The 57,671-nt window shown below is 72.7% G+C and carries 46 protein-coding genes and 1 pseudogene; 31 read left to right on the forward strand and 16 right to left on the reverse strand.

The features are described 5' to 3' along the window. Positions 1-13 precede the first annotated feature (13 nt). A complete protein-coding gene (locus ACZ6AA_RS03760; protein ID WP_468451484.1) occupies positions 14-1,129 on the reverse strand; it encodes a magnesium and cobalt transport protein CorA in 1,116 nt (371 codons plus the stop codon). A 478-nt stretch (positions 1,130-1,607) separates the two neighbouring features. Here ACZ6AA_RS03760 and ACZ6AA_RS03765 point away from each other — a divergent pair, with 478 nt between their 5' ends. Then, positions 1,608-2,192: a suppressor of fused domain protein gene (locus tag ACZ6AA_RS03765; protein WP_468451486.1), complete on the forward strand. Its 585-nt coding sequence runs from the start codon at positions 1,608-1,610 to the stop codon at positions 2,190-2,192. Between the two features lie 63 nt (positions 2,193-2,255). Here the strand turns inward: ACZ6AA_RS03765 and ACZ6AA_RS03770 are convergent, their stop codons facing one another. Then, positions 2,256-3,557 (reverse strand): MFS transporter, encoded by a 1,302-nt coding sequence (locus ACZ6AA_RS03770; RefSeq protein ID WP_471456086.1) that lies wholly within the window; start codon positions 3,555-3,557, stop codon positions 2,256-2,258. Between the two features lie 191 nt (positions 3,558-3,748). On the opposite strand from ACZ6AA_RS03770, the gene ACZ6AA_RS03775 reads away from it, so the two are divergent. From ACZ6AA_RS03775 to ACZ6AA_RS03785, 3 genes are all read left to right on the forward strand, one after another. After that, complete coding sequence (locus tag ACZ6AA_RS03775; RefSeq protein ID WP_468451490.1) at positions 3,749-4,390, forward strand: DUF6758 family protein; 642 nt, start codon at positions 3,749-3,751, stop codon at positions 4,388-4,390. A 348-nt stretch (positions 4,391-4,738) separates the two neighbouring features. Further along, positions 4,739-5,614 (forward strand): PHP domain-containing protein, encoded by an 876-nt coding sequence (locus ACZ6AA_RS03780; RefSeq protein ID WP_471456089.1) that lies wholly within the window; start codon positions 4,739-4,741, stop codon positions 5,612-5,614. A 144-nt stretch (positions 5,615-5,758) separates the two neighbouring features. After that, positions 5,759-6,361, forward strand: coding sequence for a MarC family protein (locus ACZ6AA_RS03785; protein ID WP_468451494.1), 603 nt, complete (start codon positions 5,759-5,761; stop codon positions 6,359-6,361). Between the two features lie 102 nt (positions 6,362-6,463). Here ACZ6AA_RS03785 and ACZ6AA_RS03790 read toward each other — a convergent pair whose 3' ends face one another. Next, on the reverse strand, positions 6,464-6,616 hold the full coding sequence (locus ACZ6AA_RS03790; RefSeq protein ID WP_016644538.1) for a hypothetical protein: 153 nt from the start codon (positions 6,614-6,616) through the stop codon (positions 6,464-6,466). 215 nt (positions 6,617-6,831) lie between these two features. On the opposite strand from ACZ6AA_RS03790, the gene ACZ6AA_RS03795 reads away from it, so the two are divergent. Continuing rightward, a complete protein-coding gene (locus ACZ6AA_RS03795) occupies positions 6,832-7,770 on the forward strand; it encodes an NYN domain-containing protein (protein WP_468451496.1) in 939 nt (312 codons plus the stop codon). Positions 7,771-7,789: 19 nt separating this feature from the next. On the opposite strand, the gene ACZ6AA_RS03800 is transcribed toward ACZ6AA_RS03795, so the two are convergent. Together ACZ6AA_RS03800 and ACZ6AA_RS03805 are read right to left on the reverse strand one after the other, a co-directional pair. Continuing rightward, positions 7,790-8,689 carry an alpha/beta fold hydrolase gene (locus ACZ6AA_RS03800; protein WP_468451498.1) on the reverse strand — a complete coding sequence of 300 codons (900 nt, stop codon included), beginning with the start codon at positions 8,687-8,689 and terminating at the stop codon, positions 7,790-7,792. A 236-nt stretch (positions 8,690-8,925) separates the two neighbouring features. After that, positions 8,926-10,491: pseudogene (locus ACZ6AA_RS03805) on the reverse strand (DEAD/DEAH box helicase); the annotation flags it as partial. A gap of 476 nt (positions 10,492-10,967) precedes the next feature. On the opposite strand from ACZ6AA_RS03805, the gene ACZ6AA_RS03810 reads away from it, so the two are divergent. Further along, positions 10,968-11,720, forward strand: a complete 753-nt coding sequence (locus ACZ6AA_RS03810) for a ferritin-like fold-containing protein (protein ID WP_385716189.1) — start codon at positions 10,968-10,970, stop codon at positions 11,718-11,720. A gap of 27 nt (positions 11,721-11,747) precedes the next feature. Here the strand turns inward: ACZ6AA_RS03810 and ACZ6AA_RS03815 are convergent, their stop codons facing one another. From ACZ6AA_RS03815 to ACZ6AA_RS03830, 4 genes are all read right to left on the reverse strand, one after another. Next, entirely contained in the window at positions 11,748-12,017 is a 270-nt protein-coding gene (locus ACZ6AA_RS03815; protein ID WP_468451502.1) for a hypothetical protein, read from the reverse strand. 272 nt (positions 12,018-12,289) lie between these two features. After that, on the reverse strand, positions 12,290-12,517 hold the full coding sequence (locus tag ACZ6AA_RS03820; RefSeq protein WP_030359794.1) for a DUF3107 domain-containing protein: 228 nt from the start codon (positions 12,515-12,517) through the stop codon (positions 12,290-12,292). Positions 12,518-12,663: 146 nt separating this feature from the next. After that, positions 12,664-13,305, reverse strand: coding sequence for a TetR/AcrR family transcriptional regulator (locus ACZ6AA_RS03825; RefSeq protein ID WP_468451504.1), 642 nt, complete (start codon positions 13,303-13,305; stop codon positions 12,664-12,666). 180 nt (positions 13,306-13,485) lie between these two features. Beyond that, the gene (locus tag ACZ6AA_RS03830; RefSeq protein ID WP_468451506.1) at positions 13,486-13,704 is read right to left on the reverse strand and encodes a hypothetical protein; all 219 of its coding nucleotides are present in this window, start codon (positions 13,702-13,704) and stop codon (positions 13,486-13,488) included. Between the two features lie 126 nt (positions 13,705-13,830). Between ACZ6AA_RS03830 and ACZ6AA_RS03835 the strand changes: the two genes are divergently transcribed. The 12 genes from ACZ6AA_RS03835 to moeZ all read left to right on the forward strand — a co-directional run bounded on the left by ACZ6AA_RS03835 (position 13,831) and on the right by moeZ (position 29,482). Next, a complete protein-coding gene (locus ACZ6AA_RS03835; RefSeq protein WP_468451508.1) occupies positions 13,831-14,874 on the forward strand; it encodes an alpha/beta fold hydrolase in 1,044 nt (347 codons plus the stop codon). An 8-nt stretch (positions 14,875-14,882) separates the two neighbouring features. Then, positions 14,883-16,538, forward strand: coding sequence for a DUF3152 domain-containing protein (locus ACZ6AA_RS03840; RefSeq protein WP_471456095.1), 1,656 nt, complete (start codon positions 14,883-14,885; stop codon positions 16,536-16,538). A gap of 78 nt (positions 16,539-16,616) precedes the next feature. Beyond that, positions 16,617-16,709 carry an Ms4533A family Cys-rich leader peptide gene (locus ACZ6AA_RS03845; protein WP_335756093.1) on the forward strand — a complete coding sequence of 31 codons (93 nt, stop codon included), beginning with the start codon at positions 16,617-16,619 and terminating at the stop codon, positions 16,707-16,709. A 202-nt stretch (positions 16,710-16,911) separates the two neighbouring features. Beyond that, positions 16,912-18,639, forward strand: a complete 1,728-nt coding sequence (locus ACZ6AA_RS03850; protein WP_471456098.1) for an ABC transporter substrate-binding protein — start codon at positions 16,912-16,914, stop codon at positions 18,637-18,639. Positions 18,640-18,669: 30 nt separating this feature from the next. Further along, a complete protein-coding gene (locus ACZ6AA_RS03855; RefSeq protein ID WP_468451514.1) occupies positions 18,670-19,668 on the forward strand; it encodes an ABC transporter permease in 999 nt (332 codons plus the stop codon). Continuing rightward, the gene (locus ACZ6AA_RS03860) at positions 19,665-20,756 is read left to right on the forward strand and encodes an ABC transporter permease (RefSeq protein ID WP_471456100.1); all 1,092 of its coding nucleotides are present in this window, start codon (positions 19,665-19,667) and stop codon (positions 20,754-20,756) included. Before ACZ6AA_RS03855 ends, ACZ6AA_RS03860 begins: the two co-directional genes overlap by 4 nt. After that, positions 20,753-22,444 (forward strand): dipeptide ABC transporter ATP-binding protein, encoded by a 1,692-nt coding sequence (locus ACZ6AA_RS03865; protein ID WP_471456102.1) that lies wholly within the window; start codon positions 20,753-20,755, stop codon positions 22,442-22,444. The genes ACZ6AA_RS03860 and ACZ6AA_RS03865 overlap by 4 nt, the downstream gene beginning before the upstream one ends. A gap of 245 nt (positions 22,445-22,689) precedes the next feature. Then, entirely contained in the window at positions 22,690-24,678 is a 1,989-nt protein-coding gene (locus ACZ6AA_RS03870) for a glycosyltransferase (protein ID WP_471456104.1), read from the forward strand. 386 nt (positions 24,679-25,064) lie between these two features. Further along, complete coding sequence (locus ACZ6AA_RS03875) at positions 25,065-26,126, forward strand: hypothetical protein (protein WP_471456106.1); 1,062 nt, start codon at positions 25,065-25,067, stop codon at positions 26,124-26,126. Positions 26,127-26,501: 375 nt separating this feature from the next. Continuing rightward, entirely contained in the window at positions 26,502-27,455 is a 954-nt protein-coding gene (locus ACZ6AA_RS03880) for an NAD-dependent epimerase/dehydratase family protein (protein WP_468451524.1), read from the forward strand. Further along, the gene (locus tag ACZ6AA_RS03885) at positions 27,443-28,204 is read left to right on the forward strand and encodes a spherulation-specific family 4 protein (protein ID WP_468480554.1); all 762 of its coding nucleotides are present in this window, start codon (positions 27,443-27,445) and stop codon (positions 28,202-28,204) included. Before ACZ6AA_RS03880 ends, ACZ6AA_RS03885 begins: the two co-directional genes overlap by 13 nt. A 99-nt stretch (positions 28,205-28,303) precedes the next feature. After that, entirely contained in the window at positions 28,304-29,482 is a 1,179-nt protein-coding gene (gene moeZ / locus ACZ6AA_RS03890; RefSeq protein WP_468451528.1) for an adenylyltransferase/sulfurtransferase MoeZ, read from the forward strand. Between the two features lie 86 nt (positions 29,483-29,568). On the opposite strand, the gene ACZ6AA_RS03895 is transcribed toward moeZ, so the two are convergent. The 3 genes from ACZ6AA_RS03895 to ACZ6AA_RS03905 all read right to left on the reverse strand — a co-directional run bounded on the left by ACZ6AA_RS03895 (position 29,569) and on the right by ACZ6AA_RS03905 (position 36,016). Beyond that, a complete protein-coding gene (locus ACZ6AA_RS03895; protein ID WP_471456109.1) occupies positions 29,569-31,140 on the reverse strand; it encodes an alpha/beta hydrolase in 1,572 nt (523 codons plus the stop codon). 70 nt (positions 31,141-31,210) lie between these two features. After that, entirely contained in the window at positions 31,211-32,761 is a 1,551-nt protein-coding gene (locus ACZ6AA_RS03900; protein WP_471456111.1) for an alpha/beta hydrolase, read from the reverse strand. Positions 32,762-32,938: 177 nt separating this feature from the next. Then, positions 32,939-36,016: a lysylphosphatidylglycerol synthase transmembrane domain-containing protein gene (locus tag ACZ6AA_RS03905; protein ID WP_471456114.1), complete on the reverse strand. Its 3,078-nt coding sequence runs from the start codon at positions 36,014-36,016 to the stop codon at positions 32,939-32,941. 173 nt (positions 36,017-36,189) lie between these two features. Here ACZ6AA_RS03905 and ACZ6AA_RS03910 point away from each other — a divergent pair, with 173 nt between their 5' ends. The 6 genes from ACZ6AA_RS03910 (at position 36,190) to nudC (ending at position 47,401) form a co-directional block, all read left to right on the forward strand. Then, positions 36,190-36,591, forward strand: a complete 402-nt coding sequence (locus ACZ6AA_RS03910; protein ID WP_468451536.1) for an MGMT family protein — start codon at positions 36,190-36,192, stop codon at positions 36,589-36,591. Positions 36,592-36,759: 168 nt separating this feature from the next. Continuing rightward, complete coding sequence (locus tag ACZ6AA_RS03915) at positions 36,760-40,305, forward strand: UvrD-helicase domain-containing protein (RefSeq protein ID WP_471456117.1); 3,546 nt, start codon at positions 36,760-36,762, stop codon at positions 40,303-40,305. 118 nt (positions 40,306-40,423) lie between these two features. Beyond that, positions 40,424-41,119, forward strand: a complete 696-nt coding sequence (locus ACZ6AA_RS03920) for a hypothetical protein (protein ID WP_468451540.1) — start codon at positions 40,424-40,426, stop codon at positions 41,117-41,119. Positions 41,120-41,218: 99 nt separating this feature from the next. Next, positions 41,219-44,941 (forward strand): UvrD-helicase domain-containing protein, encoded by a 3,723-nt coding sequence (locus ACZ6AA_RS03925; protein WP_471456119.1) that lies wholly within the window; start codon positions 41,219-41,221, stop codon positions 44,939-44,941. A gap of 2 nt (positions 44,942-44,943) precedes the next feature. After that, positions 44,944-46,365 carry a dipeptidase gene (locus tag ACZ6AA_RS03930; RefSeq protein ID WP_468480560.1) on the forward strand — a complete coding sequence of 474 codons (1,422 nt, stop codon included), beginning with the start codon at positions 44,944-44,946 and terminating at the stop codon, positions 46,363-46,365. An 88-nt stretch (positions 46,366-46,453) separates the two neighbouring features. Beyond that, on the forward strand, positions 46,454-47,401 hold the full coding sequence (nudC, locus tag ACZ6AA_RS03935) for an NAD(+) diphosphatase (RefSeq protein WP_468451546.1): 948 nt from the start codon (positions 46,454-46,456) through the stop codon (positions 47,399-47,401). Between the two features lie 26 nt (positions 47,402-47,427). Here the strand turns inward: nudC and ACZ6AA_RS03940 are convergent, their stop codons facing one another. Continuing rightward, entirely contained in the window at positions 47,428-47,670 is a 243-nt protein-coding gene (locus ACZ6AA_RS03940) for a mycoredoxin (protein ID WP_468451548.1), read from the reverse strand. An 87-nt stretch (positions 47,671-47,757) separates the two neighbouring features. On the opposite strand from ACZ6AA_RS03940, the gene ACZ6AA_RS03945 reads away from it, so the two are divergent. The 5 genes from ACZ6AA_RS03945 to ACZ6AA_RS03965 all read left to right on the forward strand — a co-directional run bounded on the left by ACZ6AA_RS03945 (position 47,758) and on the right by ACZ6AA_RS03965 (position 51,782). Next, positions 47,758-50,055 carry an ATP-dependent DNA helicase UvrD2 gene (locus ACZ6AA_RS03945; RefSeq protein ID WP_471456614.1) on the forward strand — a complete coding sequence of 766 codons (2,298 nt, stop codon included), beginning with the start codon at positions 47,758-47,760 and terminating at the stop codon, positions 50,053-50,055. A gap of 162 nt (positions 50,056-50,217) precedes the next feature. Then, complete coding sequence (locus ACZ6AA_RS03950; RefSeq protein ID WP_468451550.1) at positions 50,218-50,574, forward strand: hypothetical protein; 357 nt, start codon at positions 50,218-50,220, stop codon at positions 50,572-50,574. A 167-nt stretch (positions 50,575-50,741) separates the two neighbouring features. Continuing rightward, positions 50,742-51,110 (forward strand): WhiB family transcriptional regulator, encoded by a 369-nt coding sequence (locus ACZ6AA_RS03955; RefSeq protein WP_030359819.1) that lies wholly within the window; start codon positions 50,742-50,744, stop codon positions 51,108-51,110. Continuing rightward, positions 51,107-51,430: a hypothetical protein gene (locus tag ACZ6AA_RS03960; protein WP_468451552.1), complete on the forward strand. Its 324-nt coding sequence runs from the start codon at positions 51,107-51,109 to the stop codon at positions 51,428-51,430. The genes ACZ6AA_RS03955 and ACZ6AA_RS03960 overlap by 4 nt, the downstream gene beginning before the upstream one ends. 136 nt (positions 51,431-51,566) lie before the next feature. Further along, positions 51,567-51,782, forward strand: coding sequence for a hypothetical protein (locus tag ACZ6AA_RS03965; protein WP_468451554.1), 216 nt, complete (start codon positions 51,567-51,569; stop codon positions 51,780-51,782). Between the two features lie 77 nt (positions 51,783-51,859). Here ACZ6AA_RS03965 and ACZ6AA_RS03970 read toward each other — a convergent pair whose 3' ends face one another. Genes ACZ6AA_RS03970 through ACZ6AA_RS03980 form a run of 3 tightly spaced genes read right to left on the reverse strand, consistent with a single transcriptional unit; the run spans position 51,860 to position 54,938 of the window. Continuing rightward, positions 51,860-52,369 (reverse strand): NUDIX hydrolase, encoded by a 510-nt coding sequence (locus tag ACZ6AA_RS03970; RefSeq protein ID WP_468451556.1) that lies wholly within the window; start codon positions 52,367-52,369, stop codon positions 51,860-51,862. Next, positions 52,366-53,760 (reverse strand): ABC1 kinase family protein, encoded by a 1,395-nt coding sequence (locus tag ACZ6AA_RS03975; protein ID WP_471456124.1) that lies wholly within the window; start codon positions 53,758-53,760, stop codon positions 52,366-52,368. Before ACZ6AA_RS03975 ends, ACZ6AA_RS03970 begins: the two co-directional genes overlap by 4 nt. Before the next feature lie 41 nt (positions 53,761-53,801). Further along, positions 53,802-54,938: a TOMM precursor leader peptide-binding protein gene (locus ACZ6AA_RS03980; protein WP_471456126.1), complete on the reverse strand. Its 1,137-nt coding sequence runs from the start codon at positions 54,936-54,938 to the stop codon at positions 53,802-53,804. Positions 54,939-55,147: 209 nt separating this feature from the next. On the opposite strand from ACZ6AA_RS03980, the gene ACZ6AA_RS03985 reads away from it, so the two are divergent. Both ACZ6AA_RS03985 and ACZ6AA_RS03990 read left to right on the forward strand, forming a co-directional pair. Beyond that, positions 55,148-55,741, forward strand: coding sequence for a M48 metallopeptidase family protein (locus ACZ6AA_RS03985; RefSeq protein WP_468451562.1), 594 nt, complete (start codon positions 55,148-55,150; stop codon positions 55,739-55,741). Between the two features lie 114 nt (positions 55,742-55,855). After that, a complete protein-coding gene (locus ACZ6AA_RS03990; RefSeq protein WP_468451564.1) occupies positions 55,856-57,661 on the forward strand; it encodes a TerD family protein in 1,806 nt (601 codons plus the stop codon). Positions 57,662-57,671: the final 10 nt, after the last annotated feature.

The raw sequence follows: 57,671 nt of genomic DNA on the forward strand, positions 1-57,671 counted from the left end.
GCCCGCGACGGGCTCAGAGCCAGCCGTTTCGCTTCAGGGTGCGGTGGATCGTGTAGCAGACCGTGCCGATCAGGCCGAGCACCATCGGGTAGCCGAACCGCCAGTGCAGCTCCGGCATGTGGTCGAAGTTCATGCCGTAGACACCGCACACGGCCGTCGGTACGGCGATGATGGCCGCCCAGGACGTGATCTTGCGCATGTCCTCGTTCTGCGCGACGGCGGCCTGGGCGAGGTTGGCCTGGAGGATGGAGTTGAGGAGCTCGTCGAAGCCGAGGACCTGCTCCTGGACGCGCGCGAGGTGGTCGGCGACGTCGCGGAAGTACTTCTGGATGTCGGGGTCGACGAGCCGCATGGGCCGCTCGCTGAGCAGCTGCATGGGGCGAAGGAGCGGCGACACAGCGCGCTTGAACTCCAGGACCTCGCGCTTGAGCTGGTAGATCCGCCCGGCGTCGACACCGCGCGAGACGCCCTTGCCGGTGGCCGCGAACACTTCGTTCTCGACGTCGTCGATGTCGACCTGCATGGCGTCGGCGACCGCGAGATAGCCGTCGACGACGTGGTCGGCGATGGTGTGCAGGACCGAAGAGGGGCCCTTGGCGAGCAGCTCCGGCTCGTCCTGGAGGCGGCGGCGCAGCGCGCGCAGCGAGCCGTGGCCGCCGTGCCGGACGGTGATGAAGAAGTCCCGGCCGGTGAAGCACATGACCTCGCCGGTCTCGACGACCTCGCTGGTGGCGGTGAGCTCGGCGTGCTCCACGTAGTGGATGGTCTTGAAGACCGTGAAGAGCGTGTCGTCGTAGCGCTCCAGCTTGGGCCGCTGGTGGGCGTGGACGGCGTCCTCCACGGCCAGCGGGTGCAGCCCGAACTCGGCGGCGATACCGGCGAATTCGGCCTCCGTCGGCTCGTGCAGCCCGATCCAGGCGAAGCCGCCGTCGCGGCGCACCTGGAGCATCGCCTCGTGCGGCGTGAGGGTGTCGTCGCAGGCGACGCGGCGGCCGTCGCGGTAGACGGCGCAGTCGACGACGGCGGAGACGGCGCTGGGGTCGCGGGTGGTGTCGTACGAACTGTAGGAGGGGCTGTCCTTGCGCTGGGACGGGCGCACGGCGTCACGCAGGTCACGGATCATCGACATGGGCAGGCTCCTTCGACGAAAGGGCCGCCGGCGACGGGTGGAACTGCCCGGAATGGGGACGTCCTGCTGCGGGTTCTGGCTCGTCCTCAAAGCGGGGAGCACCGCACTGTCGCGGTGGCAGCAACGCTACTGATGCAGATCAGGTGAAACGCGGTGCTCTTCCGTCGTGCGCGGTACGGGCCGGGTACGGACGGGGCGTCCGGGGAGGCCGTGCGCGCGGCCGCAGCTACGCTGCTGCGGGATGCTCAGCGGGCGGAAGAGCGAGTGGTACTGCACGGTCGACTTCGATCCACTGCAGCCCCACCTCCTCCGGCCGGTCCCCCGTAGGGGAGGTCCCTGGCGCGTAGGCGCCGTCTCCTGCGTCCGGGCTTGAAGGCGACGCTTCTGCGTGCTGCCCGGGCCAGCGGCCAACAGTATCAGCCGACCAGCAGCCGAACCCCCACCTTTACCCATCACTGACGAGTTCTATGCTCGCGTCATGGCTGATGTTCTTGCGCTGGTCGAGGCCCGGCTCCGTAGTGGCCTGGGGGAACCGGACGCACGCGCGGCGGTGACGTTCCTGGGCACGGACCGCGTCGAAGTGTTGCGCTTCACGGACGGGGACGTCGTGCGGTACGCCACGCTCGGCATGTCCGCCCGCCCGATGACCGACCCCACGGCCGTGCTCGCCGACCCCGTGCAGGGACCGCGCGCCGAGCTGGTGCTCTCCGTGCGCGGCGGTCTCGTCGACACCGACAAGGTGCTCCGCCCGCTGGCCGTCCTCGCCGCCTCCCCGCAGGTGGAGGGGCTCGTGGTCGCACCGGGCGCCTCCCTCGACGTGGGCGAGCCGCTGTGGCCGGGGGCGCCCTTCACCTCGGTCCTTGTCGCGGAGTCCGGGGGCCTGGTGGAGGACTTGGACCTCGACGAGCCGATGGATCCCGTACGTTTCCTGCCGCTGCTGCCGATGACGCCCAACGAGGCGGCGTGGAAGCGGGTGCATGGCGCGGGGGCCCTTCAGGAGCGGTGGCTGAACGGCGGCACGGACCTGCGCGATCCGCTGCGCAAGTCCGTACCGCTGGATTGAACGTTCGTTCTGGCGCGGCCAGTTGGTCCTTCCGGCCCCCGGCCGCCCCGGCCTCCGTCGGGCTCAGCCGGCGAAGACGGTCACGCCGTCCTCCGTCGCGTGCCGGGTCTCCAACTCCTCGGCCTCGTGCGTGAGCGCGCTCCTGCGGACCCACACGACCACCGCGCCGAGCACCGCCGTGACGGCCGCGACCACGAACGGGACGTGGATGTCGCTCCACTCCTCGATCTTCGGCGCGAAGTAGGGGGCCGCGGCGGCGGCGAACCAGCGTACGAAGTTGTAGCCGGCGCTGGCCACGGGCCGGGGCGCGTCCGAGACGCCGAGGGCGAGCTCCGTGTAGACGGTGTTGTTCACGCCGATGAAGGCACCGGACAGGACGGTGCAGACGACGGCGGCGGTGTGGTTGCCGTACCCGAGCACCAGGACGTCCGCGGCGAGCAGCACCAGCGAACCGCCGAGCACCTTCAGGGACCCGAACCGGGCCTGGAGCCGGGGCGCGACGAGCACCGAGAACACCGCGAGCAGGACGCCCCAGGCGAAGAACACCGCACCCGACTTGTACGGGGTCATGTTCAGGACGAACGGCGTGAAGGCCAGGACCGTGAAGAACGTGTAGTTGTAGAAGAACGCCGACGCGGCCGCCGAGGCCAGGCCGCCGTGGCCGAGCGCCTTGAGCGGGTCGAGCAGCGAGGTCTTGCGCGCGGGCCTGGGCTGCTCCTTCAGGAACGCCGTGATGCACAGGAAGCCGACGGCCATCAGGGCCGCGGTGCCGAAGAAGGGGTAGCGCCAGCTGGCGTCGCCGAGCAGCGCGCCGAGCAGCGGCCCGCAGGCCATGCCGAGGCCGAGCGCGGACTCGTACAGCAGGATCGCCGCCGCGCTCCCGCCCGCCGCCGCGCCCACGATGACCGCGAGCGCGGTCGACACGAACAGGGCGTTGCCGAGGCCCCAGCCGGCCCGGAACCCGACGAGTTCGCCGACCGACCCGGACGTACCGGCGAGCGCGGCGAAGACGATCACCAGGGCGAGCCCGGCGAGGAGGGTCTTCTTGCCGCCGATGCGGCTGGAGACGAAGCCGGTCACCAGCATCGCTACGGCGGTGATCAGGAAGTACGAGGTGAACAGGAGCGAGACCTGGCTCGGTGTGGCCTTCAGGCCCTGGGCGATGGACGGCAGGATCGGGTCGACGAGGCCGATGCCCATGAACGCCACGACGGACGCGCCCGCCGTCGCCCACACTGCCTTCGGCTGGTGCAGCAGGCCACCCGCTCCGGCGTCGAAGGGGTCGCCTCCGGCGTGGGTTCCGGTGCGGGGGCCTGGGGTGTCCTCGGCGGGCTCTGTCAGCTCTCCTTGGGTGTGCGCGGTCATCCGCGGCTCCTTGGTGGGTGTGCTGGTGGGATAGATCGTTGCCGTATACACATATTAGTTAGATGGGCTAACTAATGCAAGTTACATCTAGTTTTCCCAGGTGGTGGGGCGGGGGGATGCGGTCAGGAGGCGGCCTCCGGACGGGTGATCGTCCTTGACGGGGCGGCGAGGGGGGAGGACCGTTGGGCGCTATGAGGGGCGAACCCAGTTGCCCGAAGTGTGGTGGCCGGGTCAGGGCTCCCGGCCTCTTTGCCGACTCCTGGCAGTGCGATGTGCACGGCACGGTGCACCCGCTGCAGCCCGTGATTCCGCCCAGCGTCGAGGCCCTTCAGGTCGTCGTGCGCCGGGCGCAGGTGCCCGTGTGGATGCCGTGGCCCCTGCCCGTCGGGTGGCTCTTCACCGGGGTCGCCTGTGCCGGGGACGACCGCAGTGGCGGCCGGGCCACCGCCGTCGCCTGCTCCGGGCCCGCGCCGCTCGGCGGTGTGGGGGAACTCGTGCTTGTCGCCGAGGAGTTGGGGGTGGGGCTCGGGGCGCGGTACGCGGGGATCGACGGGCCCGATCCCGGGCCCTCCATGAGTGCGGGGAAGGCCGCGCAGGCCAAGGTGCTTGCCGCCGGGCGGCCCACGGCCATGTGGCATGTGCCGGGGGCGCCCGATGATCGGGCCGTGTTCGCGGGGGAGGCGCGGGGGCTGTGGCTGTGGGCCATCGCCTGGCCCGAGCAGTCGGGGCTCCTCATGTACGACGAGCTTGTCCTCACGGACTTGCGGGACGCCGGGGCCGAGGTCGATCTGGTGCCGTGCGGGGCGCTCTCGCCGCGGCTGCTGATGCCGTAGCGCGGGGCGCCGTCCTTTGCGGGGCGCCCCGGTCCCGCCCCTTTCCCGAAACCGGGGCGCTGCGCCCCCTGGACCCCAGCCACTCGCCCGCCGTGCCGTGCGGGTGGGACCCGCCTCCGCCGGATCGGCGCTGCGCGCCTCGTCCTCAAGTGCCGGACGGGCTGAGATCTCGCCGGGGTCGGCCTGGAGGGTGCCGGGGTGGGCCAGCAGGTCCAGGTGGGGCGGGTGGGTGGGAGAGAGCCTGTCCGGCGATTGAGGACCGGGCGCGCAGCGCCGAGCAGGGGGGCGGGGTGCGGAACGTTAGACTGGGGCGTCCCCCCGTCCGTCCCGAAGAGCGTGGAGCCCCGCGTGCGCATCGACCTGCACACCCACTCCACCGCGTCCGACGGCACCGACACCCCGGCCGAGCTGGTGCGCAACGCCGCCGCGGCCGGTCTGGACGTGGTCGCGCTGACCGACCACGACTCCACCCGCGGCCACGCCGAGGCGATCGCCGCGCTGCCGCCCGGCCTCACCCTCGTCACCGGCGCCGAGCTGTCCTGCCGCCTCGACGGCGTGGGGATGCACATGCTGGCGTACCTCTTCGACCCCGACGAGCCGGAGCTCGCACGCGAGCGCGAACTCGTCCGTGACGACCGCGTGCCGCGCGCCAAGGCGATGGTCGGCAAGCTTCAGGAGCTCGGCGTTGCCGTCACCTGGGAGCAGGTCGCGCGCATCGCCGGGGACGGCTCCGTCGGCCGCCCGCACGTCGCGGAGGCCCTGGTCGAGCTCGGCGTCGTACCGACCGTCTCGGACGCGTTCACGCCCGACTGGCTCGCCGACGGCGGCCGCGCCTACGCCGAGAAGCACGAGCTCGACCCCTTCGACGCGATACGCCTGGTCAAGGCCGCGGGCGGCGTCACGGTCTTCGCGCACCCCGCCGCCGCCCAGCGCGGCAAGGTGGTGCCCGAGTCGGCGATCGCCGAGCTGGCCGCGGCGGGCCTCGACGGCATCGAGGTCGACCACCCCGAACAACTGGCGTACGCGCCCGAGTCCGGCCCCCGGCTGCGCGGCCTCGCCGCCGACCTGGGCCTGCTCGTCACCGGGTCGAGCGACTACCACGGCACGCGCAAGACGTGCGTGCTCGGGGAGTACACCACCGACCCCGAGATCTACGGCGAGATCACGCGCCGGGCGACGGGAGCGTTCCCGGTGCCGGGCGCGGGCGGAGGCCCGTCGGCGTAACGCGCCACCGTCCGCGCATCGCGCCCCCCAGTCCCCGTAACGCTCCACCACCACCGTCCGCGGCACGCGCTGCCGTCGTCCGCGGAACGCGTCCCGGGCCACCGCCCGCTGTTCTGTACGACCCACTCCTGCAAGGCCATCACTGTGTTCGACGTCGCCGTCTTCGGATCCCTCTTTCTCACCCTTTTTGTCATCATGGACCCCCCTGGGGTCACGCCGATCTTCCTCGCGCTGACCGCGGGACGCCCCGCCAAGGTGCAGAAGAAAATGGCCTTCCAGGCCGTGTGCGTGGCCTTCGGGGTCATCGCCGTCTTCGGCATCGTGGGCCAGCAGATCCTCGACTATCTGCATGTCTCCACCCAGGCGCTGATGATCGCGGGCGGTCTGTTGCTGCTCCTGGTCGCGCTCGACCTGCTCACCGGCAAGACCGACGAGCCGCAGCAGACCAAGGACGTCAATGTCGCCCTGGTGCCGCTCGGCATGCCGCTGCTCGCCGGGCCCGGCGCGATCGTGCAGGTGATTCTGGCCGTGCAGCACGCCGACGGCATGGAGCAGGTCTCCGTGTGGGCGGCGATTCTGGCCATCCACGTGGTGCTGTTCGTGGCGATGCGCTTCTCGCTGCTGATCATCCGCGTCATCAAGGACGGCGGTGTGGTCCTGGTGACGCGGCTCGCCGGAATGATGCTGTCGGCGATCGCCGTGCAGCAGATCATCAACGGCGTCACGCAGGTGATCCGCGGCGGTTGAGCCGTGCGGGTGACCGCGACCCACGCACAGAGCCCTGTACGGCACCGGACGCTCCGGTGCCGTACAGGGCTCTGAAGTGTGTGATGAGGCCGTTCGGCGCCGTTATGAGGCCGAGGCGTCGGCCGGACGGATGTAGAGGCGCTGCCCTATGGCGGCGGCTTGCTGCACGATCCGGTTGACGGAGGCGGCGTCCACGACGGTCGTGTCCACGGCGGTGCCGTCGACGTCGTCGAGTCGCATGATTTCGAAGCGCATGGGCTTCTCCCTTCGTCTGGTGATCCTCCTGAAGGAGAACTGCTGGCTACGTAGGGTGCAACGGCTTGACTCCCTCAAACATTCCCTACGCTAAAGAAAATTTTCGCGAGTCTAATGAACGCCTTGTTTCGTGACTGTATCGCGGCTGGTTGTGTTCGCTGAGTGACAGCTACCGGTTGTGCCTGCCGAGTGACGGACGAGACAATGCGTTTCGTATGGACATGGACGAGACCCCTGACGAGTTCGGTGAGTGCACGGCCCGTGAGATCGGTGAGATCACCCTCCGGCTCGAGCGCACCAACGGCCTACTGGAGCGCATGCTCGCCGAGGTCGCGAAGACCCCGTCCACGCACGCGATCTTCGTCGACGCCGGTTATCTGTACGCCGCCGCCGGACGGCTCGCCGCGGGCACCGAGGACCGGCGGTCCTTCGAGCTCGACGCCGAGGCGCTCATCGACGCGCTGATCGACAAGGCGCGCACGATCTTCGCGGACAGCAGGCTGCTGCGGGTGTACTGGTACGACGGCGCGAGACGCCGCATCCACACCTCCGAACAGCAGTCGATCGCCGAGCTCCCCGACGTCAAGGTGCGCCTCGGCAACCTCAACGCCAACAACCAGCAGAAGGGCGTCGACTCGCTGATCCGCAGCGATCTGGAGTCCCTGGCCCGGCACCGCGCCATCAGTGACGCGGCGCTCATCGGCGGCGACGAGGACCTGGTCTCGGCGGTCGAGGCGGCGCAGGGGTACGGCGCCCGCGTCCACCTCTGGGGCATCGACGCGCCCGACGGCCGCAACCAGGCGGAGCCGCTGCTGTGGGAGGTCGACAGCCAGCGCACCTTCGACGCGGACTTCTTCAAGCCGTTCGTGACCCGCCGCCCCGCCGTGCCGTACGAGGGCGCGCAGGCCACGCCCCGGCCCTCACGGGACGACGTGCGCTTCGTCGGCGCCCAGATCTCCGCGAAGTGGCTCTCGGCGCGCGGCCGCGAGGCGCTGGTGGGCCTGCTGCCCGGCCACCCCTACCTGCCCGGGTCCGTCGACCAGGAACTCCTCGTCGAGGCGGAGCGGCTGCTCGACTACTCGCTGCGCGGCCAGTCCGACCTGCGACGGGTGCTGCGGGACGGCTTCTGGGACCACTTACAGAAGTGCTACTGACGACAGCGGTGCCCCGGAGCTAGCGCGGGCTTCCGTCGCGGTGGTCGGCGGCCCGGTCCCAGAAGGCCGCGAGCGCGGCCGCCGTCGCCGCCGGGCGGTCGGTGTTGGGGGAGTGGTTCGCGCCGGTGACCACGGTGCGGTGCGCGCCCAGGCGGCGCGCCATCTCGTCGAGGAGCGGCACGGGCCAGGTGTCGTCGCTCTCGCCGGACACGACGTGCTTGGGCAGGGGTACGGCGGCGAGGTCGTCGACGCGGTCGGGTTCGGCGCACAGTTGTCTGCCGGTGGCGATGAGCTGGGCCGGGTTGTTGCGCAGCCAGCGGGCCCGCAGCGCCGCCGCGTCGGCGCCGCCGCCGTTCGTGTCCACGCTCACGTCCTCCACCGGGTCGAGGGCCTGGATCGCCTCCCACACGACGTCCATCGGGTGCGCCGCGACGGCGTCCGTGAGGAGCGTGGCGCGGGTGCGCTGCGACGGGGAGATACGGGCCGGTCCTGACGCGACCAGGGTCAGCGAGGCGAAGGTGCCCGGCGGCGCCAGGAGGACGGCGGCGCGGGCCACCAGGCCGCCCAGGGAGTGGCCCATCAGGTGCGGCGGGCCCTCGTCCGCGGTGCGGGCGGCTGCCGCCTGGGCCAGGACATCGCGCGCCAACTCGGCCTGGGTGTAAGCCGATTCGTCGTCCGGCCCCGGCGATTCGTACTGCCCCCGGCCGTCGACGGACACGGTGCGGTAGCCCGCGTCGGCGAGGGGGCGGAGCAGGGCGATGAAGTCCTCCTTGCTCCCCGTGTACCCCGGCAGGAGCAGGGCGGTGCCCCTGACCTGGCCGGTCGGGCGGGTGTCGAGCACGGCGAACTCACCGCGCTCCGTCCGCAGCGGGTACGCGAGGGTGCCCTCGGGCGGGGTGAAGGTGGGGGGCCTGCTCATGCCCCCGAGGCTACTGGCCCCTGGGCCTTGGGGGGTGGGCGGTGCCCTTGCCCCGACGTCGAGGGGGGCGTTGGCCTGGGGGTTCCCCTGCTCTTTAAGAGCTTGGGGGAGGGTGGGAGATGGCCGCCGTGGAGCGGGGGAGAGAGACACGACCGCGCCCGGGGGCGGGTGGCCCCCGGGCGCGGGTGGTGGGGTGGCCGCTGGGGCCACCCCGTGGACTAGCTGTCCGAGGCGTCCGCCGACTTACGGGTGCGGCGGCGACGCGGCTTCGCCGGCGCCTCCTCCGCGGCCGGGGCGGCAGCAGCGGCCGGCGCCGACACAGCGGCCGACTCGGCCGCCGCGGAGTCGGCCCCCGCACGCGTCCGACGCCGACGACGCGGCGTACGCGGCGCGGCCTCCTCCGTCACGGCAGCCGCAGCGGCAGCCGGGGCCTCGGACGGCGTCGCCGTCGGCGTGGCCTCGGCGTCGAGGGGCGCACCCGCGCGGGTGCGACGACGACGCCGCGGCGTACGGGCGGGACGCTCGGCCTCCTCGGCCTGCGGCCGGGCCGCGGCACGCTCACCGCGGCGCGGTCCGCCACGCGAGCCGCGCGAGCCCGAGCCACGGGCCCCGGTCTCACCGAGGTCCTCGATCTCCTCCGCGTCGAGCCCGGCACGGGTGCGCTCGGCACGCGGCAGGACACCCTTCGTACCGACGGGGATGCTCAGCTCCTCGTACAGGTGCGGAGAGCTGGAGTACGTCTCGACCGGGTCGTTGAAGCCCAGGTCGAGCGCCTTGTTGATGAGCTGCCAGCGCGGGATGTCGTCCCAGTCGACGAGCGTGATCGCGGTGCCGGAGGCACCGGCGCGGCCGGTGCGGCCGATCCGGTGGAGGTAGGTCTTCTCGTCCTCGGGCGACTGGTAGTTGATGACGTGCGTGACGCCCTCGACGTCGATGCCGCGGGCGGCGACGTCGGTGCAGACGAGCACGTCGACCTTGCCGTTGCGGAAGGCCCGCAGGGCCTGCTCGCGGGCGCCCTGGCCGAGGTCGCCGTGGACGGCGCCGGAGGCGAAGCCGCGACGCTCCAGCTGCTCGGCGATGTCGGCGGCCGTCCGCTTCGTACGGCAGAAGATCATCGCGAGCCCGCGGCCGTCGGCCTGCAGGATGCGGGAGACCATCTCCGGCTTGTCCATGGAGTGCGCGCGGTAGACGAACTGCGCGGTGTTCGCGACGGTGTGGCCCTCGTCGTCCGGCGCGGTGGCGCGGATGTGCGTGGGCTGGGACATGTACCGCCGGGCGAGGCCGATGACGGCGCCCGGCATCGTCGCGGAGAAGAGCATCGTCTGGCGCTTCGCCGGAAGCATGTTGATGATCTTCTCGACGTCGGGCAGGAAGCCCAGGTCGAGCATCTCGTCGGCCTCGTCGAGGACGAGGCACTTGACGTGCTTCAGGTTCAGCTTGCGCTGTCCGGCCAGGTCGAGCAGGCGGCCCGGGGTGCCGACGACGACGTCGATGCCCTTCTTGAGGGCCTCGACCTGCGGTTCGTAGGCACGGCCGCCGTATATGGCGAGGACGCGGATGTTGCGCGCCTTGCCGGCGGTCAGCAGGTCGTTGGTGACCTGCTGGCACAGCTCGCGGGTGGGGACGACGACGAGGGCCTGCGGGGCGTCCGTCAGCTGCTCGGGCGTCGCGCGCCCGGCCTCGACGTCCGCGGGGACGGTCACGCGCTCGAGGAGCGGCAGGCCGAAGCCCAGCGTCTTGCCGGTGCCGGTCTTGGCCTGGCCGATGACGTCGGTGCCGGAAAGGGCAACGGGGAGCGTCATCTCTTGGATGGGGAAGGGGTTGATGATGCCGACGGCCTCAAGGGCTTCGGCTGTCTCGGGAAGAATCCCGAGCTCTCGGAAAGTCGTAGTCAGGGCAATGCCTCTTCTGTGAGACGCGGCGCGAGGCGAACGCTGGGGGTCGTGACCGTGCCGGGGACTGCCGGCCGCCTGCTGGAAAGAGCCGGGCGAGCCGGGTGGTACGGGACCACTGCCGACGCTCGAGCGCTCACACCGCTGAGGGGGTCCCTCCGCTTGCCGTACGCACGGTGCGTACGCCCTGGAGGGCTGTCTGGTCGGAGCCGATCGGGCCACCGACCGGGCATCCTCATTCATGCGGCCCGTCGAATATTCGGCGGGCGCATTACCACTGTACCCCGGAATCTCGCATGCGTGTCCGGCGAATTCCTCACGTTGCTGTCGTCACAGTGGTTGACCAGGCCCTTACGCCATCCGGTGGGCGGGCTATTGTGCGCTTCATGGAGACGCCTGACACCGCCGCGCAGCCCCCCGAAGAGACCGGATCCGCCGCCCCCACCGGGGTCGCCGCCCAGGACTGGAAGACAGCCTCCGCCGACCCGCAGTACCGCGCCGCCGTCGTGGACCTGCTCGGCGCGCTTGCCTACGGCGAGCTCGCCGCGTTCGAGCGGCTCGCGGAGGACGCGAAGCTGGCGCCGACCCTCGGCGACAAGGCGGAGCTGGCGAAGATGGCGTCGGCGGAGTTCCACCACTTCGAGCGGCTGCGGGACCGGCTCGCGGCGGTCGGCGAGGAGCCGACGGCGGCGATGGAGCCGTTCGTCGAGGCGCTCGACGGCTTCCACCGCCAGACGGCGCCGTCCGACTGGCTCGAAGGCCTGGTCAAGGCGTACGTCGGCGACTCGATCGCGAGTGACTTCTACCGAGAGGTCGCGGCCCGCCTCGACGGGGACACCCGCAGCCTGGTGCTCGGCGTCCTCGACGACACCGGCCACGCCAGCTTCGCCGTGGAGAAGGTGCGGGCCGCGATCGACGCCGACCCGCGCGTCGGCGGGCGGCTCGCGCTGTGGGCCCGACGGCTGATGGGCGAGGCCCTCTCGCAGTCGCAGCGGGTCGTCGCCGACCGGGACGCCCTGTCGACGATGCTGGTCGGCGGGGTCGCGGACGGGTTCGACCTGGCGGAGGTCGGCCGGATGTTCTCGCGGATCACCGAGGCGCACACGAAGCGGATGGCGGCGCTGGGGCTTGCCGCCTGACCCCTGACGCCTGGTTCCGCTCCGCCGTCAGGCAGGGACCTGGCGGCGGTGCAGGCGGCGGGTGGGGCGAAGCAGCAGGGAAAGCAGTGCGGCCGATACGGCCAGGGCTCCGACCAGGGTCGCGGGGCTGCTCCCCGGACCCAGCGCCATGTGCGTGATGAACGCTCCGATCAGCGCTCCGCCCACGCCGGTCGCGAGCACCAGCGTCCGTGCGGGCAGCCGGTGCGGCAGGCGGCGGGCGGTCGCCCAGGCGAGGGCCAGGCCGATCAGTGCGGAGCCGAGTGCTTCGAGGATCACGGTGTGTTCCCTCCCTCGTGGCCAGGTGCAAAACGGTCGTAGCCGGTCTTACCCCCGGCTGCCGGAACGCAACCCTCCATACTCACCGCGCACCGGAGCGCGGGACGGCGGTGAACTCGGCGCACCCGCCACGGAGTCGACGCGGACGACGGAGTGAATGGCGCGCGGACGACAGAGTGGATGGCGCGCGGACGACGGAACGAACGGCGCGCGAATGGCGGAAGGGCCCGGAGGCGATGCCTCCGGACCCTTCCGTCGTCTCGCGTGCGGCCCTACAGGGCGCCGAAGCCCACCTTGCGCACGGTCGGCTCGCCGATCTCCACGTACGCGAGGCGGTCGGCCGGCACCAGGACCTTGCGGCCCTTGTCGTCCGCCAGAGTCAGCAGCTGGGCCTTGCCCGACAGGGCGTCGGCCACCGCGCTCTCGACCTCCTCGACGCTCTGACCGCTCTCCAGAACGATCTCGCGAGGCGCGTGCTGCACGCCGATCTTGACCTCCACGCTTTGTCCCTCCGACGGTCAGTGATGTGCGCGGTCGCCCGCGCCGTACCCAGCACAGATTAGCCCGGAGAGGGGACAGGATCGGTTCCGGCCGTGCACGCCAGGAGCGAACACGGCGGCCGCGGAGGACGGGAACAAACGCGCGGTCAGTGACCTTCGGAGCCGTGCAGCGGGAAGCCCGCGATGCCGCGCCAGGCCAGCGAGGTGAGCAGCTGCACCGCCTTCTCGCGCGGGACACCGCCGTCGCTGTGCAGCCAGTAGCGCGCGACGACCTGGGAGAGGCCGCCGAGCCCCGAGGCCAGGAGCATCGACTCGGACTTGGAGAGGCCGGTGTCCTCCGCGATGACCTCGCAGATCGCCTCCGCGCACTCCAGGGTCACCTTGTCGACGCGCTCGCGGACCGCGGGCTCGTTCGTCAGGTCCGACTCGAAGACCAGGCGGAACGCGCCGCCGTCGTCCTCGACGTACCCGAAGTAGGCGTCCATCGTCGCGCCGACGCGCTGCTTGTTGTCCGTCGTCGACGCGAGCGCCGCGCGCACCGCCTGCAGCAGGTTCTCGCAGTGCTGGTCGAGCAGGGCCAGATAGAGGTCGAGCTTGCCGGGGAAGTGCTGGTACAGCACCGGCTTGCTGACGCCGGCCCGCTCGGCGATGTCGTCCATGGCCGCCGCGTGGTACCCCTGGGCGACGAAGACCTCCTGGGCCGCGCCCAGAAGCTGATTGCGTCGGGCACGGCGCGGCAGGCGTGTGCCCCGCGGGCGCGCCGCCTCTGTCTGCTCGATGGCTGTCACGCCGCCTCCCAAAGTCGTCCTTGTGCTGCGGTGTGCGCCGCGACGCCATCGTACTTTTCGGTAACTGTGATGTGCGCGGTACGAGCGCAGAATTTCACGGACTGGATGCCCTCAACAGATCCGCGCAGCCGTGCGTAGCAGGGCAAACACGGGCAGCTGTGTGTTTGTCGGCGCCTCGGATCAGCGGTAGTCGTCCTCGTCGAGGGACACCACGCGCGCCTGTTCGGCCACATCGGCCTCGTTGGCCGCGCCCGGGTCGACGTCCTGGAGGGAGTCGTCCCGCTCGGGGCTGAGGTCGGCGTGCTGCTCGGCGGCGTCCGCCTCGGGGGTCTCCGCGCTGCTCTCGCCCCCGGTCTCGTCGTCCTGGAAGGTCTCGGGGTCGCTGGGGTCGACGTTCATGTGGACTCCTAGGCTCGCTTGCCTACGAGCCTAGGGAAGACGTGCGGGGGCCGCTACGCGATCTGTACGGGATCTGTGATGCCGAACACGCGATCCCACGCGTGATCGTCTCGTAACATTGCCCGCATGCCTTCGACCGAGTTGCCGCCCGTGCTGGCCGCTGCCGCCGCTCCCAAGCCGGGCGCCGTCGCCGTCGCCGAGGGCGAGCGGCTCGCCTCGGTCGCGCTGCCCGGACTCACGCTGAACGTGCGCTCGCGCCCGTCGGTGCGCTCCGGACTGCCGCCCGCGCTGTACGTGCACGGGCTCGGCGGGTCCTCGCTGAACTGGTCGGCGCTGATGCCGCTGCTCGAGGACGTCGTGGACTGCGAGGCCCTTGACCTGCCCGGCTTCGGGGACTCGCCGCCGCCGGACGACGGCGACTACTCGGTCACCGGGCACGCGCGCGCGGTCATCCGCCACCTCGACGCCCGTGGGCGCGGCCCCGTGCACCTGGTGGCCAACTCGATGGGCGGCGCCGTGTCGACGCGCGTCGCCGCGGTCCGGCCGGACCTGGTGCGCACGCTCACGCTGATCTCGCCCGCGCTGCCCGAGCTGCGGGTGCAGCGCACGGCGATGCCCACGGGGCTGCTCGCCGTGCCCGGCATCGCGGGCCTGTTCACGCGGCTCAGCAGGGACTGGACGGCCGAGCAGCGGGTGCGCGGGGTGCTCGGGCTCTGTTACGGCGATCCGGGGCGGGTCACGCCCGAGGGCTTCCGGGCGGCCGTGCGCGAGATGGAGCGGCGCCTCGCCCTGCCGTACTTCTGGGACGCGATGGCGCGGTCGGCCCGGGGCATCGTGAACGCGTACACCCTCGGTGGCCAGCACGGCCTGTGGCGGCAGGCCGAGCGGGTGCTCGCGCCGACCCTGCTCGTGTACGGCGGCCGGGACCTGCTCGTGTCGTACCGGATGGCGCGCCGGGCGTCGGCCGCCTTCCGTTACTCCCGGCTGCTCACGCTGCCGGACGCGGGGCACGTGGCGATGATGGAGTATCCGGAGACCGTGGCCGCAGCGATTCGTGAACTTCTGGCCGATACAGGGGAGTTGGCCGGTCCGGATGAGTTGAGCGAGACGCCTGGTGTGCGCGATGGTGGCCGTGTGAGTGACCATCGCGATTCGGGTTCGAGGAGCTGAGGCGCCGCGTGGGACGTCATAGCCGCCGCGGCCCGGCCGCCACTTCGGACACCACCGGCACCTCCGGCATAGGGGGCGCGACCCCCAGGCCCCTGCCGAACCAGGCACCTCAGCCGAACCAGGCACCCCCGTCGGCCCCGGCCGCCCCCGCGCAGGGCGGCGGCTCCGGCCGTCGCAGACGCGGCACGGCCCCCGACGGCACGCCCCCGCACGGCATCCCGCAGCACACGCCTCCGCACGGCGACCCGGCGCACACGCCCGCCCACGGCTTCCCGCAGCACACGCCCCCGCACGGCCTGCCCCGACAGGCCCCGCAGGGCGCCGATCCCGCGCACACCCCGGCCCACGGCTTCCCCCAGCACACACCCCCGCACGGAGTGCCTCAGCACACACCCCCGCACGGCGTGCCCCAGCACACCCCGCCGCACGGCGTCCCCCGCCAGACCCCGCCCGGCGGCACCCCGCGCGTGCGCGGCGGGCACCCCGAGCAGCGGGAGGCCGGGGGCGGCTGGGGCGAGGTCGGCGGCGCCGGGCCCCGGATGGGGGCCGGGTACGGTGTCGTGCCGCCGGGGACGCGCGGGCCCGGTGCGCCCGGGCCCCGGCCCGACTACGTGGACGCCTTCGACGGCTCCGGCGCGCGCGGTGACCTCGGCGAACTCGACGACGCCGACCTCTTCGCCGCCCGTGCGGCGGCCCCGCGGCGCACCCCGCCCCGCGACCCGTACGAGTCCGTGACGGTCTGGGAGTCCGACGGCTTCGACGGCGGTGACGGCGGTGATGCCGACGACGACGCCGACCCGTACGGCGACGACGACGGCGGGCCCGACGCCCGTATCGCCAAGGGTCGGGAGAAGAACCGCGCCCGCACGGTCACCGGCATCGCCGCCGCGGCCGTCACCACCGTCCTCGCCGTCATCGTGGCCGGTCAGGTCGCCGACGGCGGAGGCGACGACAGCTCGCCCGCCCGGGCCGCGGACAAGGGCGGCGACACCCGCGACGGCCGCGACCCGGCGTCCCGCTCGGACGACCGGCCGACGCCTGCCAAGCCCGCGCCGCCCCGCCCGGCGACGTACGACGAGAAAATGGGCAAGAAATACCCGCTGGACGCGAAGCTCGCCGCGTCCGGGGATTTCGACGCCGTCCGCGGATTCGACAGGGCGCCGGGCAAGGGGCAGAAATTCCGCTACCGCGTCGACATCGAGAAGGGCATGGGTCTTGACGGCGGCCTGTTCGCGCAGGCCGTGCAGAAGACCCTGAACGACAAGCGGAGTTGGGCGCACGGCGGCGGCCGCACCTTCGAGCGGATCTCCTCCGGGAAACCCGACTTCGTCATTACGCTGGCCAGCCCTGTGACCACCGCGAAATGGTGCGCCAAATCCGGACTCGACACGCTCCAGCAGAATGTGTCCTGCGATTCCGCGTCGACCGAACGCGTCATGATCAACGCCTATCGGTGGGCCCGCGGCGCCAAGACCTACGGCGACCGCATCCACCCGTACCGGCAGATGCTCATCAACCACGAGGTCGGCCACCGGCTCGGCTACGGCCACGTCGACTGCCGCCGCGACGGCGAGCTGGCGCCGGTCATGCAGCAGCAGACCAAGTTCCTCGACCACGACGGAATCCGCTGCAAGGCCAACCCCTGGGCGTTCCCGGAGAGTTGAGCCGACGTCGGCACCGGTACGGGGGACGAACCGGGCATCGCGTTGACTTTCCGCGCGGCATCGTCCATATTTCTCCGCATGTCGATCCGTCACGCCTCCGTGAGCGCCGCCCTTGAGCTGGCGCTGTTCGGCGTGACCGCGCTCTGCGTGGCCGACATTCACTGTCGCTGACGCCCGCCCCCGGCGAGTGCGTCGCTTCTGCTTCGTTTTTCCCGGCTCTGCCGCAATTCTCCCCGCCGTGTGCCCGAACCGTCCTCGGGCGGTGCGCGCGGCGGTCCGCGGCGGGCCCGAAGCCGCGCTCGGCGTGCGTCGCCCTGGGTGGGCTCTCGCGAATCCTTGAATCTTTCTCTTTCGCTTTCCGAGAGGCACTCCGATGCGTCTGCGTCGTCAGAAGTCCGTCATATCCCGTCGCGTGGCAGTGGCGTCCGCCACCTTGGTCGTGCTGTCCCTCGGCGCCGCCGCCTGCGCGGGCCCGGACGACAAGAACGAGGCGGGCGGCGGCGGCAAGCCCCAGAAGGGCGGCACGCTCACCGTCCTCAACAGCAGCCCGCAGAACGACTTCGACCCGGCGCGCCTCTACACCTCCGGCGGCGGCAATGTACCGAGCCTCGTCTTCCGCACCCTGACCACCCGCAACCGCGAGGACGGCGCCGAGGGCACCAAGGTCGTCCCGGACCTCGCCGAGGGCCTCGGCAAGCCGAGCAAGAACGCCACGGTGTGGACGTACAAGATCAAGAAGGGGGTCAAGTTCGAGGACGGCACGCCGGTCACGACCAAGGACATCAAGTACGGCATCGAGCGCTCCTTCGCCGCCGAACTGTCCGGCGGCGCGCCCTTCCTGCGGGACTGGCTCATCGGCGGCGACAAGTACCAGGGCCCCTACAAGGACAAGAAGGGCCTGGACTCCGTCGAGACGCCGGACGACCACACGATCGTCTTCCGGCTGAACAAGCCCGTCGGCGACTTCGACTACGTGGCCACGCAGACCTCCTTCGCGCCCGTCCCGAAGGCCAAGGACAAGGGCACCAAGTACGAGGAGCACCCGGTCTCGACCGGCCCCTACAAGGTCGTCAAGAACAGCGGCGACGGCGAGCGGCTCCAGCTGGAGCGCAACCCGCACTGGTCCGCGAAGACCGACGCCGAGCGCAAGGCGTACCCCGACAAGATCGACGTGCGCTCCGGCCTCAACTCCTCCGTCATCAACCAGCGGCTCTCCGCGAGCCAGGGCGCCGACGCCGCCGCGATCACCACCGACACCAACCTCGGGCCCGCCGAGCTCGCCAAGGTCAGCGGCGACAAGAAGCTCGCCGCGCAGGTCGGCACCGGCCACTTCGGCTACACCAACTACCTCGCCTTCAACCCGAAGGTGAAGCCGTTCGACGACCCGAAGGTCCGCCAGGCCATCGCCTACGCCGTCGACCGCACCTCGGTCATAAACGCCGCCGGCGGCTCCTCGCTCGCCGAGCCCGCCACCACGTTCCTGCCGAACCAGGAATCCTTCGGATACACGAAGTTCGACCACTTCCCGGCGGGCGCCTCCGGCAACGCCGAGAAGGCCAAGGAGCTTCTGAAGGCGGCCGGTCACAAGGACGGCCTGACCATCACGCTCACGCACTCCAACGACAAGAACTTCGAGACCAGCCCGGAGATCGCCACCGCCCTCCAGGACGCCCTGAAGAAGTCCGGCATCACCGTCAAGCTCCAGGGCCTGGAGGACAACGACTACGAGGACAAGGTCCACGACGCCAAGGACGAGCCCGGCCTGTTCCTCGCCCACTGGGGTGCCGACTGGCCCTCCGGCGGCCCCTTCCTCGCCCCGATCTTCGACGGCCGCCAGATCGTCAAGGACGGCTACAACTTCAACTCCAGCTTCCTGAACGACAAGTCGGTCAACCAGGAGATCGACGAGATCAACAAGCTGACCGACCACGCCGCCGCCGCGAAGCGCTGGGGCGCCCTCGACAAGAAGATCGGCGCCAAGGCCCTGAACGTGCCGCTGTTCCACCCCGTCTACAAGCGCCTGTACGGCAAGGACGTCAAGAACGTCGTGATCAGCGACTGGACGGGTGTCCTCGACATCTCCCAGACCGCGGTCAAGTAGTCGGAACCCAGCACGGATTCAGGTCGTTCCATGAGTGAGGCCCTCCTGGCCCCGGAGACCTCGGGGGCGGACGTCACCACGGCGTCCGCCCCCGCCTCCGGAGCCCGTCAGTTCTGGCGGCGACTGCGCACGCAGCGCGCCGCCCTCGTCGCGGCGGCCGTCGTCGCCCTGCTCGTCCTGGTGGCGCTCGCCGCGCCCCTGCTCACCGCCCTGGCGGGCCAGGACCCCACCACGTACCACCCCGACCTCGTCGACTCCGCCCGCGGCGGCGTGCCCGTCGGCTCGTTCGGCGGGATCGACGGCGACCACTGGCTCGGCGTCGAACCGCAGACCGGGCGCGACCTGTTCGCCCGGCTCGTGTACGGCGCCCGGGTGTCCCTCGGCGTCGCCGCCGTCGCCACCGTGCTGCAGGTCGCCCTCGGTGTCGTCGTCGGCCTCGCCAGCGGGCTCGGCGGGCGCTGGCTCGACCAGGCCCTCAGTCGCGCCACCGACGTCATGGTGGCGCTGCCCGTGATGGTCCTCGCGCTCGCGCTGCTCGCCGTGGTGCCGAGCGGCTTTCCGCGTCCGGTGCTGGTCGCGCTGGTCATCGGGTTCGTGGGCTGGGGCGGGATCGCGAAGGTCGTACGCGCCAAGACCATCTCGCTGAAGTCGCTCGACCACGTGGCGGCGGCCCGGCTCAGCGGCTGGGGCGGGGTGCGGATCGCCCGCCGCGAGCTGCTGCCCGCGCTCGCCGCACCCGTCATCACGTACGCCGCGCTGCTCGTCCCCACGAACATCACCGTCGAGGCGGCCCTGTCCTTCCTCGGCGTCGGCGTGAAGCCGCCCACCGCGTCCTGGGGACAGATGCTGACCTCGGCCGACGTCTGGTACCAGGCGGCCCCGCAGTACCTGCTGCTGCCCGCCGCCGCCCTGTTCGTGACCGTGCTCGCGCTGACCGTCCTCGGCGACGGGGTGCGCACCGCGCTCGACCCGCGCGCGGCGTCCCGGCTGCGGATCGGCACCGGACGGAAGCGGGAGGACGGCTCGTGACCACGACCACTTCCACCCCGACCCCCGCCCCCGCCCCCGCCAAGTCTTCCGGTTTCACCGGCGGGTTCGGCGGCCTCCTCGGGTTCCTCGGCGGCGGCTTCACCGGCTTCGTCGCACGCCGGGTCCTCGGTGTCGTCGTCACGCTCTTCGTGCTGTCGGTCGTCATTTACGCCGTCTTCTACGTAGCGCCCGGCGACGTCGCCCAGATCACCTGCGGCCCGCGCTGCTCGCCCGCCCAGGTGCAGCAGGTCTCGGACCAGCTCCGGCTCGACGACCCGCTGTACACGCGGTACGTGGACTTCCTGCGCGGCATCCTCGTGGGCCACGACTACTCCACCGGCACCGGCGTGCTGCACTGCGAAGCGCCCTGCCTCGGCCTGTCGTACCAGACCGACCAGCAGGTCACCGAGCTGATCGTGAACAAGGTGCCCGTCACCGGCTCGCTCGCCCTCGGCGCCATGGTGCTGTGGCTGATCCTCGGCGTCGGCACCGGCGTCCTGTCCGCCTGGCGGCGCGGCCGTCCCACCGAGCGGATCCTGACCGCCGTCACCCTCGCGGGCACGGCCACGCCCGTGTTCGTGATCGGCCTGATCCTGATGATCCTGGTCTGCGGCCAGCTGCAGTGGCTGCCGTTCCCGCAGTACGTGCCGTTCATGGACGACCCGCAGCAGTGGGCGTGGAACCTGCTCCTGCCCTGGGTGTCGCTCGCGCTCATCGAAGCCGCCAAGTACGCCCGGCTGACGCGCGCCTCGATGCTGGAGACGCTCGCCGAGGACCACGTGCGGACCTTCCGCGCGTACGGCGTCAAGGAGCGGTCCATCGTCGGGCGGCACGCCCTGCGCGGCGCGCTCGCCCCCGTGATCGCGCTCACCGCCAACGACTTCGGGACGATGTTCGGCGGCGCGCTGCTCACCGAGACGCTGTTCGGCCTGCCCGGGCTCGGTCGCGAACTCGTGCACGCGGTCCGGGTCGTCGACCTGCCGGTGGTCGTCGGCATGGTCATGGTCACCGGCTTCTTCGTGGTCCTTGCCAGTGCCGTCGCGGATGTGCTGTACGCGGTGGCCGACCGACGGGTGGTGCTGTCATGAGCCTTGTCCAAGTGGACGAGCTGAGCGTCGAGTTCGGCGACGTGCGTGCCGTGGACTCGGTCTCCTTCACGCTGGAGCGCGGCGGCGCCCTCGGCCTCGTCGGCGAGTCCGGATCCGGCAAGTCGACCGTCGCGTCCGCGCTGCTCGGGCTCCACCGGGACACGGGCGCCCGCGTGACGGGCTCCGTGCGCGTCGGCGGCACCGACGTCGGCGCGGCCACGGACGCCGAACTGCGCAGGCTGCGCGGCCCGGTCGCCGCGATGGTCTTCCAGGACCCGCTGTCCTCCCTCGACCCGTACTACGCGGTGGGCGACCAGATCGCCGAGGTGTACCGGACGCACGCCAAGGCCTCCCGGCGCGCCGCCCGGGCCCGGGCCGTCGAGGTGCTCGACCGCGTCGGGATCCCCGACGCGCCGCGCCGCGCCCGCTTCCGGCCGCACGAGTTCAGCGGCGGCATGCGCCAGCGCGCCCTGATCGCCATGGCGCTCGCCTGCGAACCCGAACTGCTCATCGCCGACGAGCCGACGACCGCCCTGGACGTGACCGTGCAGGCGCAGATCCTCGACCTGCTGCACGGGCTGCGCGAGGAGACCGGCATGGGGCTGCTCCTGGTCACGCACGACGTGGGGGTCGCGGCGGAGAGCACTGACGACGTGCTCGTCATGCGGCACGGGCACGTCGTCGAGCGCGGCGGCGTCGCCGATGTCCTGTCGGCGCCGCGGGAGTCGTACACCCGGCAGCTCCTCGGCGCCGTGCCCCGGGTGGACGCCGTCCGCGAGGAGCGCTCCGGCGACCTCGGCGACGTGGTGGTCGAGGCCGACGGGCTGCGGCGCGACTTCGGCCGCGGCAAGAAGGCCTTCGCGGCCGTCGACGGGGTGTCGCTCAGCGTGCGGCGCGGCGAGACGCTCGGCGTCGTCGGCGAGAGCGGCAGCGGCAAGACGACGCTCGGTCGGATGCTCGTCGGCCTCCTCGAACCGACGGCCGGGCAACTCCGCTACGGGGGTGCGGAGAAGCAGGCCAAGGGCGTCGTGCCGGGTGTGCAGATGGTGTTCCAGGACCCCGTCGCCTCGCTCAACCCGCGCCGCTCGGTCGGCGAGTCCATCGCCGACCCGCTGCGGGCGCGGGGCGACCGCGACGAGGACGCGATCCGCACCCGCGTCCGCGACCTGATGACGCGGGTCGGCCTCGACCCCGCGCACTACGGCCGCTACCCGCACGAGTTCAGCGGCGGCCAGCGCCAGCGCGTCGGCATCGCCAGGGCGCTCGCCGCCGAGCCCCGCCTCATCGTGTGCGACGAACCGGTCTCCGCCCTGGACGTCACCACACAGGCGCAGGTCACGGCGCTCCTCGCCGAACTGCAGCGGGAGCTGGGGCTCGCCCTCGTCTTCGTCGCGCACGACCTGGCGGTGGTGCGTCAGGTCAGCGACAAGGTCGCGGTGATGCGGCGCGGGCGGATCGTCGAGTACGGGTCCGTGGACGAGGTCTACGGAAATCCTCAGGACCCGTACACCCGCCAGCTGCTCGCCGCCGTGCCCGCGCTCGACCCGGCGGCCGCGCAGGAGCGGCGGGCGGCGCGTCGGCGCGTGGCGGCCGCCGCACGGGCGGCGCGCGCGGCGGACACGGAGGGCGCAGAGAGCGCGGAGGGTGGCGACGGCGGCGGCACCGGGAAGGAGCTGGCCGCAGCGTGACACTCCGTGAGGGTGTGCCGGGTGGATTCTGGGCTCTTGCGGCTTTTGCTGTGCTGTAAGCCGGTCGTAGGTCCGCTATAGCGCGACGGAACGCGACCGGCGCGGGAAAGTTACGGCTCTTCACCCCTTCTGGTGGCGCGATGGACAACCGTCCGTCGCGCCACCGTCATGTCCGCATACCTTCGTCCCGCTGCGAGCCGCCGGTCCAACGGCGGCTCCCCATATGGGAGATCGGGGGTGCACGCGTGCGCATAGGACTGCTTACGGAGGGTGGTTATCCGTATGTGGACGGTGAGGCCAGGCTCTGGTGCGACCGGCTCGTGCGCGGGCTCGGGCAGCATGAGTTCGACGTGTACGCGCTGAGCCGGAGCGAACGGCAGGAGGCGCGCGGGTGGGTGGCGCTGCCGCCGCAGGTGCGTCGGGTGCGGAGCGCTCCGCTGTGGGGAGTGGGGGGTTCGGCGGCCGGGGGCGAGGTGGGGTCCGGGGGCGGGTCCGGGTCCGGGCTCGGCGGTGGGTCCGGGTTCGGCTCTGGTTCCGGGTTCGGCTTCGGGCGGCGGGTGCGGCGGAGGTTCGCCGAGAGCTTCAGTGAGCTGGCGTGGGTGGTGTGTTCGGAGGCCGGCACGGAGCCGGGAAGCGGGGCGGGCCCGGGGGAGCGGAACAGCTCCGGCCAGTTGGCGGACCGTTTCGGCAGTGCGTTGTACGAGCTCGCCGACCTTGCCCATGACGTGGGAGGCCTGGGCGGTGCCCTGCGCTCCGAGGTCGCCGTGCGCGCCCTGGAGGGCGCCTGCCGCGCGCCGGGCGCGTTGCGCGCCGCGCGCGCCGCCCGCGTACCGGATCTCCTCGCCGTCGCGGACCGCCTGGAGCGCGTGCTGCGCCCGCTGTCCCTCGACTGGTACGGGGACGATGAGCTGGGCGCGGTCGACGTCTGCCACGCCACGGCGGGCGGCGGCGCCGCGCTGCCCGGGCTGCTCGCCAAGCACTTCGCGGGGGTGCCGCTGCTGGTCACCGAGTACGGGGTGCAGCTTCGGGCGCACTATTTGGCTGGTGCTGGTGCTGGTGCTGGTGCTGGTGCTGGTGCTGGTGCTGGTGTGGGTTTCGGGGCCGGGGCCGGGGCCGGGGCCGGGGCCGGTGGTGGCGGGGGCGCCGACGTGGGCCTCGCGGCGCCCGCCCGTGCCCTGCTCGCCTCCTTCCACGGCCGCCTCGCCGCCGAGGTGTACCGGCAGGCCGCCCTCATCACCCCCGGCAACGCGCACGCGCGCCGCTGGCAGGAACGGTGCGGCGCGGACCGGGCCAAGCTGCGCACGGTCTACCCCGGACTGCCCGCGGCCCGCTTCGGCGAGGTCGGCGAGCGGGAGGACCCGGGCGAGCCCGAGACCCTGATCTGGGTCGGCCGCGTCGAGCCCGCGAAGGACCTGATCTCGCTCCTGCACGCCTTCGCCGAGGTCCGCAAGGAGGAGCCCAAGGCGCGCCTGCGCATAGTCGGCGCCCTCGCGGACGGCCCGGAGGCGGCCGCGTACCTCGCGCACTGCCGCGCCCTCGCCGCGCAGCTCTTCCCCGACGAGGCGGACGGCGCGCACGCGGTCGGCGACAACCCCGTGTCCTTCGAGGAGATCGGCGGACCGGAGCTGCCCGACCTCCCGGACGCGTACGCGGCGGCCGGTGTGGTCGTCCTGTCCAGCGTCGTCGAGGGCTTCCCGATCAGCCTCATCGAGGCGATGCTCTGCGGGCGCGCGACCGTCTCGACGGACGTCGGCGCCGTGGTCGAGGTCATCGGCGGCACGGGGCTCGTGGTGCCGCCGCGCAATCCCCGGGCGCTCGCGCAGGCGTGCGTGACGCTTCTGCGCGACCCCGAGCGCCGTGCGCGCCTGGGGGCGGCGGCCCGGGCACGGGCACTGGAACTCTTCACCGTCGAGCAGAACCTCACAGCATTTAACGGCATTTACCTGGAGATCGTCTCGCACTGCCCGGTCCGCCGCGACGCCCTGAACGAGGCGGGCGAGCCCGTGCCGTTCGCGCGCCCCGCCGAGGCGTACGTGCCGGGGCGGTGGGCTGTCGGCGGCGCGGTGGACAGCGGGACGGGCGGGGCTGTCGGTACGTCCGGGGCGCCCTGGCCCGCCGGAGCGTCCGGTGTGCCCGCGTCCGCCCCCGCGCCCGCGCCGAGCTGGGTCGCGGCGCGACAACAGGGCGGCGGGCGGCCCGGGTTGGGGCTCGGGTTCAGGGAGGCGCTGTCATGACGGGGTGGCCGGAACGGTCGGTGGATGTGCCTCGGGCGCCCGGCGGCGTGGGCGGGTGGGACGCCCGGTCGGCGGAGTTGGCGGGCGGGGTGGCGGCAGGTGCGGCGGCGGGCGCGGGGGAGGGCGAGCCCGGTTCGGGCGGTGGAGCAGCTCCCGTAGGGGCCCCCGCACCGGCTCCCGTATGGAATCCCGCACCGGCCTCCGCACCGGCCCCCGTGCGGAATCCCGCACCGGCTCCCGTACAGGATCACGTAACGGCTCCCCTGCGGAATCCCGCACCGACCCCCGTACAAGATCCCGCACCGGCCCCCGCATCCCCCGCGCCCCCCGCCCGACCGTCCGCGATCACCCCCCGCCGCGGCCCCGCCGACCCGGTGAAGGCGCTGATGCACCGTCACCGTGAGCTGTGCGAGCGCGCAGTGGACCCGCTGGAGATCGCGGCGGGCCTGGAGGCGCACGGGGTCACCGACCGGACGGCCGCGCGGTTCCGGCACCGCGATGTGTTCGCGCTCGCGGAGGAGATGTACGCGCGCGTGCCGCAGGACAGCGCGGAGTGGGACGCCCTCGCCGACGACTCGTACGCGGTACGCGGTGACACCGCCGCTCACGTCCCGCCCGGGTGGGCCGTGTTCGCGCTGCTGCCCGGCGCGGCCTGCGCCCTCGCCGTCGCGGGGCTCGGCCTGGCCGAGGGGCGCCCGCGCCTCGCGGTGCTGCTCGGCGGTGCCCTCGCCGTGGCGGCGACCGCCGCGATCGCCCTGCGGTGCGGCCCGCTGCGCGCCGCGCTCCCCGCCACCCGGCCCACGCACCCATGGGTGGGCTGGCTCCTCGGGTACGCCCTGCTCGGCGACGGACTGCTGCGGGCGGCCGTGTCCGGCGGCCCCGACGGGCCCTGGGCGCCGTCGACCGCTGCGGCGCTCGTCCTCGCGGGCGCCGTCGCCCCCGGAGCGTGGTGCGCGCGGCTCTTCGCGGTTCGGGCGGGCGGCAGCCTCGGCACGAGCCGCGGCCTCGCCGAATTCGCCGCCTCCGTACGCCCGTTGCTGATCGTCGTGTTCGCGCTGTTCCTGGGCGCGGTCGGCGCACTGGTCACCGGCGTGCGGGCGCTGCCCGTGCCGGGCCCGGGCACGGCACTCTCGGCGGTCGGGGCCGGTGCGCTGGCCGCGCTGCTGTGGCTCGGCCGGATGCTGCGCGCCCACGGCTCGCGGCGCGCGCCCGCCCTCGTGTACGCGACGGTCGGCGCCGCGCAGGCCCTGGCGGTGGCCCTGTTGTTCGCGGGCCGCCTGCCGGGCTGCGGGTTCCTCGCGGCGCCGGTGGAGGGCCTGGTCGACGCGGCGGGGACGGGGACGCTCGCCGCGCTCACCTGCGCCACGGGTGCCGCGGTGCTGCTGGCGCGCGCGGTCCGGGTCCTGGGGCGGGCCTCCGCCCACGCAGTGGCGGAGGGGGTCCGATGAGCGCCCCTGCGCGGGCCTCCGTGGCCGAGAGGGCGGGCGGGGGCGCCATGACCGGGGCGGCCGCCGCGGCCGACCTGGCCGTCCCCCACCGCGACCACCCAGGGCGGCGCCACCCGAACGCGCCCCACCAGCCCCACTCGACGCGGTGGCCGCACCAAGACCACCAGCCCCACCACCCCCCGCCCCGACTCCTTGGCCGGACCGCCCCAGCCACCTCACCTGACTCACCTGGCCCGGCCGCCCTACCCAGCCTCTCCGGCTCACCCAGCCCGCCCACCCCGTAAGACCACGAACTTCCCCGCACTCGGCAACACCCGAAGGAGAACCCCAGATGACCACCCCCACCCACCGAGCGTCCGTCCCGGGAGCCGTCCGATGAGGGTGCTGCTGATCGGAGCCAACGGATACCTCGGCCGCTTCGTCGCCGACCGGCTGCTCGCCGACCCGGCCGTGCAGCTCACCGCGCTCGGCCGGGGCGACGACTCGGACGTACGGTTCGACCTCGCCAACGGCAGCCCCGGTGCGCTCACCCGCTTCCTGGACGCCGTGCACCCGGGCGTCGTCATCAACTGCGCCGGTGCCACCCGCGGCGGCGCCCGCGAGCTGACCCGGCACAACACCGTCGCCGTCGCCACCGTCTGCGAGGCCCTGCGCCGCAGCGGCTGCGGCGCCCGCCTGGTGCAGCTCGGCTGCGGCGCCGAGTACGGCCCGAGCCAGCCCGGCTCGTCGACGGCCGAGGACGCCGTCCCCCGGCCCGGCGGCCCGTACGGCGTCAGCAAGCTCGCCGCCACCGAACTCGTCCTCGGCTCCGGCCTCGACGCCGTCGTCCTGCGGGTCTTCTCGCCCGCAGGGCCCGGCACCCCCGCCGGATCACCGCTCGGCCGCCTCGCCGAGGCCATGCGGCGCGCCATGCAGTCCGGCGACGGCGAGCTCAAACTCGGCGGACTCGGCGTCCAGCGGGACTTCATCGACGTACGCGACATCGCCCGCGCCGTGCACGCCGCCTCCCTCTCCGCCGCCCAGGGCATCGTCAACATCGGCTCCGGGCGTGCCGTGCGGCTGCGGGACGCCGCCGCCGTCCTCGCGCGCGTCGCCGGGTACGGCGGCGCGCTGCACGAACTCGACCAGCCCGCCGTCCGGCCGGTCATCGGCCACCCCCGCGCCGATCCGGACCACGCGGGCCCGACCGCGTACCCCTACCCCGACGGCTGCGGCAGCTGGCAGCAGGCCGACGTGCGCACCGCGCGCGACCGGCTCGGCTGGCGGCCCCGCATCAACCTCGAAGAGTCCCTGGCCGACATCTGGATGGAGGCGGCATGCCGCATCTGAGCAGCACGGCCACCGGCGTCGCCCAGACCGACGTACGCGTCGGATTCGGCGTCCCCGGCTTCGCCCACCCCCTGCTCGCGGCCACCGAATGGGCCGAACTCACCCGCCCCGGGACCCCTTTGCACTGGGTTGTCCTGAATATCGACAACGGTCCGGGTGACCGGCCCGACCCGCACTGCCTGGCCGCGGCGGGACGGTTGCGGAACGCCGGGGTCCGGGTCCTCGGCCAGCTCGATGTGACCTACGGCGCACGCGGCTTCGGCGAGCTGGTGTCCGACGCCCACCGCTACCTCGACTGGTACCTCGTCGACGGCTTCTTCCTCGGCCGCTGCCCCACCGAACGCACCGCGCTCCCGGAAGTCGCGCGCACGGTCACCACCCTGCGCGCCCTGCTGCGGGGCGGGTCCGACGACGGCCACATCGTGTTCGGCCACGGCACCCATCCGCACCCCGGATACGCCGACACCGCCGACCAGTTGGTGACCTTCGCCGGACCCTGGAGCGACTACCGCTGGTCGCAGGTGGCCGAGTGGACCGCCGACCACCCGCCCGAACGCTTCTGCCACCTCGTCCACGGCATGCCGCGCGGCCACCTCGACGAGGCGCTGCGCGTCGCCCGCTGGCAAGGGGCCTCGACGATCTACTTCACCGACCGCACCGACACCGGCCCGGTCGGCGACCCCTGGGAGTCGCTGCCCGGTTACTGGGACGAGATCGTCTCGCGGGTCGGACCAGGTGTCTCGGAATGAAGATGGCCATGGCAGTGTTACCAGGAGAACTGATGTCCCCCAGCCCGGCCGCGGCGGGGCCGGGGGACCCCGATCGCACTTCCGACCAACGGAGTCCCCGTGTCGCTGCCACCCCTGGTCGAGCCAGCATCTGAGCTCACCGTCGACGAGGTCCGCAGGTACTCCCGCCACCTGATCATCCCCGACGTCGGGATGGACGGGCAGAAGCGGCTGAAGAACGCCAAGGTGCTCTGTGTGGGCGCCGGCGGCCTCGGGTCACCGGCGCTGATGTACCTCGCGGCGGCGGGCGTCGGCACCCTCGGCATCGTGGAGTTCGACGAGGTCGACGAGTCGAACCTGCAGCGCCAGATCATCCACAGCCAGGCCGACATCGGCCGCTCCAAGGCCGAGTCCGCGAAGGACTCCGTCCTCGGCATCAACCCGTACGTGAACGTGATCCTCCACGAAGAGCGGCTCGAGGCCGAGAACGTGATGGACATCTTCAGCCAGTACGACCTGATCGTCGACGGCACGGACAACTTCGCCACGCGCTACCTGGTCAACGACGCGTGCGTGCTCCTGAACAAGCCCTACGTCTGGGGCTCGATCTACCGCTTCGACGGCCAGGCCTCGGTCTTCTGGTCCGAGCACGGCCCCTGCTACCGCTGCCTGTACCCGGAGCCCCCGCCCCCCGGCATGGTCCCGTCCTGCGCCGAGGGTGGCGTGCTCGGCGTGCTCTGCGCCTCCATCGGCTCCATCCAGGTCACCGAGGCGATCAAGGTCCTCACCGGCACCGGTGAGCCCCTGGTCGGCCGCCTGATGATCTACGACGCCCTGGAGATGCAGTACCGCCAGGTCAAGGTCCGCAAGGACCCGAACTGCGCGGTCTGCGGCGAGAACCCCACCGTCACCGAACTCATCGACTACGAGGCCTTCTGCGGCGTCGTCTCGGAGGAGGCCCAGGAGGCGGCCGCCGGTTCGACGATCACTCCCAAGCAGCTCAAGGAGTGGATCGACGCCGACGAGAAGATCGAGATCATCGACGTCCGGGAGCCGAACGAGTACGAGATCGTCTCCATCCCGGGCGCCAAGCTGGTCCCGAAGAACGAGTTCCTCATGGGCACCGCCCTGGAGACGCTGCCGCAGGACAAGAAGATCGTCTTGCATTGCAAGACGGGTGTCCGCAGTGCGGAAGTCCTCGCCGTGCTCAAGTCCGCGGGCTTCGCGGACGCGGTGCACGTGGGCGGCGGCGTGATCGGCTGGGTCAACCAGATCGAGCCCGAGAAGCCGGTCTACTAGAGCAGAAGCCGGTCTACTAGAGCAGTTCGAGCAGTTTCCGGGCCCCGCTCACCCTCCGGTGGGCGGGGCCTTCGGCTGCCCGGGCCTCAGGACTCGCAGACCTTGTTGTCGTCCGGGACCTTGCCGTCGAGCAGGTAGTCGTTGACCGTGCCGTCCACGCAGTCGCTGCCGTTGCCGTACGCCCCGTGGCCCTCGCCCTTCCACGTCAGGTGCACGCCGACGCCCTTGCCCAGCTCGTCCGCCATCTTCCGCGCGCCCTCGTACGGCGTCGCGGGGTCGCCGGTGTTGCCGACGACCAGGACGGGGTCGGCGCCGGGGGCGCTCACCTCGGGGCTGTCGTGCAGCCCGGGCACCGGCCAGTCGTGGCACCAGCCCGCCGTGTCCCAGCCCATGAACGTGCCGAACAGCGGGGATATCTCGCGGAACCGGTCGAGCTTGGCCTTCGCCTGCTCCGGCGTCGGCCGCTCCTTGCCGTCCCGGCAGGAGATCGCGCGCTGGGAGTGGCCCTGGGTGCTGTAACGCCCGGACGCGTCCCGTTCGTTGTACGCGTCCGCCAGCTGCAGCAGGGCCGTGCCGTTGCCCTTCTCCGCCTCCTCCAGGGCGTTGGTCAGCGCGGGCCAGGTCTGCTTGCTGTACAGCGTGACCGTGATGCCGGTCGTCGCCAGGGACTCGCTGAGCTTGCGCCCGGGGGTGTCCGTGCGCAGCGGCTTCGCGTCGATGCGGCGCAGCAGGTCGACGATCTTCTTCGTACCGGCCTTCGGGTCCTGGCCGTTGGCCTTCAGGTAGTTGTCGAGGGCGCGCTGGAAGCCGCGGGCCTGGTTCTCGGCGTGGCCCACCGTGCCCGCCGTCGGGTCCACCACCGCGTCGAGCGTGAGGCGGCCGACCTTCTTGGGGAACAAGTGGGCGTACGTACCACCGAGTTCGGTGCCGTACGAGATGCCGAAGTAGTGCAGCTTGGCGTCGCCGAGGACCTGGCGCAGCACGTCCATGTCGCGGGCCGCCTCGGCCGTGGAGACGTGCGGGAGCAGCTTCTTCGCGGCACGCGCGCAGCCCGCGCCGAAGTCCGCGGCGTCCTTGAAGTACGCCCTCTCCTCGGCCGGGGTGTCCGGGGTGAGGTCGGTCCGCTCCGCGGCCTGCGTCTCCTTGTCGCTGCGGCAGCGCACGCCCTCGCTGGCGCCCACTCCGCGCGGGTCGAAGCTCACCAGGTCGTACCGCTCGCGCAGCTTGCCGTACGAGTCGGCGAAGGACGGCAGCATGGAGACGCCGGAGCCGCCCGGGCCGCCGAAGTTGAACAGGAGCGAGCCGATGCGGTCGCCCTCGCCGGTGGACTTGGCGCGGATCAGCGCGACGCCGATGGTCTCGCCGTCCGGCTTCTCGTAGTCGAGGGGGACCTTGAGGGTCGCGCACTGCCACTCGTCGCCCGGCGCGGGGTCACTGCCCGAGGCCTTGCAGCCGCCCCAGTCGAGCTTCTGCGTCGTGACGGCGGCGGGCAGCGTGGAGGAGGGGTCGGGGCGCGGCGCGGGGTCGGCCCCCGTGGGCGCGGGCCGCTTCCCGTCGGACCCGTCCTTGTCGTCGTCGGAGCCACCGCATCCCACGGCGAGCCCGGCCACCAGAACACCTGCGGCGGCCAGAGCTGCTGACCGTACGAAACGCGGCATGACGCTTCCCCCCTCGGAAGGCAGTCAGGCCATAGTAGGCACGGCCACTGACAAGGGCTCCGGCGGGCGGTCAGGAGCAGACCGTGCCCGCCTTCGGCACCGTGCCGTTCAGCAGATAGCCGTCCACGGCACCCCGTACGCACTTGTTCTTGCTGTCGTACGCCCCGTGGCCCTGGCCCTTGTACGTCAGCTCGACGCCGACGCCCTCGCCGAGGGAGTCGACCATCTTGCGCGCGCCCTCGTACGGCGTGGCCGGGTCGCCGGTGTTGCCGATGACGAGGACGGGCGCGGCGCCCGAGGCGCTCACGTCCGGGTGGTCGGCCGCGCCGTCGACCGCCCAGTCGGAGCAGTTGACCATGCCCCAGGCCAGGTAGTCGCCGAACAGCGGCGAGGCCTCGCGGAAGTCCGGCAGCTTCTTCTCGACGTCCTCGGGGGTGTAGCGCGGCTTGTCGTCGGCGCAGTTGATGGCGACGTTCGCGGCCTGGATGTTGCTGTACTCGCCGTTCTCGCTGCGGCCGTTCATCGAGTCGGACAGGACCATCAGGATCTTGCCGTCGCCGTCGTAGGCGTCCTCCAGGCCCTGGGTGAGGTAGGGCCAGAAGTCCTTGGAGTACAGGGCCTGCGCGATGCCGTTCGTCGCCGCGGTCTGGGTCAGCTCGCGCGGCGGCAGGGCGGGCAGCGGCTTGCTGTCGAGGTCCTTCAGGAGCTTCGCGATGCGGTCCTTGACGTCCTGCTCGTCGTCACCGACGGGGCAGTCCTCGACCTGCGACGCGCAGTCCTCGGCGAAATTGTCGAGCGCCCGCTGGAAGCCCTTGGCCTGCCCGAGCGAGCCCTGTTCCGGTGTCTCCGTGGGGTCGACGACCGCGTCGAACACCGCGCGGCCGACCTTCTTGGGGAACAAGTGGGCGTACACGCCGCCGAGTTCGGTGCCGTAGGAGATGCCGAAGTAGTACAGCTTGTCGTCGCCGAGCACCTGGCGCATCAGGTCCATGTCGCGGGCCGCGTCGGTGGTGCGCACATGGGGGAGCACCTTCTTGGAGTTCTTCTCGCACGCCCCGTTGAAGCTCTTGACGTTGTCCATGAGCTTCTTGCGCTCGGCGTCGTCGTCGGGCGTCGCGTCCTGCTGGTAGTACGCGTCGAGCTGCTCGTCGTCCTCGCACTTCACGCCCTCGCTGCGGCCGACGCCGCGCGGGTCGAAGCTCACCAGGTCGTAGCGGGCGCGCAGCTTCGCGTAGTCCGTGCCGAACGCGGGCAGCGTGGTGACGCCCGAGCCGCCGGGGCCGCCGAAGTTGAAGATCAGCGAGCCGATGCGCCGGTCCTCGTCGCCGCTCGCCTTCGCCCGGATCAGCGCGATGTCGACGGTGTCGCCCTTGGGCTCGTCCCAGTCGAGCGGCGCCTTCATGGTGGCGCACTGCCACTCGGCGCCGCCGGGCAGCGGCGAGGGCGCCTCTCCGCCGCCCTCCGCGGCGGACGGGGCCGGGCAGTCCTTCCAGCTGAGCTTCTGGTCCGGCAGGGCCGCGTCCGAGGAGTCGGAGTCGGAGTCGCCGCACGCCGCGAGCGCGGCGGTCAGCAGGACGGCGGTGGCGGCCATGGCCTTGGCGCGCGGCGGGAGCTTGGGCATGGCTCCATCCTGCGGGGGCGGCGGCCCCGCCGCTCGGGACACGGGCCGTGCGGGTGACCTGCTCCGCAGGCCCGCGCTCGCGCCCGCTCCGCGGACCTGCGCGCGCGCCCGCTCCGCGGGCCCGCGCTCGCGCCCGCTCCGCGGACCTGCGCGCGCGCCCGCTCCGCGGGCCCGTGCCTACAACAGGCCCTTACGGGTGAGATGGTTGAAGAACAGCCACCCGGGGAGCACCGGCAGCCACAGCGTGAGCAGTCGGTACAGGAGCACGGCGGGCGCCGCCACGTCCTTCGGTACGCCCACCGCGATCAGACCGAACGTCAGGGTCGCCTCGACCGCGCCGACGCCGCCCGGGGTGGGCGCCGCCGAGCCGAGCGCGTTGCCCGCGAGGAAGACCACCGCGACGCTGGCCAGGCTCAGGGTGCCCATCTCCTCGCTGGCGAAGGCCCGCACCGAGGCGTCGAGACAGAGCACGAAGAGGAACGTCAGGAGCAGCATGCCGCCGATGCCGGTGAGCAGCTTCTGCGGCCGCTGCAGGACGTCGAGCATGCGCGGCACGACTCCCGCGAACAGCGACCGCACGCGCGTGACGACGAACTTCCGCAGGAACGGGATGGCGGTCACCACGAGGACGAGCACCGCGACCGTCAGCAGGCCCGCGATGACCGTACGGGACGGTGTCAGCGTCGGCGTCTTCTGCGTGCCGGTGACGTACCCGAAGATCAGCAGGAGCAGGATGTGCGAGCCGAGGCCGAAGAGCTGCGAGGCGCCGACGCTCGCCACCGCGAGCCCCGAGCGCACTCCCGAGCGCTGGAGGAAGCGGGTGTTGAGCGCCACGCCGCCCACCGCAGCGGGCGCCACGATCTTCACGAACGACCCGGCGACCTGCGCGGACACGGCCCGCAGGAACGGCACCCGCTCCGGCACGAAGCCCAGCAGGCTCATCGCCGCGGCGAAGTAGCTGAGCGCCGAGAACGCCACCGCGGCGGCGACCCAGCCCCACTCGGCCTCTCCGAAGATGGTGCCGAAGTCGATGTGCGTCAGCTGTGACAGCAGGAAGTACGCGCCGAAGGCACCGGCGATGAAGCTGATCAGCGTGCGTGGCCTGATCCGTTCCAGCTGCGCCGGTTCCACGGGGGCCGTCGGCCGGATCAGGAGCACCTGATGGCGGATCTGGGTGAGCAGGTCCTCCTCGCGGGCCTGCTCCAGGGCCTCGTCTATGGCCTGCTTCTCGGCCTGCTTCTCCGCGCGCAGGGACTTGCGGGCGGCGGCCGTCTCGGCCTTGCGGGCGGCGGTCGGGTCCGCGGTGCGGGCGGTGACTGTCTCGGTCCTGCGGGCGGTCGCCGGGTCCGCGGTGCGGGCGGCGATCGGGTCCGTCTTGCGGATGGAGATGGGGTCGTCGGGGCGCGTGGTGGCGGGGTCGGGGGCGGTGGCGGCTTCGGTGGCCCCGGCTTCCTCGGCTGTCGCTGCCGTGCTCTCGGCTTCCGTGCTCTCGGCCTCCGTGCGGGCGGCCTTCGCCTTGCGCGAGGCCTCCAGGACGGCGTCCCGCTCCCGCTGGGCGCGCTCGCGGGCCCGCTTGCGCAGCGTCCCGCGCGTGGAGCGGGTCAGCGCGATCGGCTGGAGCAGCGGCAGACAGTCCGCCACGGCGTCCGGGCCGAGGACCTCGACGGCCGTGGCGACCGCGCGCTCCGCGCCGACCCGAAGGCCGAAGGCCGTCAGGAGCTGCGCGATGTCCATGCGCAGGACCAGGTCGCCGGCCGCGATCTCGCCGCCCCGCAGGTCCGTCAGGATCACCGTGCCGGAACGATCCACCAGGATCGCGTCGCCCGCGAGCCTGCGGTGCGCGATCCGGCGCGACTGGAGCGCCTTGACCTGCCGCCAGGTGTCGCACAGCAGCTCGTCGGTGAGGGCCTCGTCCGGCAGCGAGTCCAGGGAGCGGCCGCCCGTGTGCTCGTACACGAGGATGACGGCGTCCGGGCCGAGCTCGGAGGTGGCGATGAGCTTGGGCGCGTTCGCCCCGGCCGCGATCGCCGCGTACGCCAGCAGGGCCTCCTGCTCCAGGGCCTGGCGCAGGGACTGGAGGCTGCGGCGCTGGGTGATGCCGCGCAGCGTGAGACGGCGCCACACCCGGTAGAAGAAGCCCTGCGCCTGTTGTTCTCGGTCGATGACCGTGACGTCCAGGGGAGGTCCGTCCTCCAGTGTCACGAAGTAGCGTCTGCCGCGGTTGTCCTGGTCGGAGGCGTCGCCGGACTCCTCGCGGGCGGCGCTCACCGGCCGGAAGCCGACGTGCCTGAGGCCCGCGAGCAGCGTCTGGCCGGTGGGCTGCACGTTCGGCGAGCCGACCGCGTACAGCGTGCCGTAGGCGACGGTCCAGCCGATGAGCACCGTCAGGATGATCGAGAACGGTGTCGTGTTGCCCGACACCAGCATCGTGAAGGCTTCGAGCAGCAGCACCACGAGCAGGACGACGCGCCAGCGCGGCCTGCGGGACATGCCCACGGCCGTCATGTACGCGATGACCGGCGCGAGATAGCCGTGCACCGGGTCCGTGAGCGAGTTGATGTCACCCGGCGAGGGCTGGGTGAGGGCGTCCTGGATGGACTCCGGGGCGGCCTTGGCCACCCACAGGTCGGTGGCCAGCGTCACGCCGTGCGCGAGCACGGCCGCGAGGACCCCGTCGGCGATGCGCAGCCCGTCGCGTTTGATCAGGCGCTCGATCGCGAACGCCACCGGGACGAGCAGCACCCCGATGCTCGCGGTGAGCCCCGCCAGCTTCATCAGGAGGTCCGGGGGTTCGCCCGTGCCCGCGTTGATGTCCTGCTCCAGGCCCGACGTCGTGCCGTGCGCGAACGCGGAGATCAGCAGCAGCGCGGCGATCGCCAGGATGCCGACGAGCAGCCGCATGAGGTCGGAGGGGCGGTGCACGCGCGCGGGGAGGAGGGGTTCGTCGCCCTCGACGCGCTCGGAGTGGGGGTCGTCGTCGGCTTCGGCGCAGTCGAGGAGGGCGGAATCGGTGGGCTCGGAGGGTTCGGAGAGCCTGGACGGCTCCGACGGCTCCGAGGGCGCCGAGGGTTCGGTGAGCTCAGGGGGCTCGGTGGGCTTGCTGCGGGAAGCGTCGCCGGACGACTCGGGAGACGCGTCGTGGGGCTTCACGACCAGCTCGTCGGTGTCCGGGCGTGCCGTGTCCGCAGAGGTGCCAGCCGTCTTGTCGGAATGCACGCCCTGCTGCTCCGTCGCCTCTTCTTGATCTCGTATCACCAGTCACCGCCCGCACGATGGTGGCATGCCCCGCTGACAACGGGGGGCATCAGGGGGCAATCCGGGGGCGCGAAACGGTCACGATTTGCCACTTCGTCCCTCGTCGCACGCCCTACCGCACCCTCTGTCGTGGAGCCGTCACCATGTCGGTGCCATGCGGCAGGATGGGCCGGATGAGCGAGGAGAGCCGACCGGATCCGGAGCGGATGGACCACCCCGACGTACCCGAGTACCCCGAGTACGCGGAACGGGTGCTCGATGTGGCGGAGCGCATTCCGCCGGGCCGGGTGATGACCTACGGAGACGTCGCCGAGTGGCTGGAGGAGGGCGGGCCGCGCCAGGTCGGCCGGGTGATGGCCCTCTACGGCGGCGCGGTGCCGTGGTGGCGCGTGGTCCGCTCGGACGGCGTGCTGCTGCCCGGACACGAACTGCGGGCCCTTGAGGCCTACCGCGCGGAGGGCACGCCGCTGCGGGAGGCGAGCCGCGCGTCCGAGCGGAGCCTGCCGCGCCTGGACATGCGCAGGGCGCGCTGGGACGGCGGCGCGGCGGACGTGGCTCCGGAGGCTCACACCTGACAGCTTCCGGCACGCGGTGGCCGGGCGGCGGCCCGGTGGCCCGTACGGGGGAAGCCACGCGCCCCGCTCATCCGCTGGCGTAGCGTCGACAGCACGCATTCACACTCACCCCGCAGCTGGCACGCAGCCGCACCTCGACCCGTACACCCACCAGGACCGGCGATCCACGTGAGCTCCCTTTCATCCGCCCGGCACCCGTCGCACCCTCGGGTACGACAGGGGACTTCGGGTGCCTATCGGCTGGTGCGTACCCCGCCGGTCCTCACGGATCCCCCTCAGCTGGACGCACGGCAGCGCTCGGTGGTTGACCACGCGGGCGGTCCGCTGCTCGTTCTCGCAGGTCCGGGCACGGGCAAGACCACCACCCTGGTGGAGTCGGTGGCCGCGCGGGTGGCCAAGGGGACCGATCCCGAGCGCGTCCTGGTGCTCACGTTCAGCCGCCGGGCGGCGGTCGAGCTGCGCGACCGCATGGCCCAGCGCATCGGCGCCGCCGACGCCCCGCAGGCCACCACGTTCCACTCGTTCTGCTACGCCCTCGTCCGCGCCCACCAGGACGCCGACCTCTTCGTGGAACCCCTGCGGCTGCTGTCAGGACCCGAGCAGGACGTGGCGGTGCGCGAACTCCTCGCGGGCCAGACCGACCTGGCGCGCGAGGGCCTGGCGCGGGTGCGCTGGCCGGACGAGCTGCGCGCCTGCCTGACCACGCGCGGCTTCGCCGACGAGGTCCGCGCGGTGCTGGCGCGCAGCCGCGAACTGGGCCTCGGCCCGGCCGCCCTGGACGCCTTCGCCCGGCGCGGCGGCAGGCCGGACTGGCGCGCGGCGGCGGCGTTCCTCGCCGAGTACCTGGACGTCCTCGACCTCCAAGGAGTGCTCGATTACGCGGAGCTGGTGCACCGCGCGGTGCTCCTTGCCCGCCGCCCCGAGGTCGCCAGGGCGCTCGCCGCCCAGTACGACGCGGTGTTCGTCGACGAGTACCAGGACACGGATCCCTCGCAGGTTCGGCTGCTGCACGCGCTCGCGGGCGGCGGGCGCGATCTCGTCGCCTTCGGAGACCCCGATCAGTCGATCTACGCCTTCCGGGGCGCCGATGTGAACGGCATCCTCCGGTTCCCGTCGGACTTCCCGCGCGCGGACGGCGCCGAGGCGCCGGTCGAGGTCCTGACGTCGTCCCGGCGGTCCGGTGCGCGGCTCCTCGCGGCCACCCGCCTCATCACCGCGCGCATGCCGCTCACCCGGCTGCCCGCGGAGAAGGTACGTGCCCACCGGGAGCTGACGGCCGTCAGGGACGGCGGTCGCGTCGACGTCCGTACGTACCCCACGGCGGGCACGGAGCTGGACAACATCGCGGACATGCTGCGCCGCGCGCACCTGGAGGACGGCGTCCCCTGGAACGAGATGGCCGTCCTCGTGCGCGCGGGCGCCCGCTCCATCCCGTCCCTCCGCCGCGGCCTCACCGCGGCGGGCGTCCCCCTGGACATAGACGGCGACGACATCGCCCTGCGCCACGAGCCCGCGGTGACGGCGCTCCTGACGGCGCTGCGGGCTGTGGCTCGGGCGGAGTCGGGGGAGGGTGCGGGGGAGCCCGAGTCCGAGTCCGTCCCCGAGTCCGAGTCCGTCCCCGAGTCCGACGCCGACCCTGAGGCCGACGCCGACCCTGAGTCCGAGCCCGCCACCGAGTCCGACGCCGAGCCCGGGCCCGCCCCTGAGCCCGACCTCGACGGCCCCGAACCCACCCCGGCGGAGGCGGGTGAAGGAGCAGGGGAATCCGCCCCTGAGCCCACTGCCGACGGCCACGAACCCGCCCCCACGACGCCCACGCCCGCCCCCACCACCCCCGCGTGGCTCGACACCGAGACCGCCATAACCCTGCTCACCTCACCCCTCGCGGCCATGGACGCCGCCGACCTGCGGCGTCTGGGCCGGGCCCTGCGGGAGGAGGAGCGGGCCGCGGGCAACCACCTCCCGCCGCCCTCCGACGAACTCCTCGCCCGCGCCCTCGCCGAGCCGGAGCGGCTGATAGCGCACGACCCCTCGTACGCGAAGGGAGCCCAGCGCCTCGGCGAACTCCTGAGCCGGGCCAGGAAGCGCCTCGCGGACGGCGGCACCGCCGAGCAGGCGCTGTGGGACCTGTGGGACGGCACGCCCTGGCCGCGGCGCCTGGAGCGGGCCGCGCGGCGCGGTGGCGCGGCGGGCCGCAACGCCGACCGGGACCTCGACGCGGTGTGCGCCCTGTTCGCGACCGCGGCCCGCGCCGAGGAGCGCACCGGCGGGCGCGGCGCCCTCAACTTCCTCGACGAGATCGAGGCGCAGGACATCGCCGCGGACACGCTCACGCGCCGCGCGGCGCGCCCCGACGCCGTGCGCCTGATGACGGCCCACCGCTCCAAGGGCCTGGAGTGGCGGCTCGTGGTGGTCGCGGGCGTCCAGGAGGGCCTCTGGCCAGACCTGCGCCGCCGCGGTTCCCTCCTGGAGGCCGACCGCATCGGACGCGACGGCATCGCCGAGCCCCTCACCCCCGGAGCGCTCCTCTCCGAAGAGCGCCGGTTGTTCTACGTGGCCGCCACGCGCGCGCGAGAACGCCTCGTCGTCACCGCCGTCAAGGCCCCCGCCGACGACGGCGACCAGCCCTCCCGCTTCCTCACCGAACTCGGCGTCGAACCGAAGGACGTGACCGGCCGCCCGCGCCGCCCGCTGTCCGTCTCCGCGCTCGTCGCGGAGCTGCGGGCCACCACCGTCGACCCGCACGCGTCGGACGCCCTGCGCGAGGCCGCCGCCCAGCGCCTGGCCCGCCTCGCCGCGCTCAGCGACGCCGACGAGCGCCCCCTCGTGCCGTCCGCGCACCCGCACCGCTGGTGGGGCATGTTCGAGCCGACGGTGAGCGCGGTGCCCCTGCGGGACCGCGACAAGCCCGTCGCGCTCTCCGGGAGCGCGCTCGACCAGCTCGCCAACACCTGCGCCCTGCAGTGGTTCCTGGGCCGCGAGGTGAAGGCCGACGCGCCCGCGACGGCCGCCCAGGGCTTCGGCAACGTCGTGCACGTGCTGGCCGACGAGGTCGCCTCCGGGCGCACGCCCGCCGACCTCGACGTCCTCATGGAACGCCTCGAATCCGTCTGGGACGCCCTCGTCTTCGACGCCCCCTGGAAGTCCGACCAGGAGAAGGAGCACGCGCGCGTGGCGCTCGAACGCTTCCTCCAGTGGCACGTCAGCGGCGCCCACGCGGGCCGCGCCCCGGTCGCCAGTGAGCACGACTTCGACGTGACGCTCGAAGCGGGCCCCTACGAAGTACGCGTACGCGGCTCCATGGACCGTGTCGAACGCGACGGCGAGGGCCGCGCCTACGTAGTCGACTTCAAGACCGGCAAGCAGGCCCCGAGCGCCGCCGACGTCGAGCGCCACCCCCAACTTGCCGTCTACCAGCTCGCCGTGCGCGAGGGCGCCGCGGACGACGTCTTCGAAGGCGTACGCCCCGACGTGGGCGGCGCGGAACTGGTCCAGCTGCGCCAGGGCGCGGCCAAGAAGGACGGCGGTGACGCGCTGCCGAAGGTCCAGGCCCAGGAGCCGTTGTCCGGCGACTGGGTCGGCGACCTCCTCGCCACGGCGGCGGGCAAGGTCCTCGACGAGCGCTTCACGCCCGTCACCGGGCAGCACTGCACGCACTGCGCCTTCCGCGCCTCGTGCAGCGCCCGCCCGGAGGGCAAGCAGGTCGTGGAGTGACCCGCGCCCGCACCCACCGGTGGCCAACGTCACGCCGCGTCCCCTGTGCTCATAGCACTCTCACAGGCCATCTAAGGTCTCGGTGAACCTGAACTGTCCTACCCGAGGAGAAACGCACATGGCAGCCAACCGGAAGCTCCTGGCAGCGGCAGCCGCCTGCGCCGCCGCCGTCATCGGCGTCACGGGCTGCAGCAGCGACAGCGACGGTGCCAAGGACCCCTTCAAGGGCATGAGCGCCGACAAGATCGCCAAGAAGGCCTCCAAGGCCTCCAAGAACGCGGGCTCCTTCACGATGAAGAGCCAGGTCAAGGGCGACGGCGCGCAGACCACCGGCGAGTTCGCCGTCGCCAAGGGCGGCGACTGCAAGGCCACGATCGACTCGCGCAAGGACGGCCACTCCGAGATCCTCACCGTCGGCAAGTCCTCGTACGTGAAGGCCGACGAGAGGTTCTGGAAGGCACGCGCGGGCGCCACCATCGCCGGGCGCGTCGACGGGCGCTGGGTGAAGTCGCCCTCCCAGGGGCAGAGCGCCTGCGACCTCGGCGACATCTTCCAGGGCAAGAAGCTCAAGGGCCTCAAGCGTGCGGATGACGCCGAGGTCGACGGCAAGAAGACCGCCGTCCTCGTCAAGAAGAAGGGCGACGAGACCACCACCTTCTACGTCGCCACGGAGGGCAAGCCCTACTTCGTGAAGGTCACCAACGACGGTGACGACAAGGGCACCGCGACCTTCAGCGGCTACGGCGAGCCCGTCGACGTCAAGGCCCCGGCGCCGGGCGAGGTCGTCGACCAGAAGCAGCTCGCAGGACTCTGATCCGCCTCGCTCCTGTGACGGCGGCCACGGACACACGCGGCGGCGACGGACGAACCCGTCCCGCCCCGGATGTCAGTGGCCGCCGCTAGCCTCTCTGACGTGTCTCCTCGCCTCACCGACCCCGAGCAGCTCAAAGAGCTCCTCGGTATCCCGTTCACCCCGGAGCAGACGGCCTGCATCACCGCGCCGCCCGCCCCGCAGGTGATCGTGGCCGGAGCCGGGTCGGGGAAGACGACGGTGATGGCCGCGCGCGTGGTGTGGCTGGTCGGCACCGGACAGGTCGCCCCGGAGCAGGTGCTGGGCCTGACGTTCACGAACAAGGCGGCGGGCGAGCTCGCCGAGCGCGTCCGCAAGGCCCTCATCAAGGCAGGCGTCACGGACCCGGAGGCCGCCGACCCGGACAACCCTCCGGGCGAGCCGGTCATCTCCACGTACCACGCGTTCGCGGGCCGCCTCCTCACCGACCACGGCCTGCGCATCGGCCTGGAGCCCACCGCCCGGCTCCTCGCCGATGCCACCCGCTTCCAGCTCGCCGCCCGCGTCCTGCGCGAGGCCCCCGGCCCGTATCCCGCGCTGACCCGCTCCTTCCCCGACCTCGTCAGCGACCTGCTGACGCTCGACGGCGAGCTGGCCGAGCACCTGGTGGCACCCGACCGCCTCCGGGCGCACGACGTGGAGCTGCTCCGCGCCCTGGCGGGCACCAAGCTCACCAACGCCGACCTGCGCAAGGTCCCGGAGACGGCCACCGCCCGCCTCCAGCTCGCCGAACTCGTCGACCGGTACCGCGCGGCGAAGCGCACCCGCGACCTCCTCGACTTCGGCGACCAGATCGCCCACTCCGCGACCCTCGCCCGCACCCGCCCGGAGGTCGGCGAGATCCTGCGCGAGGAGTTCCGCGTCGTCCTCCTCGACGAGTACCAGGACACGTCGGTGGCCCAGCGCGTCCTCCTGGCGGGCCTGTTCGGCGGCGGCACCGGCCACCCCGTGACGGCGGTCGGCGACCCCTGCCAGGCGATCTACGGCTGGCGCGGCGCCTCCGTGGCCAACCTCGACGACTTCCCCGACCACTTCGCGCACGCCGACGGCCGCCCCGCCACGCGCCACGCCCTCAGCGAGAACCGCCGCAGCGGCGGCCGCCTCCTCGACCTCGCCAACGGCCTGGCCGCGCCGCTGCGCGCCCTGCACGCGGGCGTGGAGGCGCTGCGGCCCGCCCCGGGCGCCGAGCGCGACGGCAGCGTGCGCTGCGCCCTGCTGCGCACCCACAGCGAGGAGATCGCCTGGATCGCCGACTCCCTCGCCCACCTCGTGGCCACCGGCAAGGCCCCCGGGGAGATCGCCGTCCTGTGCCGCACGGCCGGCGACTTCGCCGAGATCCAGGCCGCCCTCGTCGCCCGCGACATCCCCGTCGAGGTCGTCGGCCTGTCCGGCCTGCTGCACCTGCCCGAGGTCGCCGACCTCGTCGCCGTCTGCGAAGTCCTCCAGGACCCGGGCGCCAACGCCTCCCTGGTGCGGCTCCTGACCGGCCCCCGCTGGCGGATCGGCCCGCGCGACCTCGCCCTCCTGGGCCGCCGCGCCCGCCTCCTCGTGCGGCACAGCGCCCCCGACGGTCCCGAGGACGCCGACCGGCGGCTCGCCGAGGCCGTCGAGGGCGTCGACCCGTCCGAGGTGATATCGCTCGCGGACGCGCTCGACACGTTCCTGGAGACCCCCGGCGACGGCTCCGGAGAAGACAGGCTGCCGTTCTCCGCCGAGGCCCGGGTGCGGTTCGCGCGCCTCGCCACCGAACTGCGCGACCTGCGGCGCTCCCTGGCCGACCCGCTCCTCGACGTCCTGCACCGCGTGCTCGCCGTCACCGGCCTGGAGGTCGAGCTCTCCGCGTCCCCGCACGCCCTGGCCGCCCGCCGCCGCGAGACCCTGTCGAACTTCCTGGACATCGCCGCGTCCTTCGCCGCCAACGACCCCTCGGCCTCCCTGCTCGCCTTCCTCGGCTTCCTGCGCACCGCCGCCCAGTACGAGAAGGGCCTCGACAACGCCCTGCCCGGCGGCGAGAACACCGTCAAGGTCCTCACGGCCCACAAGTCCAAGGGCCTGGAGTGGGACGTCGTCGCCGTCCCCGGCCTGGTCACCGGCACGTTCCCGAGCGCGCAGGGCCGCGAGAAGTGGACGGCCCAGGCCAAGGTCGTCCCGCACGCCCTGCGTGGCGACGCCGACACGCTCCCCGACATCGACGCGTGGGACGCCAAGGGCATGAAGGCCTTCCACGCCGAGATGAAGGACCATCAGCACACCGAGGAACTGCGCCTCGGGTACGTGACGTTCACCCGCCCCCGCAGCCTCCTGCTCGGCTCGGGCCACTGGTGGGGGCCCACCCAGAAGAAGCCCCGGGGCCCGTCCGACTTCCTCACGGCCCTGTACGACCACTGCGCGGCGGGCCACGGCGAGATCGAGGCCTGGGCGGACGCGCCGGACGAGGACGAGGAGAACCCGGCGCTGCACGAGAAGGCCGCCGACCACGCCTGGCCCCTGCCCCTCGACGCCGACTCCCTGACCCGCCGCCGCGCCGCCGCGGACACCGTCCTCGCCCACCTGGACCGCCTCGCGGCCGACGACGCCCGCTCCCACGAGGAGCCCCACCCCGCCGCAGGAGACCCCACCTCCGCGTACGCCGCCGAGCCCCCGGAGTACGCGACGGACCCGGACTGGCCGCCCCCGCCGGACGACGACGAAGGCGCTGCCTACGAAGACCACGCTCACGAAGACGACGCCTACGGAAGCGACGCCTACGAAGAGGCCGCCGCTGAAGACGCCGACAGCGCACACATCGACCACGTAGGCACGCGCCACAAACGCACTGGCGACCAAGCCGCCCACCAGGCCGCCGTCGAGGACCCCTCGGAGTGGGACTCCTGGTCCACGGAGCGCCCGACGTCCAAGCACCGCCCGGCGCCCACGGAGCCCCCGACCCCGCCGCACCCGAGGCACACCGTGTCCGAGGAGGGGGCCCTCGCCAAGGACGCCATCCCGCACGCCCGCGCCCCCAGGACGGCTCCGCGCCTCACCCCGGAGGAATCCCGCACTCTCGCCTCCTGGGACCGCGACCTGGACGCCCTCACCGGTGAACTGCTGCGTGCCCGTGAGAGCGTCCGTGACGTCCTCCTGCCGACCACGCTCACCGCCTCCCAGCTCCTTCGCCTCGCCGCCGACCCGGACGCCCTCGCGCAGGAGCTCGCGCGGCCCATGCCCCGGCCGCCGCAGCCCGCGGCCCGCCGCGGCACCCGCTTCCACGCCTGGGTGGAGGCACGCTTCGAGGAGCTGCGGCTGCCCATGCTCGGCCCGGACGAGCTGCCGGGCGGCGGCCCCGGCGAGGCGGAGATCGCGGACGAGCGCGACCTGGAGACGCTCAAGGAGGCCTTCGAGCGCACGGAGTACGCCCGTCGCACCCCCCACCGTGTCGAGTACCCCTTCCAGATCGCCCTCGCGGGCCGCGTCATCCGCGGCCGCATGGACGCCGTCTACAAGAACGGCGACGGCGACGACACCACGTACGAGATCCTCGACTGGAAGACCGGCCACACCCAGGACGCCGACCCCCTCCAGCTCGCCGTCTACCGCCTCGCGTGGGCCGAGCAGCACGGCGTGCCGCCCGAGTCCGTGGGGGCCGCGTTCCTCTACGTACGCAGCGGCGAGACCGTCCGCCCCGCGAACCTGCCGGGCCGGGCCGAGCTGGAGCGGATGCTGCTCGGCGAGGCCGCCGCGGTCGCCGGACAGGGGGGGGGACCAGTCGCACGACCGGAGCACTCCCGCGGGCCGATAGGCTCGTGACCATGAGCAAGACCGTCAACAGCTCTGACAGTGTCGTCAGCGCCGTCCGGGCGTACCTGGACGACCACCGTGCCGCCTTCCTCGACGACCTCGCCGAGTGGCTGCGCGTCCCGTCCGTGTCCGCACAGCCCGACCACGCGCCCGACGTGCGCCGCAGCGCCGACTGGCTCGCCGCGCGGCTCACCTCGACCGGCTTCCCGACGGTCGAGGTGTGGGAGACGGCCGACGCCCCCGCGGTGTTCGCCGAGTGGCCCTCCGGGGACCCGGACGCACCCACCGTCCTCGTCTACGGCCACCACGACGTGCAGCCCGCCGCCCTCGAGGACGGCTGGGACACCGACCCCTTCGAGCCCGTCGTCCGCGACAACCGCCTCTACGCGCGCGGGGCCGCCGACGACAAGGGCCAGGTCTTCTTCCACACCCTCGGTGTCCGTGCCCACCTCGCCGTCACCGGCCGCAGCGCGCCCGCGGTGAACCTGAAGCTGCTCGTCGAGGGCGAGGAGGAGTCCGGCTCCCCGAACTTCCGCGCCCTGGTCGAGGAGCGCGCCGAGCGCCTCGCCGCCGACGCGGTGATCGTCTCCGACACCGGCATGTGGTCCAAGGACACCCCCACGGTGTGCACGGGCATGCGGGGCCTCGCCGAGTGCGAGATCACGCTGTCGGGACCCGACCAGGACATCCACTCCGGTTCCTTCGGCGGCGCCGTGCCCAACCCGGCGACGGCCGCCGCCCGCCTCGTGGCCGCGCTGCACGACGAGCACGCGCGCGTGGCGGTGCCCGGCTTCTACGAAGGCGTCGTCGAGCTGACCGACCGCGAGCGCGAGCTCTTCGCCGAGCTGCCGTTCGACGAGGCCGAGTGGCTGCGTACGGCGAAGTCGCACGCGCCCCACGGAGAGGCCGGACACAGCACCCTGGAGCGCATCTGGGCCCGTCCGACCGCCGAGGTCAACGGCATCGGCGGGGGCTACCAAGGCCCCGGCGGCAAGACGATCATCCCGTCCGGAGCCTTCCTGAAGCTCTCGTTCCGGCTGGTCGCGGGCCAGGACCCGGAGCGCGTCGAGAAGCTCGTCCGCGCGTGGGTGGCCGACCAGCTGCCCGACGGCATCGGGCACACGATCACCTTCAGCGGCGCCACGCGCCCCTGTCTGACGCCGCTGGACCACCCGGCGCTGCAGTCCGTCGTCCGCGCCATGGGCCGCGCCTTCGAGCAGGACATCCGCTTCACCCGGGAGGGCGGCTCGGGGCCCGCGGCCGACCTCCAGGACGTCCTCGGGGCGCCCGTGCTGTTCCTCGGCATCTCCATTCCCTCGGACGGCTGGCACGCGCCGAACGAGAAGGTCGAGCTCGACCTGCTCCTCAAGGGCGCCGAGACGAGCGCCTACCTGTGGGGCGACCTCGCGGAGCACTGGCGCGGCGCCCACTGAACCGGCGAAAGGCGTCGCCCACCGCGATGCACACTGAAGAGACCCGCTCGCTGAACCACCCATTCCATCGGGGGAGTTGGAAGCACCAGTGACCACCTGGACCGACCGCGCAGCTGACCGTCCCGTCTCGCTCACCGCGCCGAGCGGCATCGACCGCGCGGCGCACCACCGTCTCGACGAGGCCTGGCTCGCCGCCGCGTGGAGTCACCCGTCGACGCGGGTCTTCGTGGTGTCCGGCGGCCAGGTGCTCATCGACGAGACCCCCGACGGCCGCACGGAACTCGTGATGACCCCGTCGTTCGAGGCGCCCCTCACCGAGGCGCACCGCTACTTCCTGGGGACCGACGACGACGGCGTGAGCTACTTCGCGCTCCAGAAGGACTCGCTGCCCGGGCGCATGGACGCGTCCGCGCGCGCCGCCGGGCTGCGCGAGGCCGGACTGCTGCTCTCCCCGCGCGACGCGGGCCTGATGGTGCACGCCGTGGCCCTGGAGAACTGGCAGCGCATGCACCGCTTCTGCTCGCGCTGCGGCGAGCGCACGGTCATCGCGGCGGCCGGCCACATCCGCCGCTGCCAGGCCTGCGGCGCCGAGCACTACCCGCGCACCGACCCTGCCGTGATCATGCTGGTGACCGATCATGAGGACCGGGCGCTCCTCGGCCGCCAGGTGCACTGGCCCGAGGGCCGCTTCTCGACCCTCGCGGGCTTCGTGGAGCCCGGCGAGTCGATCGAGCAGTCCGTGCGCCGCGAGGTCTTCGAGGAGGCGGGCGTCACGGTCGGAGACGTCGAGTACGTCGCGAGCCAGCCCTGGCCGTTCCCCTCCAGCCTGATGCTGGGCTTCATGGCGAGCGCCACGTCCTCGGAGATCAACGTCGACGGCGAGGAGATCCACGAGGCGCGCTGGTTCTCCCGCGACGACCTGCGGGCCGCCTTCGAGTCCGGGGAGGTCCTGCCTCCCTACGGCATCTCGATTGCGGCCCGCTTGATCGAGCTCTGGTACGGCAAGCCCCTGCCGAAGCCCGGCACGCTCGGCTGAGCCGGGCGCGCCGACCGGCCCGCGGGTCAGGCGGCGAGCTTCTGCTTCACCTGGGCCAGCGAGGGGTTGGTCAGCGTCGAGCCGTCCGGGAAGAGAACGGTGGGAACCGTCTGGTTGCCGCCGTTCGCCTTCTCCACGAAGGCCGCGGAGTCCGGGTCCTGCTCGATGTTGACCTCTTCGTACGTGATGCCCTCGCGGTCCATCTGGCTCTTCAGCCTGCGGCAGTAGCCGCACCACGTGGTGCTGTACATCGTCACAGTGCCCGGCATGTCTCTCGCGCTCCTTAAGCCTCGGGGTGCGTCACCGCACGTCGTGTGCGTAGCCGCACTGACTCGAACGTACGCGACCCGGTCACCATTCCCGCATTAGTACGACTGCGAGCGGCCCCCTGTGGACAACCGGCGCTGCCGCCCCGTGGGACCTGGCAGCATGGCGGGGTGACAGCAGCAACGCACTCCACCCTCTTCCCGCGGGTCCCGGACACCGCCGACGCGGTGCTCGACGGGCTCGACCCGGAGCAGCGCGAGGTCGCCACCGCCCTGCACGGGCCGGTGTGCGTGCTCGCGGGCGCGGGCACGGGCAAGACCCGCGCCATCACGCACCGCATCGCCTATGGAGTGCGGGCCGGGATCCTCCAGCCCACCAGTGTGCTCGCCGTCACGTTCACCAACCGCGCGGCCGGGGAGATGCGCGGCCGCCTGCGCCAGCTCGGCGCCACCGGCGTCCAGGCGCGCACGTTCCACTCCGCCGCCCTGCGCCAGCTCCAGTACTTCTGGCCGAAGGCCGTCGGCGGCTCGCTGCCCCGCCTCGTCGAGCGCAAGGTCCAGCTCGTCGCCGAGGCCGCGGCGGCCTGCCGCGTCCGCCTCGACCGCAACGAGCTGCGCGATGTGACCGGCGAGATCGAGTGGTCCAAGGTCACCCAGACCGTCCCCGCGGACTACGCGGCCGTCGCGGCCAAGTCCGGCCGCGACACCCCCCGCGACCCCGCCGAGATCTCCCAGCTCTACGCGGCGTACGAGGACCTCAAGCGCGACCGCGCGGTCATCGACTTCGAGGACGTCCTGCTCCTGGCCGTCGGCATCCTCCAGGACCGCCACGACATCGCCGACCAGGTCCGCTCCCAATACCAGCACTTCGTGGTCGACGAGTACCAGGACGTGAGCCCCCTCCAGCAGCGCCTCCTGGAGCTGTGGCTCGGCGACCGGGACAACCTCTGCGTCGTCGGCGACGCCAGCCAGACCATCTACTCCTTCACCGGCGCGACCCCCGACCACCTGCTGAACTTCCGCACCCGCCACCCGGGCGCCACCCTCGTCAAGCTCGTCCGGGACTACCGCTCGACGCCCCAGGTCGTCCACCTCGCCAACGGCCTGCTCGCCCAGGCCGTCGGCCGCGCCGCCGACCACCGCCTCGAACTGGTCTCGCAGCGCGAGCGCGGCACCGACCCCGTCTACACGGAGTACGCGGACGAGCCCGCCGAGGCCGAGGGCGCCGCCCGCCGCATCCGCGCCCTGATCGCCGACGGCGTCCCCGCGGGCGACATCGCGATCCTGTTCCGCACGAACTCCCAGTCGGAGATCTACGAACAGGCCCTGGCCGACCTGGGCATCCCCTACCTGCTGCGCGGGGCGGAGCGCTTCTTCGAGCGCACCGAGGTCCGCGAGGCGGGCGCGGCCCTGCGCGGCGCCGCCCGCTTCGGGGCCAACGACACCCTCCTGGACGACATGGTCGACCTGCCCTCGCAGGTGCGGGCCGTGCTGTCCACCAAGGGCTGGACGACCCAGGCGCCCGCGGGCTCCGGCGCGGTCCGCGACCGCTGGGAGTCCCTGGCCGCCCTGGTGCGCCTCGCGGAGGACTTCGCCGCGGCCCGGCCCGACGCCACCCTGGCCGACCTCGTGGCCGAGCTGGACGAGCGCGCCGCCGCGCAGCACGCGCCCACCGTCGAGGGCGTCACCCTCGCCTCCCTGCACGCGGCGAAGGGCCTGGAGTGGGACGCCGTGTTCCTGGTCGGCCTGGCCGAGGGCATGATGCCGATCACGTACGCCAAGACCGACGAGCAGGTCGAGGAGGAGCGCAGGCTCCTGTACGTGGGCGTGACCCGCGCCCGTGTCCACCTCTCCCTGTCCTGGGCCCTCTCCCGGTCCCCGGGCGGCCGTCCCAACCGGCGGGCCAGCCGCTTCCTCGACGGCCTGCGCCCCGGCTCGGGCACGGCCGCGGGGTCGCGCGCGGCGGGCGGCCCCGGCGGCATCGAGCGCGGCACCGGCCGCGTTGGTGAGCCCGGCGAGGCCGGAGCGCCCAGGGAGCGCCGCCGCGGCAGCCGCAGCCCCGCTCGCTGCCGCGTCTGCGGCCGCACCCTCACCGACGCCGGTGAGATGAAGCTCATGCGCTGTGAGGACTGCCCGTCGGACATGGACGAAGGGCTCTACGAGCGGCTCATCGAGTGGCGAGCGGGCCAGGCGCGGCGCCTCGGCCAGCCCCCGTTCTGCGTGTTCACGGACAAAACCTTGATCGCCATCGCGGAGGCCGTGCCGGAGGACGAGGGCGAGCTGGCCCGCATCCCGGGCGTCGTCGTCCGCAAGCTGCGTCACTTCGGTGCCGACGTCCTCGCTATCTGTGCAGGTCAGGAGCTTGCGGAGGACGACGGGGCGAGCTGATTCAAATTCGTCGAAAAAATAGTTTGCGCATGCGCAAGGAAGACCCATAGGTTCTTAAGCACGGGAACGGCGGCTTCTCCGAAGCCCTGGTCCCGTGCTGTACTTGTCAGTCCGAGGAACGGTTTCGGCCGCTCCCCTAGACGCCGAGAGGAGGCGATTCCAGTGATCAGCAACAACAAGAGCTTCATCAGCACCGTCAAAATGACCGATCGCTCGGTCGTCGCTTCCTGCCTGCTCGGCTTCTCGAACCAGGGCACCGGTCTGTCCGTCGGCAATGCCGCTCTGTCTCTCGGCACCGCCGCCGTGCGTCCGACCGCCCCCGCCCTGCCTCTGTCGGGTCTTGAGATCCGTGAGGGCAATGAGCGACCGACCAAGGCACCGGAAGCAGTAGCGACGGCACAGGCACACGCCTATGTCTTCGCGGCAGCCGGTGCCGGATTCCGGAACAAGACGACGCAGCAGCAGCACCACACGATGTGGGCCTTCCGTGGGCTCGAACCCTGGAGTGATCCAGTCTGATCTCGATCAGACCGGCGCCTTCAGGGCCGCGGAACCCCACCCGGGATCCGCGGCCCTTCTGTTTTCCCCAAAACCGGGAGAACAGAGCGAAGGGGCTGAGCAAGACCCGGTACCAGCCGCCAACCGGCCGACCCAGGCCGGCACGACCAGACGAGGAAAACACCACCGTGCAACTCGAAGCGCACGCCCCGTCCGTACCGCCTTCAGACACTCTCCCGCCGCCCGCACCCACGGAGGACCCGACCTTGACTCCCCTCACCGCGCTCACCGCGCTCGACGACGCCATCGAGAACCTCGGCGTACCCGTCCCGTGCCGTGCCTACGACCCGGAGGTCTTCTTCGCCGAGTCCCCGGCCGACGTCGAGTACGCCAAGTCCCTCTGCCGTACCTGCCCGCTGATGGAGGCCTGCCTGGCCGGCGCCAAGGAGCGGCGTGAGCCGTGGGGCGTCTGGGGCGGCGAGCTGTTCGTCCAGGGCGTGGTCGTGGCCCGCAAGCGGCCGCGTGGCCGTCCGCGGAAGAACCCGGTCGTGGCATGAGTACCGCCGGAACGATCGATCGCCCCGTGACGCACGACCCCAAGAAGCAGGCCCCGATGAAGGCACCCACGAGCGAGCCCACTCGCTCCGCCACCCGAGACTTCACCACCACCGGCGCGACCGGCTCGCGCCAGAACAGGACCCGCGAAATGCAACTCATCCCAGAAGCCCTGGCCCGTGCGCATATGCACGAACGCCTGCGTGAGGCCGAAGAGCACCGCCCGGCCGCGCGCCTGATCGCGGCCCGCCGCATGCAGCGCCGCGCCGAGCGCGCGTCCCTGCGCGCGAGGCGTGCCCTCGCCATCGCGGTCATGCAGTAGTTCCCACGAGCTCGAGGCACAGCCGAAGCTCCCGGTGAGCTTCACGGAAGTACCCCGCGGGGGCCGGTCCGAACGGACCGGCCCCCGCGGTGCGTTGTGCGCACCGATCCTCCGGTGGCGGCGATAAGGTCACCGCGTGGACCAGCAGCCTCCTGAACCTGCGGACGCCCGGCACGATGTCAGGAACGACACCGAGAACGTCGTGTGCTCCCGCTGCGGCACGGTCGCCGACGGCCGGCCCCCGACATGGATCTGCTCCGTGGAGAACGGCGCCCGGCACTACTTCTGCGACGCCTGCTCCCGGGACAACATCCGGGCGATCGAGGGACGACTCGACTCCGCTTGGTGGTGAGCCGCCCCTGTTGGTGGTGAGCGCCCCGTTGGTGGTGAGCCGCCCCCGGCCCGACAGCGGACCGGCCTGCCCGGGCGTCAGCCCCGGTGCGCCGCCACGTGGTGCTGGTACCCGAGGTCGACGGCCTGCGGCACCGCACCTCCCGCGGCGCGCAGCGCGCCCAGCAGCTCAGGAAGCTGCGGCGGCCACAGCGGCTCGGGGGAGTCGGCCAGCTCCCGGGGTGTCCACCAGCGCCAGCGCAGGATGCCGTCCTCGGCGTGCGCGGCGGCGGCCTCGCTCGTGGGCGGGCGGCGTGGCCCGCGGGCCAGGTAGATGTGCTCGTGCTGCCGCACCGGCACACCCGCACGGGTGAAGTCGTGCTCCCACGTGCACAGCAGGGCCTCCGGCCGGACGTCCGTCCAGCCGGTCTCCTCGCGCAGTTCGCGCAGCACGCCTTCGCGCGGCGCCTCGTCCGGCTCCAGGCCGCCGCCGGGCATGGCCCAGTGGACTCCCACTTCCTCGTTGTCGTACCCGAAGAGGAAGACCGCGTCGTCCGGGGCGATCACCGCAACCCGCGCCGCGCGACGGGGCGTTCTGCGCACGATCACGCCTCCGCCACCTCCTCGATGCCGTCGTCCGCGAGGCCGTCCGCCAAGTCGGCCTGCTCCTCGTCCTCCTGGGCGACGAACCCCGGCAGCCACTCCTCCAGCTCCTCCCGCATCCGCACCGTCGCACCCAGCTGACACAGAACACCGATGGTGCTGAGCGTCACGCGGTGGATCAGGAGATACGACGGCGGGAGGTTCAGCCGCTTGCCCAACTGGTGGGCGGGGGAGCGGGGGTCGGCCACCCGGGCCGCCTGGCTGCGCATCCAGCCACGGGTGAAGGTGAACTCCTCCGCCACCGCCGGCTCGATGATCGGCAGCAGATAGTCCAGGACGGCTTCCGGCTCCAGATCGACCGTCTCCTTGACGAAGCCCTCCTCGCACAGCATCTCGTAGACCGCGTCCGCCTCGCCCTCGACGGTCAGCCGCAGCGAGTCGCCTATCGTCGGGGGCAGCCCACCGGGCAGCCGGTCCACCGTGCCGAAGTCCAGCACACCGAGCCGCCATTCGCCCTTCTCGCCGGTCAGCAGCCGGAAGTTGCCCGGGTGCGGGTCGGCGTGCAGCAGGCCCGTTCGGGCCGGTCCTGAGAAGAGGAAGCGCGTCAGGAGCTGGCCGGCGCGGTTCTTCTGATCCTGTGTCCCCTCCGCGATCACCTCCGACAGCGGCACCCCGTCCATCCACTCCGTCACCAGGACCTGCTCGCTCTGGTGGACCACGTCCGGCACCACGACATCCGGGTCGTCCGCGAACTCCTCGGCGTGGGCGCGCTGGGCCTGTGCCTCCAGGCCGTAGTCCAGCTCCTCGGAGACGCGGTCGCGCAGCTCGGCGATGAGCGGCTTGATGTCCATGCCCGGAATCAGGGGGCCGAGGACCCGGGCGAAGCGGCTCAGTTGGTTCAGGTCCGAGAGCAGCGCCTCGCCCGCGCCCGGATACTGCACCTTCACCGCGACATCGCGCCCGTCCGCCCACACCGCCCGGTGCACCTGACCGATCGAGGCCGCCGCCGCGGGCTTGTCCTCGAACTCCTGGAAACGCTCGCGCCAGTCCGCGCCGAGCCGCTCCGCGAGCACCGCGTGCACCGTGCGCGTCGGCATCGGCGGCGCCGCCTCCTGAAGCTTCGTCAGCGCTGCCCGATAGGGCCCCGCCACCTCCTCCGGGAGCGCCGACTCGAAGACGGACAGCGCCTGCCCGAACTTCATGGCGCCGCCCTTCAGCTCGCCGAGGACCTTGAACAGTTGCTCCGCCGTGCGCTGTTGCAGCTCCCGGCCGACGATCTCCGCCGACTTGCCACCGATCCGTTTGCCGAGCCCCCAGGTCGCCCGCCCGGCGAAGCCGAGTGGCAGCGCGGCCAGCTTGGCGGTACGGGTGACCGCCTTCCGGGGAAGATCAGACATGCGCCCCTCCAAATCCCAGACAGCCGCGCCCTTTCAGGCGGTTACTCGGCCATTGTCTCGTGCGGCTCTCGATCCACGGAGGTGTGCTCCCCCTTTACTTGCTCACCCGCCCCACAGGGGCACGAACGGTGCGCCCGCGTGCGGTGTCTGCGCCAGTCCAAGCCGGGCGTCGAGGCCTCCCAGCGCACCCCCGCGAGGGCCGGCTCCGCCCCGTCCAGGAAGGCCAGCGCGTGCGCCGCGGCCAGTCCCGCGACGGTCGTCGAGAGGGCCAGGTCGCAGGCCGGGACCTGATGGCGACGGCCCGAGCGCCACTGGGCCAGCATCCGCGGCCAGGCCGCGTCGGCGTCGGCGCGGTCCAGGGCGAGGCAGCCGGCGCAGGCGGTCGTGCCGGGCAGGACCAGGGGACCGACCACGCCTGTGCCCTCGATCACCCCGGCGTACAGATGCGGGGTCCCCGCGGCGATCAGGGGTTCGGCGGCGGCCGGGTCGGGGGCGAAGGCGTCCAGGCCGTCGCGCGGGGCGAGGACGATCAGGCACCAGGCGCGCTCGCCGTCGCCCCGGTCCTCGGGGTGACGGGGCGGCCGCCCGGGAGCCGCGCGCCGTGCGGCCGTTCTCGCGGCGGCGTCCCTTCGCTGGCCCACGGAATCCGGCGGCACCCCGCCCGGAGCGACGTCCCACGGCTCGACGCAGCCGCCGTCCATCACGTCGACCTCGCCGATCCCCGCCCCGGACAGGACCGAGGCGATGACCGCGCCCACCCGGCCGCCGCCCCGGACGCGCACGCGGGTGGCCCGGCGCGCGGCCATCGTGCGGATGCCCTGGTTCGGCTCCGGGGTGACGACGGACAGGGCCGCGAGGTCGGGGCGGAGCCGGTCCATGACGTCCGTACGGGCACGCAGGGCGTCGGCCGCCGAGCCCCCGCCCGTCGCGTCGTCGAGCAGTCCGGCCCGGGCCAGCCGGTGCAGGAGCCGGTCCACATGGCCGTCCGGCAGTCCTATCCGCTGTCCTTCAGCGCGCAGCAGCGGCAGCCCGCGCGTCCCGTCGAGGAGGCTGAGGAAGCTGCCCGTCGCGGTGTCAACGGGGCCGAGGACCCGGGCGTGCGCCCGCGTCGCCCCGAATTGGACGGTGTTCAGATCGCGCCAGCCGCGGCGCAGGCTCGGTTTCAGGATCGGATGCATGGTTCGGCCCCCCGTCGGTCCGGCCGGACGTCGTGCTCGTCGCCGTCCGGCCGCTCGAATGCCAGAATGCCCGGCTCGGCCCGGCCGTGCGCGCGGTTGTCCACAGGCGGTGAGTACTTGTCGTACTAATGCAGCGCATGGGGAGTGGATCGGGACCGAACCGTCCCGGAGGCGGGACTTCCCCCACGCCAAGCGGGTAACGTCGTGGCGTGCCCGCCGACCCACTGCATCGCGGAAGCCCACAGCGCAGCGCGACCAGCCCGCCGCCATCCGGCTCGGCGGCGAGCGCGGTCGAGGTGCGAAGGAGCGCCCGCCGCCGCAGAACGGTCTCGGCGTACCGGGAGGGCGACCGGACGGTCGTCCTCATCCCCGCCCGGATGTCCGAGGCGGAGGAGCAGCGCTGGGTGGGCGTCATGCTGGACAAGCTGGCGGCACAGGAGAGCAAGCGGGTTCTGGGCGACAGTGAGCTGTCCGAGCGGGCCCAGCGGCTGTCCGAGCAGTTCTTCGACGGCCGGGCCCGGCCCAGCTCCGTGCGCTGGGTGACGAACCAGAACACCAGGTGGGGCTCGTGCACGCCGTCGGAGGGCAGCATCCGCCTCTCCCACCGGCTCCAGGGCATGCCCGAGTACGTGGTGGACTACGTACTGCTCCATGAGCTGGCGCACCTCCTCGTGCCCGGACACGGCCCCCGGTTCTGGCGCCTCCTGGACGCGTATCCGCGGACCGAGCGGGCCCGGGGCTACCTCGAAGGGGTGGTCGCGGCGGACCGGCTGCCGCACCTTCCGGCCGCCCGCGAGGAGTGAGGGGCGCCCGGTGCGCCGGTTGTGTACCGGGTCTGTACCGACGTCGTCCACTGTCGGACGGAGCGGTTAGCCTGGCGCGACGCAACCACTCGGGATGGGGGACGGTCGTTACGTATGGCCAGGGAATTCCAACGCGGCCACAAGGCCAAGATCAGTGACCTCACCGCGGGGACCGATCTGTACGTAGGCGTGCACATCGCTGCCCCAGGGGTGACCTTCGACATCAGCTGCTTCGGCCTCGACGCGAGTGAGCGGCTGTCGGACGACCGTTACTTCATCTTCTTCAACCAGCCGAAGTCTCCGGAGGAGTCGCTTCAGCTCCTCGGTGCCCAGGCCGGTGACGACGAGTCCTTCCGCGTCACGCTGGACCGGATCCCGCCGCAGATCCAGAAGCTGTCGTTCACCGCGGCGATCGACGGCGCAGGCCAGATGTCGCAGCTCGCCTCCGGATACATCCGGATCGTGGCCGGTGGCGAGGAAGTGGCCCGGTACTCCTTCAACGGCTCGGAGTTCTCCACCGAGCGCGCCCTGATGCTGGGCGACTTCTACTTGAAGGACGTCTGGCGCTTCGCCGCGATCGGGCAGGGCTTCGACGGCGGTCTCGACGCGCTGATCAGGAACTTCGGCGGCGAGGTCGCCGAGGAGGAGCCCGCGGCACCCGAGCCGCAGGCCGCCCCCGGCTTCGCGCCGCCCGCCGGCGGTGGCGCGCCCCCCGCCGCCGCGGCACCGCCCGCGTTCGGCGCGCCCGCGGGTCCCGCCACGCCACCCCCGGCACCCGTCCCGGCCCCGGCGCCCGACCCCGCGCCCGCCCAGCACTTCGCGCCTCCCGGCGGCGCCACGCCGCCGCCCGCCCCGGCCCCCGCCGACCCCTCGGTGCACGCCGCGCAGACCATCGTCGCGCCGCTCAACCAGCCGGGCGGCACCGTGCCGCCCCCGCAGGCCCCGGGCCCGTACGGCCAGCCGGGCCAGCCGTCGCAGTTCGGCCAGACGCCGCCCCCGCCGCCGGGCTACGGACAGCAGCCGTCCGCACCCCTGCCGCCGGGCTACGGCCAGCCCGCGGGACCGCCCCCGCCCGGCTATGACCAGCAGCAGCCCTCGGCCCCCCTGCCCCCGGGCTATGGCCAGCAGGCCGCCGCGCCCGCGCCGCCCGGCTACGGCCAGCCGCCGCAGGCCCCGATGCCCGGCCAGATCCCCGGCCAGGCCCCGGCCCCGTTCGGCCAGGCCGCCCCGGGCGGAGTCCCGCAGGGCGCTCCGCAGGCCGCCGGTGTGGCCGCCGCGCTCCAGAAGTACCGCGAGGCGGGCACGGGACAGCGCTGGACGCAGCAGAACGAGAAGCTGGTCCGGGTCGACCTCGGCGTCGGCGACCAGCCGGTGCTCGCCCGCCAGGGCAGCATGGTCCTGTACCAGGGCAAGGTCGAGTTCGGCTACAAGGGCGCGGGCTTCCAGGGCCGCATCGTCGGCAACGCGACCGGCCAGGAGATGCAGCTCATGCGCTGCTCCGGACGCGGCCAGGTCTTCCTCGCGGAGGAAGGCACGCATCTGCACCCCGTCGAGCTCCAGGGCGACGCGATCTGCGTCTCCGCCGAGAACGTCCTCGCCTTCGACGAGTCCCTCCAGCACGAGGTGCGCCGCATCGAGGGCCATGGGATCCCCGGTGGCGCGCTGTTCGTCATGCAGTTCCAGGGGACCGGCACGGTCGTCGTGAAGACGCACGGCATGCCCGTCGTGCTGCCGGTCACGCCGACGACGTTCGCCGACTGCCACGCCGTGGTCGCGTGGTCCGCGGCGGCCCAGGCCATCGTCTCCAGCCAGGTGAGGCTGCGCGGCAACGCGTCCGCGGGCTCCACGGGGGAGAGCGTGAACCTCCAGTTCCGTGGCGCGCCCGGCAATTTCATCGTCGTCCAGCCGTTCGAGGTCTGAGGGAGCCCGT

The sequence above is a fragment of the Streptomyces sp. NPDC040610 genome, from assembly GCF_055594065.1.

Bases quoted from the DNA above. Each gene is read 5' to 3' on its own strand.
- ACZ6AA_RS03770 (WP_471456086.1), bottom strand. From the start codon at position 3,557: ATGACCGCGCACACCCAAGGAGAGCTGACAGAGCCCGCCGAGGACACC.
- ACZ6AA_RS03775 (WP_468451490.1), top strand. From the start codon at position 3,749: ATGAGGGGCGAACCCAGTTGCCCGAAGTGTGGTGGCCGGGTCAGGGCT.
- ACZ6AA_RS03900 (WP_471456111.1), bottom strand. From the start codon at position 32,761: ATGCCCAAGCTCCCGCCGCGCGCCAAGGCCATGGCCGCCACCGCCGTC.
- ACZ6AA_RS03765 (WP_468451486.1), top strand. From the start codon at position 1,608: ATGGCTGATGTTCTTGCGCTGGTCGAGGCCCGGCTCCGTAGTGGCCTG.
- ACZ6AA_RS03855 (WP_468451514.1), top strand. From the start codon at position 18,670: ATGAGTGAGGCCCTCCTGGCCCCGGAGACCTCGGGGGCGGACGTCACC.
- ACZ6AA_RS03940 (WP_468451548.1), bottom strand. From the start codon at position 47,670: ATGCCGGGCACTGTGACGATGTACAGCACCACGTGGTGCGGCTACTGC.
- ACZ6AA_RS03865 (WP_471456102.1), top strand. From the start codon at position 20,753: ATGAGCCTTGTCCAAGTGGACGAGCTGAGCGTCGAGTTCGGCGACGTG.
- ACZ6AA_RS03910 (WP_468451536.1), top strand. From the start codon at position 36,190: ATGAGCGAGGAGAGCCGACCGGATCCGGAGCGGATGGACCACCCCGAC.
- ACZ6AA_RS03880 (WP_468451524.1), top strand. From the start codon at position 26,502: ATGAGGGTGCTGCTGATCGGAGCCAACGGATACCTCGGCCGCTTCGTC.
- ACZ6AA_RS03920 (WP_468451540.1), top strand. From the start codon at position 40,424: ATGGCAGCCAACCGGAAGCTCCTGGCAGCGGCAGCCGCCTGCGCCGCC.
- ACZ6AA_RS03760 (WP_468451484.1), bottom strand. From the start codon at position 1,129: ATGTCGATGATCCGTGACCTGCGTGACGCCGTGCGCCCGTCCCAGCGC.
- ACZ6AA_RS03810 (WP_385716189.1), top strand. From the start codon at position 10,968: ATGGAGACGCCTGACACCGCCGCGCAGCCCCCCGAAGAGACCGGATCC.
- ACZ6AA_RS03930 (WP_468480560.1), top strand. From the start codon at position 44,944: ATGAGCAAGACCGTCAACAGCTCTGACAGTGTCGTCAGCGCCGTCCGG.
- ACZ6AA_RS03895 (WP_471456109.1), bottom strand. From the start codon at position 31,140: ATGCCGCGTTTCGTACGGTCAGCAGCTCTGGCCGCCGCAGGTGTTCTG.
- ACZ6AA_RS03800 (WP_468451498.1), bottom strand. From the start codon at position 8,689: ATGAGCAGGCCCCCCACCTTCACCCCGCCCGAGGGCACCCTCGCGTAC.
- ACZ6AA_RS03960 (WP_468451552.1), top strand. From the start codon at position 51,107: ATGAGTACCGCCGGAACGATCGATCGCCCCGTGACGCACGACCCCAAG.
- ACZ6AA_RS03790 (WP_016644538.1), bottom strand. From the start codon at position 6,616: ATGCGCTTCGAAATCATGCGACTCGACGACGTCGACGGCACCGCCGTG.
- ACZ6AA_RS03885 (WP_468480554.1), top strand. From the start codon at position 27,443: ATGCCGCATCTGAGCAGCACGGCCACCGGCGTCGCCCAGACCGACGTA.
- ACZ6AA_RS03835 (WP_468451508.1), top strand. From the start codon at position 13,831: ATGCCTTCGACCGAGTTGCCGCCCGTGCTGGCCGCTGCCGCCGCTCCC.
- ACZ6AA_RS03850 (WP_471456098.1), top strand. From the start codon at position 16,912: ATGCGTCTGCGTCGTCAGAAGTCCGTCATATCCCGTCGCGTGGCAGTG.
- ACZ6AA_RS03845 (WP_335756093.1), top strand. From the start codon at position 16,617: ATGTCGATCCGTCACGCCTCCGTGAGCGCCGCCCTTGAGCTGGCGCTG.
- ACZ6AA_RS03795 (WP_468451496.1), top strand. From the start codon at position 6,832: ATGGACATGGACGAGACCCCTGACGAGTTCGGTGAGTGCACGGCCCGT.
- ACZ6AA_RS03875 (WP_471456106.1), top strand. From the start codon at position 25,065: ATGCACCGTCACCGTGAGCTGTGCGAGCGCGCAGTGGACCCGCTGGAG.
- ACZ6AA_RS03990 (WP_468451564.1), top strand. From the start codon at position 55,856: ATGGCCAGGGAATTCCAACGCGGCCACAAGGCCAAGATCAGTGACCTC.
- ACZ6AA_RS03975 (WP_471456124.1), bottom strand. From the start codon at position 53,760: ATGTCTGATCTTCCCCGGAAGGCGGTCACCCGTACCGCCAAGCTGGCC.
- ACZ6AA_RS03830 (WP_468451506.1), bottom strand. From the start codon at position 13,704: ATGAACGTCGACCCCAGCGACCCCGAGACCTTCCAGGACGACGAGACC.
- ACZ6AA_RS03980 (WP_471456126.1), bottom strand. From the start codon at position 54,938: ATGCATCCGATCCTGAAACCGAGCCTGCGCCGCGGCTGGCGCGATCTG.